Annotated in this window: 49 protein-coding genes and 12 pseudogenes (1 of these 61 running past the window's edge); 26 read left to right on the forward strand and 35 right to left on the reverse strand. The window is 39.6% G+C overall.

The genetic code is table 11. From position 1 onward, the window contains the following. The 4 genes from NYZ99_RS23240 to NYZ99_RS19740 form a co-directional block, all read right to left on the reverse strand. Positions 1 to 202: the beginning of an outer membrane beta-barrel family protein gene (locus tag NYZ99_RS23240; RefSeq protein WP_476738697.1), read on the reverse strand. It extends 266 nt beyond the left edge of the window; 202 of the gene's 468 nt are visible here — the first part of the coding sequence; it begins with the start codon at positions 200 to 202; the stop codon falls past the left edge of the window. Then, entirely contained in the window at positions 181 to 1,554 is a 1,374-nt protein-coding gene (locus tag NYZ99_RS19730) for a carboxypeptidase regulatory-like domain-containing protein (RefSeq protein WP_476738689.1), read from the reverse strand. Before NYZ99_RS19730 ends, NYZ99_RS23240 begins: the two co-directional genes overlap by 22 nt. Before the next feature lie 102 nt (positions 1,555 to 1,656). Further along, positions 1,657 to 2,442 carry an outer membrane beta-barrel family protein gene (locus NYZ99_RS23245; protein ID WP_260572785.1) on the reverse strand — a complete coding sequence of 262 codons (786 nt, stop codon included), beginning with the start codon at positions 2,440 to 2,442 and terminating at the stop codon, positions 1,657 to 1,659. Continuing rightward, positions 2,399 to 4,066, reverse strand: a complete 1,668-nt coding sequence (locus tag NYZ99_RS19740; protein WP_260572786.1) for a TonB-dependent receptor domain-containing protein — start codon at positions 4,064 to 4,066, stop codon at positions 2,399 to 2,401. Before NYZ99_RS19740 ends, NYZ99_RS23245 begins: the two co-directional genes overlap by 44 nt. 205 nt (positions 4,067 to 4,271) lie before the next feature. On the opposite strand from NYZ99_RS19740, the pseudogene lepA reads away from it, so the two are divergent. Beyond that, positions 4,272 to 6,069: pseudogene (gene lepA, locus NYZ99_RS19745) on the forward strand (translation elongation factor 4). Positions 6,070 to 6,083: 14 nt separating this feature from the next. Here lepA and NYZ99_RS19750 read toward each other — a convergent pair. Further along, positions 6,084 to 7,950 (reverse strand): annotated as a pseudogene (locus NYZ99_RS19750) (cation:proton antiporter). Between the two features lie 366 nt (positions 7,951 to 8,316). Between NYZ99_RS19750 and NYZ99_RS19755 the strand changes: the two are divergent. The 9 genes and pseudogenes from NYZ99_RS19755 (at position 8,317) to NYZ99_RS19795 (ending at position 18,731) form a co-directional block, all read left to right on the forward strand. Then, entirely contained in the window at positions 8,317 to 9,048 is a 732-nt protein-coding gene (locus NYZ99_RS19755; protein ID WP_260572787.1) for a CHASE domain-containing protein, read from the forward strand. Beyond that, positions 9,045 to 9,404, forward strand: coding sequence for a PAS domain S-box protein (locus NYZ99_RS19760; protein WP_260572788.1), 360 nt, complete (start codon positions 9,045 to 9,047; stop codon positions 9,402 to 9,404). The genes NYZ99_RS19755 and NYZ99_RS19760 overlap by 4 nt, the downstream gene beginning before the upstream one ends. A gap of 35 nt (positions 9,405 to 9,439) precedes the next feature. Then, positions 9,440 to 11,749 (forward strand): PAS domain-containing sensor histidine kinase, encoded by a 2,310-nt coding sequence (locus NYZ99_RS19765; RefSeq protein ID WP_260572789.1) that lies wholly within the window; start codon positions 9,440 to 9,442, stop codon positions 11,747 to 11,749. A gap of 12 nt (positions 11,750 to 11,761) precedes the next feature. After that, positions 11,762 to 12,145 (forward strand): response regulator, encoded by a 384-nt coding sequence (locus NYZ99_RS19770; protein WP_260572790.1) that lies wholly within the window; start codon positions 11,762 to 11,764, stop codon positions 12,143 to 12,145. 155 nt (positions 12,146 to 12,300) lie between these two features. Continuing rightward, positions 12,301 to 13,164, forward strand: a complete 864-nt coding sequence (locus NYZ99_RS19775; protein ID WP_260572791.1) for an MBL fold metallo-hydrolase — start codon at positions 12,301 to 12,303, stop codon at positions 13,162 to 13,164. 27 nt (positions 13,165 to 13,191) lie between these two features. Next, positions 13,192 to 14,822, forward strand: a pseudogene (locus tag NYZ99_RS19780) (S8 family peptidase). Between the two features lie 17 nt (positions 14,823 to 14,839). Further along, positions 14,840 to 16,695 (forward strand): annotated as a pseudogene (locus NYZ99_RS19785) (M1 family metallopeptidase). A gap of 22 nt (positions 16,696 to 16,717) precedes the next feature. Beyond that, positions 16,718 to 17,116 (forward strand): ribonuclease P protein component, encoded by a 399-nt coding sequence (gene rnpA / locus NYZ99_RS19790; RefSeq protein WP_260572792.1) that lies wholly within the window; start codon positions 16,718 to 16,720, stop codon positions 17,114 to 17,116. Next, positions 17,097 to 18,731, forward strand: a pseudogene (locus NYZ99_RS19795) (S41 family peptidase). Before rnpA ends, NYZ99_RS19795 begins: the two are co-directional and overlap by 20 nt. A gap of 148 nt (positions 18,732 to 18,879) precedes the next feature. Here the strand turns inward: NYZ99_RS19795 and NYZ99_RS19800 are convergent. The 5 genes and pseudogenes from NYZ99_RS19800 to NYZ99_RS19820 form a co-directional block, all read right to left on the reverse strand. After that, positions 18,880 to 19,260 (reverse strand): annotated as a pseudogene (locus NYZ99_RS19800) (3-keto-disaccharide hydrolase); the annotation flags it as partial. Continuing rightward, positions 19,208 to 19,636, reverse strand: coding sequence for a 3-keto-alpha-glucoside-1,2-lyase-like domain-containing protein (locus tag NYZ99_RS19805; protein WP_260572793.1), 429 nt, complete (start codon positions 19,634 to 19,636; stop codon positions 19,208 to 19,210). The gene NYZ99_RS19805 and the pseudogene NYZ99_RS19800, both read right to left, overlap by 53 nt. Before the next feature lie 42 nt (positions 19,637 to 19,678). Beyond that, on the reverse strand, positions 19,679 to 20,389 hold the full coding sequence (locus NYZ99_RS19810) for a PIG-L deacetylase family protein (protein WP_260572794.1): 711 nt from the start codon (positions 20,387 to 20,389) through the stop codon (positions 19,679 to 19,681). 144 nt (positions 20,390 to 20,533) lie between these two features. Continuing rightward, positions 20,534 to 20,935: a hypothetical protein gene (locus tag NYZ99_RS19815; protein ID WP_260572795.1), complete on the reverse strand. Its 402-nt coding sequence runs from the start codon at positions 20,933 to 20,935 to the stop codon at positions 20,534 to 20,536. Between the two features lie 198 nt (positions 20,936 to 21,133). Further along, on the reverse strand, positions 21,134 to 21,682 hold the full coding sequence (locus tag NYZ99_RS19820; RefSeq protein ID WP_260572796.1) for a heparan-alpha-glucosaminide N-acetyltransferase domain-containing protein: 549 nt from the start codon (positions 21,680 to 21,682) through the stop codon (positions 21,134 to 21,136). 336 nt (positions 21,683 to 22,018) lie between these two features. On the opposite strand from NYZ99_RS19820, the gene NYZ99_RS19825 reads away from it, so the two are divergent. The 6 genes from NYZ99_RS19825 to NYZ99_RS19850 all read left to right on the forward strand — a co-directional run bounded on the left by NYZ99_RS19825 (position 22,019) and on the right by NYZ99_RS19850 (position 28,965). Further along, positions 22,019 to 22,783, forward strand: a complete 765-nt coding sequence (locus tag NYZ99_RS19825) for an MBL fold metallo-hydrolase (protein ID WP_260572797.1) — start codon at positions 22,019 to 22,021, stop codon at positions 22,781 to 22,783. Positions 22,784 to 22,789: 6 nt separating this feature from the next. Beyond that, positions 22,790 to 23,653, forward strand: a complete 864-nt coding sequence (locus tag NYZ99_RS19830; RefSeq protein ID WP_260572798.1) for a fructosamine kinase family protein — start codon at positions 22,790 to 22,792, stop codon at positions 23,651 to 23,653. Positions 23,654 to 23,685: 32 nt separating this feature from the next. Continuing rightward, the gene (locus NYZ99_RS19835) at positions 23,686 to 24,252 is read left to right on the forward strand and encodes a PQQ-binding-like beta-propeller repeat protein (RefSeq protein ID WP_260572799.1); all 567 of its coding nucleotides are present in this window, start codon (positions 23,686 to 23,688) and stop codon (positions 24,250 to 24,252) included. Continuing rightward, on the forward strand, positions 24,186 to 25,808 hold the full coding sequence (locus NYZ99_RS19840; protein ID WP_260572800.1) for a c-type cytochrome: 1,623 nt from the start codon (positions 24,186 to 24,188) through the stop codon (positions 25,806 to 25,808). The genes NYZ99_RS19835 and NYZ99_RS19840 overlap by 67 nt, the downstream gene beginning before the upstream one ends. Positions 25,809 to 25,831: 23 nt before the next feature. Then, a complete protein-coding gene (locus tag NYZ99_RS19845) occupies positions 25,832 to 27,319 on the forward strand; it encodes an acyl-CoA synthetase (protein WP_260572801.1) in 1,488 nt (495 codons plus the stop codon). Between the two features lie 125 nt (positions 27,320 to 27,444). Further along, entirely contained in the window at positions 27,445 to 28,965 is a 1,521-nt protein-coding gene (locus NYZ99_RS19850; protein ID WP_260572802.1) for a sodium:solute symporter family protein, read from the forward strand. A gap of 9 nt (positions 28,966 to 28,974) precedes the next feature. Here the strand turns inward: NYZ99_RS19850 and NYZ99_RS19855 are convergent, their stop codons facing one another. After that, positions 28,975 to 29,571: a C40 family peptidase gene (locus NYZ99_RS19855; protein ID WP_260572803.1), complete on the reverse strand. Its 597-nt coding sequence runs from the start codon at positions 29,569 to 29,571 to the stop codon at positions 28,975 to 28,977. Continuing rightward, positions 29,462 to 30,028, reverse strand: coding sequence for an SH3 domain-containing protein (locus NYZ99_RS19860; RefSeq protein ID WP_260572804.1), 567 nt, complete (start codon positions 30,026 to 30,028; stop codon positions 29,462 to 29,464). Before NYZ99_RS19860 ends, NYZ99_RS19855 begins: the two co-directional genes overlap by 110 nt. Before the next feature lie 325 nt (positions 30,029 to 30,353). Here NYZ99_RS19860 and dcm point away from each other — a divergent pair, with 325 nt between their 5' ends. The 5 genes from dcm to NYZ99_RS19885 all read left to right on the forward strand — a co-directional run bounded on the left by dcm (position 30,354) and on the right by NYZ99_RS19885 (position 33,453). Continuing rightward, on the forward strand, positions 30,354 to 31,580 hold the full coding sequence (gene dcm, locus NYZ99_RS19865; RefSeq protein WP_260572805.1) for a DNA (cytosine-5-)-methyltransferase: 1,227 nt from the start codon (positions 30,354 to 30,356) through the stop codon (positions 31,578 to 31,580). 9 nt (positions 31,581 to 31,589) lie between these two features. Then, entirely contained in the window at positions 31,590 to 32,198 is a 609-nt protein-coding gene (locus NYZ99_RS19870) for a hypothetical protein (protein WP_260572806.1), read from the forward strand. 69 nt (positions 32,199 to 32,267) lie between these two features. Then, positions 32,268 to 32,642: a hypothetical protein gene (locus NYZ99_RS19875; RefSeq protein ID WP_260572807.1), complete on the forward strand. Its 375-nt coding sequence runs from the start codon at positions 32,268 to 32,270 to the stop codon at positions 32,640 to 32,642. A gap of 171 nt (positions 32,643 to 32,813) precedes the next feature. Next, positions 32,814 to 32,942, forward strand: coding sequence for a hypothetical protein (locus NYZ99_RS19880; protein WP_260572808.1), 129 nt, complete (start codon positions 32,814 to 32,816; stop codon positions 32,940 to 32,942). 16 nt (positions 32,943 to 32,958) lie between these two features. Beyond that, positions 32,959 to 33,453, forward strand: a complete 495-nt coding sequence (locus tag NYZ99_RS19885; protein ID WP_260575292.1) for an NAD(P)-dependent oxidoreductase — start codon at positions 32,959 to 32,961, stop codon at positions 33,451 to 33,453. A gap of 32 nt (positions 33,454 to 33,485) precedes the next feature. Here the strand turns inward: NYZ99_RS19885 and NYZ99_RS19890 are convergent, their stop codons facing one another. The 4 genes from NYZ99_RS19890 to rpiB all read right to left on the reverse strand — a co-directional run bounded on the left by NYZ99_RS19890 (position 33,486) and on the right by rpiB (position 35,795). Continuing rightward, positions 33,486 to 33,926, reverse strand: coding sequence for a GNAT family N-acetyltransferase (locus tag NYZ99_RS19890; RefSeq protein WP_260572809.1), 441 nt, complete (start codon positions 33,924 to 33,926; stop codon positions 33,486 to 33,488). After that, complete coding sequence (locus NYZ99_RS19895; protein WP_260572810.1) at positions 33,923 to 34,264, reverse strand: PH domain-containing protein; 342 nt, start codon at positions 34,262 to 34,264, stop codon at positions 33,923 to 33,925. Before NYZ99_RS19895 ends, NYZ99_RS19890 begins: the two co-directional genes overlap by 4 nt. 166 nt (positions 34,265 to 34,430) lie before the next feature. Then, positions 34,431 to 35,351, reverse strand: coding sequence for a cation diffusion facilitator family transporter (locus NYZ99_RS19900; RefSeq protein ID WP_260572811.1), 921 nt, complete (start codon positions 35,349 to 35,351; stop codon positions 34,431 to 34,433). A gap of 12 nt (positions 35,352 to 35,363) precedes the next feature. Then, a complete protein-coding gene (gene rpiB / locus NYZ99_RS19905; RefSeq protein WP_260572812.1) occupies positions 35,364 to 35,795 on the reverse strand; it encodes a ribose 5-phosphate isomerase B in 432 nt (143 codons plus the stop codon). Positions 35,796 to 36,510: 715 nt separating this feature from the next. Here rpiB and rnr point away from each other — a divergent pair. The 4 genes and pseudogenes from rnr (at position 36,511) to NYZ99_RS19920 (ending at position 40,127) form a co-directional block, all read left to right on the forward strand. Continuing rightward, positions 36,511 to 38,701: pseudogene (rnr, locus tag NYZ99_RS19910) on the forward strand (ribonuclease R). Positions 38,702 to 38,774: 73 nt separating this feature from the next. Then, positions 38,775 to 39,227, forward strand: a complete 453-nt coding sequence (locus NYZ99_RS19915; protein ID WP_338039163.1) for a GIN domain-containing protein — start codon at positions 38,775 to 38,777, stop codon at positions 39,225 to 39,227. 22 nt (positions 39,228 to 39,249) lie between these two features. Further along, positions 39,250 to 39,453, forward strand: a complete 204-nt coding sequence (locus NYZ99_RS22510; protein ID WP_338039469.1) for a GIN domain-containing protein — start codon at positions 39,250 to 39,252, stop codon at positions 39,451 to 39,453. Positions 39,454 to 39,459: 6 nt separating this feature from the next. Continuing rightward, positions 39,460 to 40,127, forward strand: a pseudogene (locus tag NYZ99_RS19920) (LysE family translocator). A 45-nt stretch (positions 40,128 to 40,172) separates the two neighbouring features. Here NYZ99_RS19920 and NYZ99_RS19925 read toward each other — a convergent pair. The 7 genes and pseudogenes from NYZ99_RS19925 to NYZ99_RS19955 form a co-directional block, all read right to left on the reverse strand. Beyond that, entirely contained in the window at positions 40,173 to 40,679 is a 507-nt protein-coding gene (locus tag NYZ99_RS19925) for an OmpH/Skp family outer membrane protein (RefSeq protein ID WP_260572813.1), read from the reverse strand. Between the two features lie 201 nt (positions 40,680 to 40,880). Beyond that, the gene (locus NYZ99_RS19930; protein ID WP_260572814.1) at positions 40,881 to 41,711 is read right to left on the reverse strand and encodes a class I SAM-dependent methyltransferase; all 831 of its coding nucleotides are present in this window, start codon (positions 41,709 to 41,711) and stop codon (positions 40,881 to 40,883) included. Between the two features lie 55 nt (positions 41,712 to 41,766). Beyond that, a pseudogene (mnmG, locus tag NYZ99_RS19935) lies at positions 41,767 to 43,637 on the reverse strand (tRNA uridine-5-carboxymethylaminomethyl(34) synthesis enzyme MnmG). Between the two features lie 5 nt (positions 43,638 to 43,642). After that, positions 43,643 to 44,063, reverse strand: a pseudogene (gene ybeY / locus NYZ99_RS19940) (rRNA maturation RNase YbeY). Further along, on the reverse strand, positions 44,056 to 46,065 hold the full coding sequence (locus tag NYZ99_RS19945) for a coiled-coil domain-containing protein (protein WP_260572815.1): 2,010 nt from the start codon (positions 46,063 to 46,065) through the stop codon (positions 44,056 to 44,058). Before NYZ99_RS19945 ends, ybeY begins: the two are co-directional and overlap by 8 nt. A gap of 82 nt (positions 46,066 to 46,147) precedes the next feature. After that, positions 46,148 to 46,552: a hypothetical protein gene (locus tag NYZ99_RS19950; RefSeq protein ID WP_260572816.1), complete on the reverse strand. Its 405-nt coding sequence runs from the start codon at positions 46,550 to 46,552 to the stop codon at positions 46,148 to 46,150. Positions 46,553 to 46,606: 54 nt separating this feature from the next. After that, the gene (locus tag NYZ99_RS19955; RefSeq protein ID WP_260572817.1) at positions 46,607 to 47,203 is read right to left on the reverse strand and encodes a hypothetical protein; all 597 of its coding nucleotides are present in this window, start codon (positions 47,201 to 47,203) and stop codon (positions 46,607 to 46,609) included. Positions 47,204 to 47,774: 571 nt separating this feature from the next. On the opposite strand from NYZ99_RS19955, the pseudogene gltX reads away from it, so the two are divergent. After that, positions 47,775 to 49,243: pseudogene (gene gltX / locus NYZ99_RS19960) on the forward strand (glutamate--tRNA ligase). A 16-nt stretch (positions 49,244 to 49,259) separates the two neighbouring features. On the opposite strand, the gene NYZ99_RS19965 reads toward gltX, so the two are convergent. From NYZ99_RS19965 to NYZ99_RS20010, 12 genes and pseudogenes are all read right to left on the reverse strand, one after another. Continuing rightward, complete coding sequence (locus tag NYZ99_RS19965) at positions 49,260 to 50,969, reverse strand: tetratricopeptide repeat protein (protein ID WP_260572818.1); 1,710 nt, start codon at positions 50,967 to 50,969, stop codon at positions 49,260 to 49,262. Positions 50,970 to 51,347: 378 nt separating this feature from the next. Then, positions 51,348 to 52,325, reverse strand: a complete 978-nt coding sequence (locus NYZ99_RS19970) for an alkaline phosphatase family protein (RefSeq protein WP_260572819.1) — start codon at positions 52,323 to 52,325, stop codon at positions 51,348 to 51,350. An 88-nt stretch (positions 52,326 to 52,413) separates the two neighbouring features. Then, the gene (locus NYZ99_RS22515; RefSeq protein WP_338039164.1) at positions 52,414 to 52,821 is read right to left on the reverse strand and encodes a TSUP family transporter; all 408 of its coding nucleotides are present in this window, start codon (positions 52,819 to 52,821) and stop codon (positions 52,414 to 52,416) included. After that, complete coding sequence (locus tag NYZ99_RS22520) at positions 52,781 to 53,152, reverse strand: TSUP family transporter (RefSeq protein WP_338039165.1); 372 nt, start codon at positions 53,150 to 53,152, stop codon at positions 52,781 to 52,783. The genes NYZ99_RS22515 and NYZ99_RS22520 overlap by 41 nt, the downstream gene beginning before the upstream one ends. Positions 53,153 to 53,287: 135 nt before the next feature. After that, positions 53,288 to 53,551, reverse strand: a complete 264-nt coding sequence (locus NYZ99_RS22525) for a YdeI/OmpD-associated family protein (RefSeq protein ID WP_420845238.1) — start codon at positions 53,549 to 53,551, stop codon at positions 53,288 to 53,290. A gap of 96 nt (positions 53,552 to 53,647) precedes the next feature. Next, a pseudogene (locus NYZ99_RS22530) lies at positions 53,648 to 53,922 on the reverse strand (DUF1801 domain-containing protein); the annotation flags it as partial. Positions 53,923 to 53,952: 30 nt separating this feature from the next. Then, entirely contained in the window at positions 53,953 to 54,792 is an 840-nt protein-coding gene (locus tag NYZ99_RS19985) for a class I SAM-dependent methyltransferase (protein ID WP_260572820.1), read from the reverse strand. A 106-nt stretch (positions 54,793 to 54,898) separates the two neighbouring features. Next, entirely contained in the window at positions 54,899 to 55,519 is a 621-nt protein-coding gene (locus tag NYZ99_RS19990) for a PliI family lysozyme inhibitor of I-type lysozyme (RefSeq protein WP_260572821.1), read from the reverse strand. Further along, on the reverse strand, positions 55,435 to 55,881 hold the full coding sequence (locus NYZ99_RS19995) for a hypothetical protein (RefSeq protein ID WP_260572822.1): 447 nt from the start codon (positions 55,879 to 55,881) through the stop codon (positions 55,435 to 55,437). Before NYZ99_RS19995 ends, NYZ99_RS19990 begins: the two co-directional genes overlap by 85 nt. A 44-nt stretch (positions 55,882 to 55,925) precedes the next feature. Further along, the gene (locus NYZ99_RS20000) at positions 55,926 to 56,408 is read right to left on the reverse strand and encodes a YybH family protein (RefSeq protein ID WP_260572823.1); all 483 of its coding nucleotides are present in this window, start codon (positions 56,406 to 56,408) and stop codon (positions 55,926 to 55,928) included. 129 nt (positions 56,409 to 56,537) lie between these two features. Then, positions 56,538 to 57,281, reverse strand: coding sequence for an amidohydrolase family protein (locus tag NYZ99_RS20005; RefSeq protein WP_260572824.1), 744 nt, complete (start codon positions 57,279 to 57,281; stop codon positions 56,538 to 56,540). Continuing rightward, a complete protein-coding gene (locus NYZ99_RS20010; RefSeq protein ID WP_260572825.1) occupies positions 57,268 to 57,594 on the reverse strand; it encodes a hypothetical protein in 327 nt (108 codons plus the stop codon). Before NYZ99_RS20010 ends, NYZ99_RS20005 begins: the two co-directional genes overlap by 14 nt. Positions 57,595 to 57,671 lie beyond the last annotated feature (77 nt).

Below are 57,671 nucleotides of genomic sequence, written 5' to 3' on the forward strand. Positions count from 1 at the left end.
TAGACGTATCCAAATCTCCCTCCGTTTCTGTGTATTCCCCACGTAAACCCATGTTTAGTTGCCAATCTTTCCAACTGTTGTTCAAACTAATATAACCAGCCATTATTTGTTCATTATAGTCGAACAACCCTGCTTCCGTAGGGTCTATGCCCGGCTGGGTCCTATCAAAGCCTTCTTGTGTTATGGTGGACTCTGAGTTGATGCCGAATACCGTAGGCCCGTTTCCACGATGGTAGACTCCTTAACTGGGTTGGTATAGTCCAATTGTGCACTATACAGTCCGGTTTTTTGACCAGATTCCGTCACAAAATCATTTTCTCCGGTGACGGTACCATTGATGTCAAAAAAATCTGTTTTCAGGCTTTGGCCCCTTTTATAATCATAATATGTAAAATTAGAGGCCAAGGTTAGTTCCTCACCTTTCTTATTAAATCTATGTTTCCAATCCGAGATAATAAGCCGTGTTGAAAACATCATAATCGGAATTGTTCGGGTATAAAAACTGGAGTCCACGTTTCCGGTGGGATCTTTGATTAGGGTTTGGGATGAAATAAACCGGTTTCCTGGTGTGGTAAATGAATTGATGGTAGAAAAACTTATGTTGTTGTTTTTATTCACCTCATAATCAAAAAATCCGCTAAAGCTATGTTGCTTGTCCCGTATGATGTTTTTTTGTTCCGTAGTCCAAACTTCGTTCACGGTGTTGGAATCAAAAAAGTTGGTTATATCCGTAAAACGGTTCAAGTATTTGTTTTGCCTAAAACTATAGGATAGGGTAAAATCTGTCCTTTTACCTTTAAAAAAATGATCAGTCCCAAGCATATGCTTTGGAAAAACGGCTTGGGTGTATCTATTATAGATAGATCCATTATAACCGGCAATGAGGTTTTTCTTCATCTTGATATCCAATAAAAGTCCACCTTCAGCACTGTATTTTGCAGGGGGGTTAAGGATCACCTCAACGGATTCCACATTGTCCCCGGAACTACCTGATAGCAGGTTGACAATATCAGACTGCGGAATGTTTACCAATCTACCATTGATCATCACCCCTATATTGGAACTTCCCTTGATATTGATTTTATCGTTTATGATAATTACCCCGGGGGTCTGTTTTAAAATGTCCCAAATATTTCCTTGGGACAAGGAAGTGTTTTCCACATTGAAGATAAGACGGTCTGCCCTTTGCTCAATGGTAGGTTTTTTATAGGTTACCTCAACCTCGTCCAACTGGGTCTCGGTTTGTTCAATAATCAAGTCCTCTAAGACTAGATCTGACATGACGTAGATATCGATAGTTTTACTAAAAGCACCCGGATAACTGGCCGATAAAAGGTAGTTTCCTTCCTCTACATTGCTCAAAACAAACCCTCCTGATCCATCTGTGGCGGCCCCTTTTATAAGAATAGAATCTTGGCTTTTCAATAAGACGTTCGCGAAGACCAAAGGCACATTATTTTGATCCTTTATACTTCCTGAAATTTCAAATTCTTGGGCTTTCGAAGCAGAAGTAATCAAGAAAAAGAAAGAGAGGAATTGTAGGGCTTGCTTCATTGGCTAATGGTAGTCGCAAGCGAATATAAACAAAGTTATTCGGAAATATCCTACACCGAAAAATGTTTGTAGGAATTTCATAAAAGAGAAGTTTAATTTGACTTATTCTGAACCAATGCGGGCTCTTTCCGCTTTTTCTATTTGGCGTTGATTGTCCTCTAAACGGAAGTTTCCAAAATTGTAGGTGAAAGAGAGTCTAACATTTTGGGTTTCCTCCACGGCTATATAAGCATTATCCTGATTTAAATATTTTGATGAGAACCAAGGATTCGCCTTGCCCGTAATATCATTAATATTAAGGCTCAACTCCGCTCTTCTGTTCCAAAATGATTTTTGAAGCCCAAAAGTCAAGTTGGTCGTTTCCGACATGGTGTAAGAACCTGCCAAAAACCCTGATAAATATGCCAGCCCCAGCTCTCCCTTAAAAGTACCGTCTTTGGAAAGGGTCAAATAATTGGTGAGGTCCACATAATAACCGTTTATTTCGTTAATAGCGGAAAATGCATCGCTTTCCAAAGCAAGAAAAGTCTCATCCTCGTGAAAAATGGAAATATAACTATAGAGATACCAATTACTGGTTATTGATTTTCCATAATTAAAGTCGAAGCCGTACGAAGTGCTTTCCAAAACGTTCTGTGTAACATCCCGTAATACTTGATTTTCATTGTCCTGAAAGGAAAGTGTGGAGATATAATTGCCATTGTCCCGGTAATAAAAATCAAAGAAAAACTCCTGGTTCAGGGTATAGTTCAGGTTAAAGTTGTTGCTGAAGTTGGGAACAAGAGTGGGGTTTCCTTCATAAAAGATGTTTTCATTGATAAAGGTTCGAAAGGGGTTCAAATCCTCATACCTGGGCCTTTGCAGTTTTCTCGGAATAATCAAAGGCAAGGCTATGGTTTTCGTTAATGGTGTGGAGCAGATAAACCGACGGAAAAAATTCGAAATACTCTAATTCGTTCACCGTGGAAAGTGCCAGGGAGTTTCCGGAACTTTGGGTATGTTCCGCCCTAAGTCCTGCCTTGAGGCTCCATTTTTCCCAATCCTTGGAAGCGCTTACGTATGCGGCATATACATTCTCATCGTACAGAAAATTGTCAGAAAGGTTAGGAACAAAAACGCGTCCGTTATTTTCCGTGAAGAACTGTAAGCGACTTTCAGAATTAATCAAGGAAAGCTTCGCCCCGGTTTCAAAACTCACCGTACCCAAAAGGGCACTGTAATCCAATTGGGCCGTTATGATTTCGATATCCTGATTGGCATCTGTAAAGAAGCTATAGTTTCTTATAAAATCGCCAGTGGGCAGAAAATAGTCAGAACTGGCACGTTGTGTTCTGCTTAGGTCAAAGGCGGTGTAATGTCCGTTCACCTGTAATGTGCTGTTTTCCTTAAAGGTATGCTTGTAGGTTACATCCCCGGAAATATTGTTTTTGGTCTCGTCCAAGAAACTCGTTGTGCTCAATGTGGAATCCAAAGCGCCAAGTCTATTTGTGATAATTGTATTTTGAAAATTGTCATACTCCCTTTCCGGTGAAAGTTGCATGTTGGAGGTTAGATTGATTTCATTCCTGTCATCAATTGTATAATCTAAGGTCAATCCTGCATTATGGGTTTTAAACCTATTGGTTTTGTCAAACTCGGTATCCCAAATGGAAAATATACCCGTATCATTTATGAAGTTGGTTCTGTTTTTTACATCCTTAAAATCCTTCCTGGGGGCATAAGAGTAAGAGGCGTTTACATTGAGATTTTTTGTTTTGTAAAAATGTGATGTGCCAAAATTATACTTGGGGAATATCCCTTGGGTGTAGTTTGAACTAATGTTACCCTTGTATCCTAAGGAAATGTTCTTTGAAGTTATAATGTTCAAAACAGCTCCTCCTTCCGCGTCATACTTTGCCGGAGGGTTGTTGATTACTTCAATGGATTTGATATTCTGCCCTTGATAATTTTCCAATAAACTTCTTACTTCCGATGGTGACAATTGAACTTTCCGGTCGTTGATGTATACCACCGCTGGTTGGTTTCGAATTTGAAGTTCATCCTGCATCAAAATCACTCCCGGTGTTTGCTTCAGAATATCCCAAGAAGTACTTTGGGACAGCACGGTGTTTTCCACATTAAAAACCAATCGATCTACCTTGCGTTCAATCTTGGGCCTGGAGGATACCACGACAACCTCATCCAACTGCTCCGTTTGTTGTGGAATGATCAATGCACCTATTCTAATATCAGATTGGATATCCAAAGGAAGACCTTCGGAACTTTTTCCAATATAGGAGCCTTGCACAATATAAAGGCCAGGTTCTATATCGGTTATAATAAATAGACCATTTTCATCTGCGGAAGAACCTTTGACCACGGTTAAATCCATAGGCCTTGATAAAAATACGGAGGCAAAAGGGATTACCTCGCCTACCTCGTCCCTCACCGTACCGGTAAGTTCATAGGATTGGCAATACGCTACTTGGGTATACCCTAGGACAGCTAGGAAAAATAGCAGTAGTGGTTTCACTTTTAGTTTGGGTTGAAGACCAAATCTAACAAAATAATACTGTATTTTTTATAATGGGTAGGTTTCACTTTGATTTTAGCCGAATATTGCCTGTTTATTTAGTTGATGCTTCATTAGATGTCCATACAAATTAGATTATATTTGCAATTGCTTTTTAAGCAGGTAATTTACCATGTTTAGAGAGCTCTATTTTTCAACCGTTGCTATGAATAACATTAGAAATTTTTGCATAATTGCCCATATTGATCATGGTAAAAGTACCTTGGCCGACAGGCTTTTGGATTTTACGGGTTCCGTCACCGAAAGGGAAAAAAAGGAACAGCTGTTGGATAATATGGACTTGGAGCGTGAGCGAGGTATTACCATAAAAAGCCATGCCATACAAATGGATTATGTTTACAACGGTGAAAAATATGTCCTAAATCTTATTGACACCCCTGGGCATGTTGATTTCTCTTATGAAGTTTCGCGATCCATCGCAGCTTGTGAAGGTGCGTTATTGGTAGTCGACGCCGCACAAAGCATACAGGCTCAGACCATATCCAACTTATATCTAGCTCTTGAAAATGACTTAGAGATCATTCCGGTGCTAAATAAGGTGGACTTGCCCAGCGCAAACCCCGAGGAGGTTACGGACGATATTGTAGATCTTTTGGGGTGTGATGCAGAGGATGTTATCCCGGCCAGTGCCAAAACGGGTATTGGGATTGAGGAAATCTTAAAGGCCATCATTGAGCGAATCCCCGCGCCTAAAGGAAATCCGGATGAGCCCTTACAGGCTTTGGTCTTTGATTCCGTATACAATCCTTTTCGAGGTGTGGAAACTTATTTTAGGGTTGTCAATGGAAGTATCCGAAAAAATCAAAAAATAAAATTCGTCGCCACGGGCAAAAGTTATGACGCCGATGAAATTGGCACCCTTAAGTTAACACAACATCCAAAACCGATGATAGGTGCGGGTGATGTGGGGTATTTGATCACAGGCATAAAAGATGCGCGAGAAGTAAAAGTAGGAGACACCATTACGGATGCCGCGGTCCCGACCAAAAATGCGATTGCGGGATTTGAGGATGTAAAGCCCATGGTTTTCGCGGGTATCTATCCCGTCGACACGGAGGACTTTGAGGAATTACGGTCTTCCATGGAAAAGTTACAACTAAACGACGCCTCGCTGGTATTTACTCCGGAGAGTAGTGCCGCCTTGGGCTTTGGTTTTAGATGTGGATTTTTGGGAATGCTCCATATGGAAATCATTCAAGAGCGTCTCGGAGCGTGAGTTTGATATGACTGTGATAACTACGGTACCTAACGTAAGTTATCACGCTTATACACGTAAAGACCCGGAGACCGCGATCATTGTAAACAACCCCAGTGACCTTCCGGACCCTTCAACCATAGATAGGGTCGAGGAACCATATATAAAGGCGACCATTATTACAAAAGCTGATTTTGTAGGGAACGTTATGTCCCTCTGTATTGAAAAGAGAGGACAGATTACCAATCAGACCTATTTGACGACCGAAAGGGTGGAGCTGAACTTTGACATGCCTTTGGCAGAAATTGTATTCGACTTTTATGATCGCTTAAAAACGGTTTCCAAAGGCTATGCCTCCTTCGATTATGCCCCTATTGGAATGCGTGCATCCAAACTGGTTCGTGTGGATATTTTATTAAATGCCCAGCCTGTAGATGCATTATCCGCTTTAATACATTTTGATAATGCCGCCAACATTGGTAAAAAAATGTGCGAGAAGTTAAAAGAGCTCATCCCAAGACAACAATTCGATATTCCTATTCAGGCCGCCATCGGTTCCAAGATTATCTCGAGGGAAACCATTAAGGCCCTTCGTAAAGACGTAACGGCCAAATGTTATGGTGGGGATATTTCTAGGAAAAGAAAGTTGCTTGAAAAGCAGAAAAAAGGTAAAAAACGTATGCGTCAAGTTGGGAATGTAGAAATACCGCAACAGGCGTTTATGGCAGTTTTAAAGCTCAACGATTAGGGGATCCGATTTCTCTACTTTGAAGCAGCCTTTGCCTCTTCGTTTTTCTGTTCTTCCTCAATGGGCAGCATCTTACCCAAATATACCAATTTGGAGTCCTCTTTTATGTCCGTAAAGTCCTTACTGAATGCGGAAATTATCTTAATGTCTCCGTCAGGTGTTTTAAGGAATAAAGGAATGATGTCTGTATCCGCCTTGGTGATTTCGATAAGCCCTTCATAATGTTCGGTGTCCTTGAGCTCTATCTCTCTGATAATCGGATTTTTTCTCGGCCGTTTCAGTTAATTTAATAAAATCGTCCGTATGGGAGAACAATCCTTCCTTTGGGTTATTTTCCGGGTCATTCATTTCCTCAGAATCCACAAGTCGGAAAGACCCATTTTCACCAAATTCCCCTTTAAATTTATCTATGGCATATTTGTTAATATCAGAGTTTCCTGTCAAGGCCATAAGATAGCCTACATCATTTAGTTCAATATAGTCTCCCAAGGAATCCGAATAAATATTAGCACTGAAAGCCTCTAATCCCGCTTTTCGCGCCTTGGCTACATTGGTCTCGTTGTTATCCACCAATACAACATGTCTGTTGTTCTTTTGTAGATACTCCGCTATAAGCCTTGAGACTCGGGACGCGCCTATTACCAATATACCTTCGGACTTTTTTAGGAACACCCCAACCAATTTGGCAAATAACCTAGCCGTAGTTGCATTCAAAAGCACCGTTCCCAACACAATCATGAATACCAACGGCGTTATATATTCTGCGCCTGGTTCCCCTTTTGCAAGCAGTTTGGAGCCAAACAAAGAAGCAATACCGGCGGCCACAATACCCCTAGGGCCTACCCAACTAACAAAAAGCTTTTCGTTTAACTTAAGGTTTGACCCCATAGCACTTAAAAAGACGCCTAAGGGCCTTATAATAAAAACAATGGATGCGAACAAAATTGCTGTCTTCCAATTATAGATCAGTTCTAGATCTGAAATATTGATGTTAGCGGCCAAAAGAATAAAAAGAATGGAAATCAAAAGTACACTTAGCGATTCCTTGAAGTAAAGAAGTTCCTTGATATTGGGTAAGTCAATATTGCCCATGACCATCCCCATGACAACCACGGCCAATAGACCAGATTCGTGCGCGAACAAATCGGACTCCACAAAAACAAGCAGTACCACGGAAAGAGAAACCACGTTCAAAAGGTAATGCGGGATGAAATTCTTCTTTATGGCAAATGCCAAACCATGGGCGAAAGTGAAGCCAAAGGTAAAGCCAAATAGCAATATCTTTCCGAATTCCACCAAGGCAGTTAATGTATAGGCCTGTCCCTCTCCAACACTAATAAATTCAAACACCAAAACAGCAGCCAGCGCGCCAATGGGATCGATCAATATGCCCTCCCATTTCAAAATTGCACTTACATCCTTTTTTAGGGGTATGTTTCTTAAAATAGGGGTTATTACCGTTGAATCCGTAACTATTATGAGGGAGGAAAACAGAAAGGAAACCTGCCAACTAAGGTCAAATATGAAATGGGCCGCCAAAGCACCTACGAAAAAGGTTACCAAACTTCCCAAAGTAATAAGTTTTGTAATAACGGGGCCCGTATTCCTTATTTCAGAACGCTTAAGGGTTAAACCGCCTTCAAATAAAATAATACTTATGGCCAAGGATACAAAATAGTAAAGGCCTTCCCCAGGAAAAAGTCCCTTTTCACCATTCCACATAGGTTCTATAAGTTTGGAACCATCCTGAGTATATAGTGTGGATAATGGCCCCACAAGTAATCCAATTAAAATCAATGGAAGTATAGCGGGCAGTTTAAACCGCCAGGCTACCCATTGGGCAATTATTCCAAGAATGATAATACCGGCCAGTTCTAGCATGGAATAGTTTTTTGCTAAAAATAAGAATTAAACAGCAGTTGTTAACATTAAGAACTCGAATAACTTTTTTGCCTACAATTTAGATGTAGACTTTGATTTGATTCTTTTTTAATCATTATTCAGGGTACTTACACCTAAGAGGAACTTTTAAGGTTTCCTAACCGCATATAATAAAATTGTGGGTTTTACCTACATTTATTGATTAAAAATACCTATATGGTAAATGCTTTTATATTTTTGCTTAGGTTTCCCAAAGAAGATTTCGATTATTTATACCGCCAAGCACTTCTTCGGTAAATATAATTTGCAAAACTTATGTATGGAGCTCCCAACAGAAAATGGAGCAAAACTAGAATTTGAAAGGTCATGAGAAACCCTTTAGGAAACAAAACATATAATCCTCCACTTTTTACTGGTTTACTAGTGTTTCTATTGGTATTTGCTATTACAACTTTCGTAACCTACCAGCGATATCTTATCCAAAAAAGCTCGGAAAAAGACGAGATAAGAAGACAGGCAGAACGGGTAGACAATGAAATGAAAAGTGTTCTAGAGCAAGGCTTTTCTAGCACCCAAAGTATAGCCTTTTTAGTGGAGAACTATGGTGTCCCGGAGGACTTTACCAAAATATCCCAGTTAATACTAAAGACAAACACAAATGTTGATGCCCTAGAACTTGTGGATGGTGCAGGGGTTATTACACATGTGTATCCTTTGGAAGGAAATGAAGTTTTGGGCTTCAATATTTTAAGGGATTCCATTGGTAAACCCGGCGCAATAAAAACCATTGAAAAAGGTGAATACTTCATTACTGGTCCAATCGATTTGAAGCAAGGTGGATCCGGATTTGTTTGCAGAACTCCCATTTACAATGACAAAGAGTTTGCAGGATTTGCGGCGGCTGTTATTAAATTAAGTTCCTTATTGTCCAAAATTCCCATGGATACCTTGGACAATGGCGATTTTTCATATCAACTTTCAAAAGTAAATCCTGATGGGTCTGAGGAGATGTTTCTTTCCCCCCAAAAAAAAACTTCCGAGAGAATGCCCTTAAGCACACTATTTCCGATTACAATGGGGAATGGAAACTCTATGTGATTTCTAATAAAAAAAATGCCCTTTACGGATTATTTGTAATGGGAATATTGGGGCTTTTTTTAGCCGGTCTTGCTGGTTTCTTTACATATTTTATCATGAAGCAGCCAAAAAAGCTTCAGAAAATGGTAAATGAAAAAACGCTTTTACTAAAAGAAAGTGAGCAAAAGTTTAGGACCTTGATAGAACAGGCCTCCGATGGTATTTTTTTGGCAGATTTTAAAGGTAATGTTCTTGATGCCAATCTCGCTGGGGTAAAAATGTTTCGATATTCTAAAGAAGAATTACTGGAAAAAAACTTAAGGGACTTGGCGACAAAAGAAGATTTAAATAAGACCCCTATTAGGTTTCCGAATTAAAACAAGGTGAGGCCGTACTAACAGAACGAAAACTTTTGAAAAAAAACGGCTCTCCCTTTTATGGCGAAGTTAGCGCCAAAAAGCTGAATGATGGTAATATTTTAGGTATTGTGAGGGACGTGACCGCAAGGAAAAAATTGGAACTTGCTGCATGGGACAACCTCCAAAAGTTCCGGAAAGCATTTAACAGCCGCACTATTGGCATGGCAATTTTTGACGAAAAACTTCGGTTCGTTGATGTAAACCCTTATTTCTTGGAAAAATTAGGATATTCACTTCAAGAAGTGAAAGGAAAAACATTTGAGGAGCTTGGACCTATTATAATTGATGAAAAGTTAAAAAGAAAGGAAGCGCTAAAGGGTTTAAACGAGCATGGGAAAGTACTTTCCATGGAGCTTATTGTGCGACCAAACGGAAAAGAAAAAATACACTTTTCAACCTCAGCGGAATCCTATGTGGTAGACAACAAAAATTACATATTAGCAACTTACCTTGATAGAACGGAAGAAAAAAAGGCACAAGAAAAAATTATTTCCAGTGAAAAAAAATACAGGGAATTAACGGAACGCATCTCCGATGCTTTCGTGGCTTTTGACAAAAATTGGGACTTTACATATGTGAACAATAAAGCCTCTAAAATTATCGGAAGGGATTCCATTGGTTTGGTAGGAAAAAACCTTTGGGAAGAATTTCCTCAGTTTGCCCAAACGGAAGCTTACGACACTTTTAAAAGCGCTCTAGAAAACCAAAAATATGTTCAATTTGAACAGTTCCATAAACCCTATGATGTTTGGATAGAAAACCACATTTACCCTTCTCCGGAAGGGCTAACAATTTATTTTAGGGACATTACCAAAAAGAAGGTTGCCGAGCAAGAAAACCGGAAATTGCTCACAGTTGTTGAGAACAGTCCAGGCTTCATAGGTCTCTCAAGGATGGATAGCAATTCTATTTATTTAAACCAATATGGACGTAAATTGGTGGGTCTACCTCCTGAAGGTTCTATTTCCGATATTTCTTGGTTTGATTTCTTTCCTGAAAACACTGTTGAGCTAATTAAAGATGAATACCTTCCTATTGTATTGAAAGAAGGTACTTGGAGTGGTGAAGCATATCTAAAAAACTTTGAGACAAATACATATGTTCCCACGGCATTCTCTGCATTTACAATAAACGATAAAGTTTCCAAAGAACCTATTGGAATTGGTTCCGTGGCATTCGATTTGACTGAAAGGAAAAAAGTTGAAAAAGAGATTTTAGATCTTCAGTCTAAAATGAATGCCGCCATTAGAATAGGTAAAATTGGATATTGGGATTGGCACATTGAATCAGGTATTATAGATTGGTCTGAGCGTATGTATGAAATTTATGATGTGGAGCATGGGCGTGAAATCAATGTTGCGTTTACGAAGACACTAGTGCACCCGGAAGATTTGGAAATGCACGATAAAACAATAGAACATAAAACCAAAAACAGGGACGATTCATCTTTCACATATCGAATTGTTGACAGGAACGAAAACATAAAACATGTATTAGTACAAATGGAGGTAAAAGTGGATCTGGATGGTAACCCAATCAACTATCAAGGTACGGCCATTGATATTACCCAGGAAAAAGAAGCAGAGGTATTACTAGAAAGACAAAACCAAGAGCTTAAAAAGACCAATTCTGAACTGGACAGTTTTGTGTATAGCGCCTCTCACGAATTAAGGGCTCCCTTGGCTTCACTTCTCGGTTTGGTGAATATTATGAAAAAAGAAAAGAGGAGCGATGATAGTCTCTTAAACTTACGGATGATGGAGAACTCCATAACAAGGCTTGATGAATTCATTGGGGACATAGTCCAATATTCAAGAAATAAGCATATAGAGGTTGTGCCCGAAAAAATAAACTTTAGCGCCTTAATATCCAGATCTTTAGAGGATTTTTGGTATCTTGAGAATACACAAAAGATAAAAGTGATTAAGAACATTGAGGAAGGTGATCCCTTCTTTTCTGATAATAAAAGGGTCATGGTCTTGTTGAATAATTTTATATCCAACGCTATAAAATATCATGATATGGAAAAAACCTCTCCGTCAATTTGGATCAATATAAAAACAAACCAAAAAGAAGCTATTATAAGGATAGAAGACAATGGAACGGGTATTGCGAAGGAAAACCAAGATAAGATTTATAATATGTTCTACAGAACTACTTCAAAAGTAACGGGTTCGGGAATAGGTCTTTTCATCGTAAAGGAAATATTGGACAGACTAAAGGGGACGGTGTCCTTGGAATCAACACTTAACAAAGGTTCCGTTTTCACCATAAAGCTACCTAATCTTTCCCCTGGTGACTAAATAGAGAAAAAAATGAAAGTACTGTTAATTGATGATTCTGAAATAGACAACTATATCAACAAAGCGATTATATCAAAATCGGATATCGTGTCGGAGGTTGTCACAAAAACCTCAGGAAGAGAAGCCTTGGATTATCTCGTTGAATTAAAAGAGGAGGTTGATTTGTTGCCGGATATTATATTTTTGGATATTCGAATGCCGGGTATGGATGGTTATGAATTTATAGAACATTATAAAAACTTGCCGAGCACCTTAAAAGATAAATGCCGGGTATTTGTTTTAAGCTCATCAACAAACCCCACTGATGTTGCACGTTCGGAAAGTTATGAAGAGATAGAAAAGCATTTGGCCAAACCCTTGGCCCACCATTCCATAGAAAAATTAATACACTCTTAGATCAAAGGCTCTTTTCCAATACCTCTTTCAAAACTCAAAAACCACTTCTTCAACTGTCTTAAAGTTGACTGACCCCGTTAAAAACTCTTAAACAACCTGTTTTTCCTGTTCATTTTAACTAATTTTCCAAACTTATACTGTTACCCAATAGATTAATGAATCTATACCCTGTTGAGACCGGAAATTTTAAGTTGGATGGTGGGGCCATGTTTGGAGTGGTGCCAAAAACAATTTGGCAAAGAACAAACCCTGCCGACAATAACAATTTAATTGATATTGCCGCTAGAAGTCTGCTTATAGAGGATGGGGACAGACTAATTCTGATAGATACAGGGCTTGGAAACAAACAATCGGACAAATTTTTTAGCCATTACCACAGATGGGGCAATTTTTCCTTAGAAAATTCATTGAACAGAATAGATCTTGGCCTAAAAGATATTACCGACGTATTTCTTACCCATCTGCACTTTGACCATTGTGGGGGATGTATTCAATGGAACAAGGATCGTACAGGATATGAACCCGTTTTTAAAAACGCCAAGTACTGGACCAATAAAAATCATTGGGAATGGGCTACTAAACCCAACACTAGGGAAAAGGCATCCTTTTTGTCCGAAAATTTATTGCCTATGCTAGAAAGCGGTCAATTAGAATTTTTGGAAACTTCAAACTTCAAATTCTTAAAAAAGACTTCAGAGTTAGGTTTTGGCATTTATTTTGTAGATGGGCACACGGAAAAGCAAATGTTGCCACGGATAGAGTACAAGGGAAAAACAATCGTTTTTGTGGCCGATTTAATTCCAACAGTTGGTCACATCCCATTACCCTATGTTATGGGTTACGATACTCGACCCTTATTGACCTTGTCTGAAAAAGAAAAATTCCTAAACGAGGCTGCAGAAAAAAACTATTTTCTTTTCTTTGAGCACGATGCACATAATCAGCTTTGTACACTCAAAAAAACCGATAAAGGAGTAAGGCTAGATGAAACCTTTACTTTCAATGAAATTTTCAACTAAAAATCAAATTTAATTTAATAGCTATATATGATACGTACAATCACTAAATCGTTCTTGATATTTTCTTTTGTCGCCCTTATTGGCTGCGGTGGCTCCGGAGGTCTTATATTAACTCCCGTTGAAAACATTGACTCGGTACCCTTAAAGATTTCAGATCTAACCGATGCGGAAAAGAAAAATTGGGGGCATTTAGACCTTGCAGCAGATACCATCCCAGGAATGAGCGTTGATAAAGCTTATGATGAAATTATAAAAAACAAGAAGGGGAAAAAGGTAATCGTAGCAGTTCTTGACTCGGGAATCGATTTGGACCATGAGGATTTAGATGGGGTTATTTGGACCAATACAGACGAAAAACCGGGTAACAACAAGGATGATGACAATAATGGTTATGTTGATGATATTCATGGGTACAACTTTCTTGGGGAGTCTTATAATGAGCAACTTGAATATGTACGCATGTTACGATTGAACATTGGCGATCAGGCTACTTTGGCAAAGGCAAGGGCAAAACTGGATGAGGAGTACACTTCAGCAGAGCAAAATAAAATGAGATATGAACAAATATTACAAGCAGTTAAAAGTGCGGATGCGGAGGTCAAGGAGTATTTGGGCAAAGAGTCCTATACAAAAGAGGATGTTACCGGCATAGAGGCTACAACGGAAGCCATGCAGAGAAATAAATCTGTACTACTTCAAATGTATAGTTTTAAAGAGTCCATTCCGAAGTAATCGAAGAATTGGGTGATGGTATTACATATTTCACAGAACAACTAAATTACAACCTCAACAAGGATTTCAACGGTCGTGAATTGGTGGGTGACGACCCTTACAATTACAGCGATACAGATTACGGAAATGGCAACCCAAACAATAGGGTAGATGACGAAAGCCATGGTACCCATGTTGCGGGAATCATTGCAGCAGAAAGAAATAATGGTCTTGGGGCCAATGGGGTTGCCAATAACGTAGAAATTATGAGTATTAGGGCGGTTCCTAATGGTGATGAATATGATAAGGACGTTGCCCGAGGAATTCGATATGCCGTAGACAATGGAGCAAAAATCATCAATGGAAGCTTTGGAAAATCTTTTTCTCCAAATGCACAATGGGTGTACGACGCCATAAAATATGCTGCTGACAATGATGTATTGTTTGTACATGCAGCAGGAAACGATGGTGCCAACTTGGATGATCCCTCCAACCCAAATTTTCCAAATGACCAAGTAAATAATGGGGCGGAGTTTGCGGATAATGTCATTACCGTGGGGGCATTGGATCCTAACTATGGGTCGGAAATGGTAGCCTCCTACTCTAACTATGGAAAAATAAATGTAGATGTTTTCGCACCGGGTACAGATATTTATTCTACCTACCCCAACAATGAATACGAATTTTCCCCAGGAACATCCATGGCGGCTCCGGCCGTATCCGGGGTAGCCGCCTTAATTTTGTCCCAGTATCCCAATTTAAGCGCCAAGCAGGTTAAAAAAATAATTCTTAACTCCGGATTACCAATTAAGACAAAGGTAATCTTGGGGGGAGACAACACTAAAAATGCCAGCTTAGGCGAAATATCCACTTCCGGTAAAATAGTAAATGCCTATAATGCCCTAATTATGGCAAGTAAGGTAAGTAACGGTCAATTGCAACTATAATCTTGAATATAAATAAAATGAGAAAAATACTTTTTGTACTTGTATTGGTTATTTGTTTTGGAACTTCATTTGGCCAAAACCGGACCAACTATTGGCAGCAACATGTCGATTACACAATGGATGTTAACATGGATGTTGAAAATTACCAATATACAGGCACTCAAAAACTGGTATACACGAATAACTCTCCGGATGAACTTAATAGGGTGTTTTACCATTTGTACTTCAATGCTTTTCAACCAGGGAGCGAAATGGACATAAGACTACAAAACATCCAAGATCCGGATAGAAGAATGATAACGGAGGACAAAAAGAGTCGTATTGCAGGACTTTCAGAAAGTGAAATAGGATATCTACATGTGGAGTCCCTGACACAAGATGGGGAAAAAGTTAACTTTCAGGAAGAAGGCACGGTACTCGTAGTCAATTTAGTTAAGCCTATTCCTTCCGGTGGAAAAACAACTTTTGAAATGATATTCAAAGGACAAGTGCCCGTTCAAATTAGAAGGTCCGGCCGAAACAACAATGATGGTGTGGCATTGTCCATGAGTCAATGGTATCCAAAACTGGCGGAATATGATTTTGAAGGGTGGCATGCGGACCCTTATATAGCAAGGGAGTTTCATGGCGTTTGGGGAGATTTCGATGTGAAACTAACCTTGGACAGAGACTATGTGGTTGGAGGTACCGGATATTTACAAAATCCCCAAGAAATTGGGCACGGTTATGAAGCCCCTGGGACATCTGTTAAAAAACAAAAAGGGAAAACGCTCACATGGCACTTTAAGGCCCCTATAGTCCATGACTTTATGTGGGCAGCGGATCCGAATATGTCCATGATATGTTACAAATGGAAAATGGTCCCACCCTTCATTTCCTATATAAAAACGACCCTAAGTTTTTAGATACATGGAAGGCGGTACAACCCATGACCGAAAAGGCCATGAATTTCTTTAGTCGCAACATCGGCGAATACCCTTATGACCAGTATTCTGTAATCCAAGGCGGAGACGGAGGTATGGAGTACGCAATGGCAACACTAATAACAGGAGGTGACAGACCCGGAAGTGTCATAGGAACAATGATCCATGAATTGGCCCACTCTTGGTTTCAACATGTGCTGGCCACCAATGAGGCGAAGCACGAGTGGATGGACGAAGGGTTTACTTCATTTATATCCGCGCTATGTAGTAATGAAATCCGAGAGCAAAACCAGGAAAATCCCTTTGAAAATTCCTATAAAGGATATTACAATCTAGCACTATCAGGAAAGGAACAACCTATGAGTACCCATGCTGATAGATATGATCTGAACTTCGCCTATGGAATATCCGCATATAGCAAAGGGGCGGTCTTTCTTGCTCAATTGGGATATGTTATCGGGCAGGATAAACTTATGGAAACCATAAGAAAGTATTATGAGGATTTTAAGTTTAAACACCCCGTGCCCAATGATATCAAAAGGACTGCAGAAAAGGTGTCCGGAATGGAGTTGGATTGGTACTTAACAGATTGGACACAAACAACTAATACTATAGATTACGGGGTAAAGTCCGTGGGGGGTGAGGGAGAAACGACCAAAGTTACCATGGAAAGAATTGGATTAGTGCCGATGCCTTTGGATATATTAGTGGTCTATAACGACGGTAGCAGGGAAACATTCTATGCACCGTTACGTATGATGCGTGGTGAAAAGGACAACCCGTATCCTCAAATTGAGAGGACCGTATTGCCTGATTGGCCCTGGGCATATTCCAATTATGATTTTATTATCAATAGGCCTATTTCTGATATTCAGGCCGTGGTGATAGACCCATCTCAACTAATGGCTGATATTAACGCCGAAAATAACGTTTGGCAGGCCGAAGAATAATCCTTGGCTTAACATTATGGATGTGCCCCAACAAAAAACAGACGCTTCCTTCGGTAAAAAAGAAAAGCTGAAAAGCCAAAAAATTATTGGCCAGCTCTTTACCGAAGGAAAAAGTCTTTCGGTCTTTCCCCTAAAGCTAATCTACATTGAAACAGAGAATCAGGAGGTTTCCATAAAAGCGGCAGTTACCGTTCCAAAAAAAAACTTTAAAAGTGCCGTTCATCGAAATAAAATAAAAAGGTTGCTGAGAGAGTCCTACCGATTGAACAAAGGCGTGGTTTTTAACAATACACAAGGAAACTTTGCGTTTTTATTTTTATACCTTGGAAAAGAAATACCAGCTTTTACGGATGTTGAGTCCAAAATGAAGCTGCTTTTAGAAAAATTTAATGCCCGGATTCATGAAAAAACTAATGCGTAAAAGAGTTATTCTTCCCGTTCCGCCCTAACTTTTCTTGTAGTTGGAAGTAGCTTTAAAAGTGATTTTTTTGAGATCGCAAAACAAATTGAGATTTTCACAACGCTTTTCAAGGAACTCAACATGAACTATGTGGACGAAACCAACCCTGCGGAGTTGATGGACACGGCCATTAAAAACATGTTGGAAGATTTGGACCCTTACACCAAGTTTTTAAATGAACAGGATGTAGAATCATATCGCATTAATAATGCAGGCGAATATTCGGGATCGGGGCACTTGTGAGAACGTATAAGGACAGATTGTTGATTATTGAACCCCATCAAGGATATCCTGCGGACAAGGCCGGGTTAAAGGCCGGAGATCAAATTATCCAGATCGGGGATATCAAGGTTGCCGATTTTGAGGACAATGCAAGCGAACTTCTAAAGGGTTCCGAGGGGTCTACCGTCGATATCATTTACAAAAGACAAGGCAAAATTAGCAGCACTACCATAGAGCGTGGGGGAATTGAAGTGGATGCGGTTCCTTTTTACAAAATGATAGATGACAAGACAGGTTATATTGTATTGTCAAAATTCAATGCCAAGGCTACTGAACAAACAAAAAGTGCGCTTCCGGATTTAAAGGGGAATGGTGCCGAAAAAATAGTGCTGGATTTACGCGACAATCCGGGAGGTCTTCTCTCCGAAGCCATTAATATTACCAATTTATTTGTCCCAAAAGGAGAATTGGTGGTTACCACAAAATCGAAAGTAAAAAAATTCAATAGAGAATATAGGACCACCAATCAACCCATAGATACCGAAATTCCTTTGGTTGTATTGGTCAACGGCAGTAGTGCCTCCGCCAGTGAAATTGTTTCGGGTAGCCTACAGGACTTAGATAGGGCGGTGATTATGGGAGCCCGTAGTTTTGGAAAGGGGTTGGTTCAGAGGCCTTTAAAATTAACCTACGGAACGCAATTAAAGGTTACCATTTCTAGGTACTATACCTCCTCTGGTCGCTGTATTCAAGCCTTGGATTACTGGAACCGCGATGACAATGGCAATGCTATTAGAAATACCCAGTTCAATGATTTCACTACCAGTAAATGGCAGAAAGGTTCAAGATGGGGGTGGTGTATTACCGGATGTCGAGATTGCCGCGGTAAAAACCAACGACCTTACAATGGCGTTGCTTCAAAATAATGTCATTTTCGATTATGCCACCGACTATTACTTTAGAAACAGCCTGAACGATGTAAAAGATTTTAAGTTTACCAATTCCGATTTCAACAACTTTAAGGCATTCGTTAGGGAAAGTAACTTTTCCTTTGAGACCAAAGCGGAAAAAGCAATTACCGAAGCCCTTTCAGGACCCGAAAACGATTTCTTAGGGCAAGAGGTCAAGGATAGTTACAAAACACTGTTGGCCAATATTCAAAAAGGCAAAATCAATGCTTTGGATAAATATCAGAATGAAATCCGAGAAAAACTTGGAGGACGAAATTGTAAAGCGCTACTTTTATCGTGACGGACTTTATCAATATTATTTGTCCAATGATGATGCCATCTTGGCCGCCGCTGAACTTTTGGATAATAGTTCAAAATATAATGGTATTCTCGGTAAAAGATAGTTAGTTGTAATGGCAACTGTCCGGGTCTCGGTTCTACATAAAATTTCCGGTAGTTTGCCGCTTTTGGATCCATACAACCTTTTAGGTTCCTAATTTGTATGTTCCTAAAATCAATGGGCTGCCCTTCACTTTGTAGTGCAATAAACCCTTCTTTTAAAGGTGTTCCTGGCTTAAAAACAGTAGGGTCATAACCATTAACAACTCCACCGCCCATTTGCGGTTTTGTATATTCCAATACGGTTTTGCCATTTATAATATGTTTTACCAATGAATCCCCATAGACAATAAGTTCCGCTGTTACCCATTGATCTCCAAAATAGGTTTCAGAAGTTGAATTAACGCAGTGGTTCGGGTCCAATTTACCCATGTAAACAATATCCGTTCCTGGGGAGCACATGTTGCCTGTCGGTCTTTCCTTTCCTTCCTCCATCCCGGCCAAGAATTGCATTTCCACGGAAATAGGCCAGTCCTGTTCTTTAAGAATAGTTCTTGGGTCTTGGGAATGAAACATGACCCCACTGTTTAACATGGTGTAGTCTCGGAGCACCCGGAAAAAGTTCCCCCACAAAACGATATTCCATGGACAAATGAAAATAGGAATACGGCTGGTCATAATACAAATGACCGAACCGGTCGTTGAACAACCCTTCATATTGGTCGTATCTGACTTTTATTATGCTATCCTCCACCCTAAAAGTCTCTCCATAATTATTAAAGACATCGTAATGGTGGATTTTGGTGATCCAACCCTCTAAATCGCTTCCGTTGAACATTGAGGTCCAACCTTCATCTATAGTTTTTTGGGAGATTGCGCTGGTATATGCGGCAAACATAATGACCAAGAACAACTTTGCTAGCCAGCTTTTTGAAAATTTAAATAGGGCGATTTTTTGTGATATTTTCATTCCTGGTTTTTATGGGTTTACTCCAAATGAAGTTTTTAAGTCCTACTCGAAAACAGAGTCGGAATCTGATATTGGGGCTTCAAATTTTCTAAGGTATATGTACTTGCCATTTTGAGACCTGCGCTCTATAAAATCTTCCTCGGTTAGCATTGGGTCGATTTGGGTATAGTGGCATCGGTATGATTTTGCGGCCATTTCCAAATCTTCATCGGTATAGGAAACCTTGGTTCTTAAGAATTTACTTGCTTGCCCCCTTAAAATTTTCCCCTCGGAGTCCTCAATATTGACGGATGGTGTTCCATAAAAATATAAGGATGTTGGTTTCCCCCAATCCTTGCTAAGGTACACCTGGGTTATGGACGCCCCTACCAATCTATGATCCATGTGCGTGGAACCTCCGTCAGGGCCCCAGGTGATTATGGCATCCGGCTTTGTCCTTTCTACAATATCGTTCAATTGCTTCACCATTTCCCTCGCATGCGGCACGTGCCCGTCGTAGCCTTCGGCAGCCCGTAGCTGATCATGAAAATTTAATTGCGTCAATTCCACCCCTAACAATTCTGCGGCGCACTTCATTTCTTCTCTTCGGGTCACTACCAATTCGTCCCCAGCCTTGTGGTCATGAAAATCATTGGTTCCATACCTACCGTCAGTAACAACGACCAAATGCACCTTAGCTCCTTCTCTTGCGTATTTGGCTAAAATTGGAGATACTGTGCTCTCATCGTCAGGATGTGCAAAAACAGCCAACAAAACCTTTCCTTCATATGGCTTCGGGCCCAGGAAACCAAACCAAATAGGAAAAAAGTTGTCAATACGTATAGGCTTTGCCGTAAAAATGGGTTGTTTGCAGGTCGACTTTTCTTCATGGTATACTGCTTTAGTTGCTTCTTGTTGTTATACTTTGAAATAAATCTTTCGTTTGTCCAAGTAATAGGTGATATACCATAAAAATAGGAGAATTAACAACGATTCCAAAACCAACAACCAATCCTTATACTCCTCAAGAGGATGAAAGAGTCCCGTATTCCACAATATATCGAACTCCCTGAAAATCAAATGACCAAAGGTCTCGGCAAACAAATAGATGAAAATGGAGTTGGTGCCCACAACGGCAAAAAATTGTAGCCAATTTTTCTTGTATCCCTTTACGTCAATTATCCAATAAAAAAAGGCAAGTGCCAAAATGGAAATGCCGCCAGATGCCAAAGTAAAGGAAGTGGTCCTATTCTTTTTATAATGGGGGTGATTTCTAAAAAGTTCATCATAAAACCCAATACGCTTGCCAAAATACCCCAAAACATAAAACCCTTAAGCTTAATGGCGGGCTTACTTTTATCCAATAGCACTTGGCCACAGACAACACCCCAAATAGTGTGGGCGGCGGTTGGTAGAAAATTTATGAATACCCAATACCCGTTGTTTACCTTACCCATCACCAATACATCAATCAAAGATCCAAATGATTCGTGGCCTTGTGCATATGGGGCTTCAGGATTATATAACCTGTACAGTACCTCCGTAAGTAACAAAAGTAGAACAGAAAACCCTATCTCGGAACTTTCTGCTTTTGTCCATTATAGCATAGGCAATGAGAATTGTGAAGGCCAATTGTACCAATACATTCCACAATTCCCATACTGGGGAAAGGCTGTAAACACAGTGAAGCAATACCCCTAAAACGAACAACTTTAGGCAGCGCAGAGCAACATGCTTGTTCAATTCTTTTCGATTTCCTGCTTCTAGCCTTTTTTTAAAGGAAAAAGGCATGGCCACCCCAACGATAAACATAAAAAAAGGTTGTATGAGGTCCCAAAACCGAAGACCGTTCCAAGGGTGGTGTTCCAGCTGTAGGGCTAATGGATAAAAGGATGAACCCTCCGTTAAATGAACGAAACTTTCATGGAAACCAGCAGCTTCGGCAATCAATAAAAACATGATGAAACCACGGAAAACGTCCAAGGAATAAAGACGATTGGACAATGGCTTGGCAAATTGCGACATACCATTTAGAAAGTTAGGTTTGGTCCGGGAAATGTACGACAAATTTTAAACGAAATGAGTAACTTTCTATTCCATTCTACTACTTGGACAATATATAGGCTCTTGTTTTTGGGTTCATTTTTTCAGGTACAGCGAATGATTTATCAGCTCCTAATTGGATTATTCATTTAGGATTTTAATCAAAAAAACCGTTTGAAGTTCCTTACTGGTCTCCTTTTTTGTTGGTTATTGCCAAGTTTGGTCCTTTGCCAGGCCAAAACCAATTCTTTTTCAAATGCAGAAATAACTGTACATGTTTTAGGTACGGTTCAGGACGGGGGAAGCCGGCACATAGGCTGCGAAAAAAAATGTTGTGCCGCCCTTTTCGAAACAGGTGATATGTCAAGAAAAGTGGTTTCCCTAGGCATTGTCGATTTTAAAAACAAAAAAACACTGCTTGTTGAAGCCACTCCGGACCTCCCCGCCCAAATGAGGGCTCTACGTGAAATGGCTCCTTTCAGGCAATATGATTATCCGGATGGAATCTTTCTTACCCATGCCCATATTGGACACTATAGCGGACTCACATATCTTGGAAAGGAAGCCGCAAATACCCGTAATATCCCGGTATATGCTATGCCCAAAATGCATCGTTTTTTGACAAAAAATGGGCCTTGGGATCAATTAGTGGCAACTAAAAATATTAGACTTGTTCCTATAGAAAATGAAAAATCGGTTCAAATATCCGAGCAGTTGAGCGTCGTTCCCTTTACGGTTCCCCATCGCGATGAGTATTCCGAGACCGTTGGATATAGGATTATAGGCCCCAACAAAACCTTGCTCTTTATTCCGGATATCGATAAATGGGAAAAGTGGGATAAAGACATTCGGGAAGAAATTAAAACCGTGGACTATGCCTTGATAGATGCCACGTTTTTTGATGCCGAAGAAGTAAATTATAGGGACATTTCAGAAATTCCACATCCATTTGTTATTGAAAGCATAAAACTATTAAAAGAGCTGTCATCTTTGGAAAGAAAGAAAGTTCATTGTATTCACTTTAACCATACAAACCCTTTGTTGCTGCCTAATTCTCCTCAAACACAAAAGGTGTTGAAAGAAGGATTTCAAATAGCAAGAAAGGGCATGGCCATAAAATTATAAACGGTTTTGGACAAGGAATTAATTGCACATCTCAACTATTTGTTATGTACAAAAATAGATAGGGTGTCGGCAATTTCGGGAGGTGATATTTCAAGGGCATATCTGTTGGAATCCGAGACTGAGAAATTCTTTATAAAAGTCAACGGTCAAAAAAATGCGCTATCCATGTTCGTTGCAGAGAGGAACGGGCTTCAAACTATATTGAAAACAAATACTCTTTCCGTACCAAGACCCTTTCATGTAGAACCTTATAACGAAGGAGGTTTTATCCTGATGGAATATGTGGAAAGTAAAACGGCAACTTCAAAAGAAATGGCACTTTTTGGCCGACAACTGGCACGGATGCACCAAAAATTAGGCGACAATGGATTTGGGATGGAACAAGACAATTTCATCGGCAGCTTGGGTCAATCGAACAAAACACATCAGGATTGGGCATCATTTTATGTGGAAGAACGACTGCTTCCTCAAATGCAATTGGCTTTTGACAAAGGCCTATTGAACAGAACAGATACACCCAATGAAGAAAAAATGGTTGCGGTGTGCAACAACTTGTTTCCCAAGGTGAATCCATCGCTATTACATGGTGATTTGTGGAGCGGGAATTTTTTAATTTCCAATAACGGAGTTCCTTTTTTGATTGATCCCGCAGTCTATTATGGCCATCACGAAGTGGATATTGCCATGACCAAGCTTTTTGGTGGTTTTGGGGATTCATTTTACAATTCGTATCGTGAGATCATCCCTCGAGAACCAGGTGAGGAAGAACGAATGGATATTTATCAATTATACTATCTACTGGTTCACCTCAACCTTTTTGGTTCTTCCTATGGGCCTCCCGTTAAAAGAATTTTGTCGGCTTATTTTTAGGATTTGGCTACCTTTAAGCAAACACTCTCTCTATGAAGTCCCTCAAAATAAGTGGCCTTTTGCTTCTAACATTGTGCAGCGGTTCCTGTAAAACCGATATAGTGAAAGTTCCATCCAAAAAAGATTTTACTACGTGGTCTTCTTATCTTGGCGATGCCGGAAGAACCCATTTTTCCACATTATCCCGGATAAACAAAGAAAATGTTCAAAATCTAAAAGTGGCCTGGGCGTATGAGTCGGAAGATTGGGGGCAGATGCAGATGAATCCTATTGTGGTAGATTCCATACTTTATGGAGTAACGGCCGCACTGCGCGTGGTAGCACTTCATGTCGAGACGGGTGAAGAGCTTTGGCAATTTGGAGATTCCGTTAAAGTTTGGCATTCTACGAGCAGAGGTGTTTCGTATTGGTCAAAAAATGAAGACCATAGAATCTTATGCACCCGAGGTGCCTATTTATTCGCTTTGGATGCTCAGACAGGCGAGCCCATTCCCTCTTTTGGCTCCGGTGGAAAAGTGGATTTGCGTTCGGAATGCCTGAGAGTGCGAAGAATAAATTCGTCATTTCCAATACCCCTGGCACCGTCTTTAAGGATTTAATCGTTATGCCACTTCGGGTATCGGAAGGAGCGGGCGCTGCCCCGGGAGACATCATAGCCTTTAACGTCATAACCGGAGAACTGGCGTGGTCTTTTCACACCATACCTCATCCCGGTGAATATGGATATGAAACGTGGGAAGATTCCACAAGCTACAATAACCCAATTGTAGGTGCGGCGAATAACTGGGCCGGCATGGCCGTTGACGAGGAAGCTGAAATTATTTTTGTTCCAACAGGCTCAGCCGCTCCGGATTTTTATGGCGGTGTTAGACGCGGTCAAAACCTATTTTCAAATTCGCTCTTGGCCTTAAATGCAAACACAGGGGAGCGTATATGGCACTTTCAATTTACCCATCACGATATTTGGGATCGAGATCCGCCAGCACCACCAAACCTTTTGATGGTTGAAAGGGATGGTAAAAAAATTCCCGCCGTGGCCCAAGTGACGAAACAAGGTTATGTTTTTGTGTTTAATCGATTGACAGGAGAACCCTTGTTTGATATTAAAGAAGTACCAGTGCCTACATCAGTACTGGAAGGGGAAGAGACTTGGCCCACCCAGCCGATTCCCGTAAGTCCAAAACCCTTTGCAAGGCAATCCCAGGACCTAACCGAATCCAATATTAGTCCCTTTGCCGAAAACAGGGATGAGTTAATTTCTCTATTCAAGGCATCCAACAAAGCACAATATGCCCCGCCAAATACCGAACCCGTTTTGTTGTTACCAGGGTACGATGGGGCAGCGGAATGGGGCGGGGCCTCAGTGAACCCCGATGACGGAATTCTATACGTGAACTCCAATGAGATGGCCTGGACACTTTTGATGAACCAAAATACTGGAGAATCCTACGATGGCCCTTTAGGAGAAGCCACCTATCAAAAATTTTGCGTTACCTGCCATCAATCTGATAGAACGGGAAATATGGCAAGTGGGTATCCCAGTTTGATAGACTTGCAACTCCGAAAAAACAAAAACGAAGTGGCGGAGATAATTACTAATGGCAAAGGCATGATGACCGGCTTTCCCCAACTTTCAAAAAAGGAAATGGATGCCCTGCTTGCCTTTCTATTCGATGAGGAAATAAAACATTCCGTTGCTTTGGAAAACGTACCCCAAGATACTATTCAAGAATTGTACAAGCATGCCGGGTATACCAAGTTTTTGGATAGCAATGGTTTACCCGGTATATCACCTCCTTGGGGTACGATGCATGCCATCGATTTGAATACGGGGAACTTTAAATGGTCCATTCCCTTTGGCAATACTCCGGAATTGGGGGAAGAAGGAATAGGAACCGGAACGGAAAATTATGGTGGTGCCGTGGTGACCGAAAATGGATTGCTGTTCATAGCCGCTACGCGTGATGGCTTTTTTAGGGCCTACGATAAAGAAAATGGATTGCTGCTTTGGGAATATGAATTGCCCGCGCCTGCTTTTGCTACACCTGCCATGTATGAATTTAATGGAAAGCAGTATATTGCCATCGCTTGTGGCGGGGAGAAACTAGGCACTAAAAAGGGGAATCAAATAATTGCCTTTGCCTTAAACCCGTAGCAAAATAAACTAACCAACGAATAATGTTAACACTGTTTGAACGCGCTAAGGATTTTGGCGATAGGAAGGCACTTGCTTCCAATGATACCGAGTATACGTACAACGAACTTATAGCATCGTCTGATGCTGTTGCTGGAAATCTTTTATCGGGTTCCCAAGATATTAAAGAGGCGCGGATTACATTTTTAGTGCCTCCCTCCTTTGAATATACCGCCATTCAATGGGGAATTTGGAAAGCGGGTGGTATTGCGGTTCCCTTATGTGTGCTGCACCCCTTGCCATCCATCCAATATGTGTTGGAGGACACGCAAGCAGAACTGGTAATTGCCCATGAAGACTATGTTTCCTTTTTAAAACCCTTGGAAGCCACTTTGGGTATTTCCGTTGTTCCTATGGAAGAAATCCTAGCGGAAAAAAAAGCAACGCTTCCCAATGTGTCTTCGGACAGAAGGGCCATGATATTATACACAAGTGGCACTACCAGTAAGCCCAAGGGCGTAGTAACTACGCACGCCAATATTGAAGCCCAAATAACGGCTTTAGTAGATGCCTGGGAATGGGAAAAGGAGGATTATATTTTGAACATCCTCCCCTTACATCATGTGCATGGTATCATCAACGTAATGAGCTGTGCGTTATGGAGTGGTGCTTGTTGTGAATTTTTACCGAAGTTCAACGATGAAAAAGTCCGGGAAATCATTGCATCGGGTAGGCTTACCCTATTTATGGCAGTACCCACCATCTATTATAAGCTTATAGCCTATTGGGACCAGTCCAGCCAAGAGGAACAACAAAAAATGTCTGAAGCAGCATCTAACCTTAGGTTAATGGTCTCCGGTTCTGCCGCCTTACCGGTTCCCGTGCTTGAAAAGTGGAGGTCCATTTCCGGCCAAACCCTTTTGGAGCGTTATGGAATGACAGAAATTGGCATGGGCCTATCTAACTCGTATCGAGGGGAGCGAAGACCAGGGCATGTAGGCCTGCCCTTACCTACAGTGGAAATGCGCTTGGTAGACCAAGAAAACAACCCTGTGGGAGCCAACGAACCGGGGGAGTTTCAAATTAAAGGGCCCAGTGTTTTTAAAGAGTATTGGCAAAAACCGGATGCAACTGAAAATGCCTTTACTAAAGATGGCTGGTTCATTACGGGAGATATCGGCATGCTCAATGACGGACTTTATAAGATTTTGGGTAGGGATAGTGTAGATATAATTAAGTCGGGCGGATATAAAATATCGGCCCTGGAAATTGAGGATGTTCTAAGAAAGCATGAACATATTGCCGATTGTGCTGTAGTTGGCCTTCCCGATGAAGAGTGGGGCGAGGTCATTGCGGCATGCCTTGTTCCTTCAGGTGAAGGATTGGACACCCAAGAATTGGGTTCTTGGTTAAAGACCCAAATGCCGGGATATAAAATTCCAAGAAAATATATCGTACAATCTGAATTGCCAAGAAACGTCTTGGGCAAGGTCACAAAAAACGAAGTAAAAAAACTGTTCCAAACCAAATAACCAAACTATGGATTTTCTAACCTGGATTCCCTATGTGGGAATATTAATTCGGTCATCATCAACGCAGCGTTGGTTCTTAAAAGGGATATTCACGTGGAAGAAAACGATCATAATCCGGAACACTGATGGAATACTTTTACGAACACTACGTAACGCTTATCTTGACCGCTTTTTATGTGGGGGGTTGTCTTTATATCGGCTGGTTTTTTAAGAAAAAGGCCTCCCAAGGTGTAGAAGGTTTTTATGTGGCCAAAAGGGAAATACCGGGTTGGGTGATCTCCCTAGCCTTCTTTTCTACATCGGCCAGTACGAACACTTATATAGGCCAGGCGGGGAAGTCTTTTGAATTCGGACTCTCATGGGCTTGGATGGGGCTTATATGGACCTTTTTTTGTGTCATATCCTGGCAACTTTTAGGGCCTAAAATGCGATTCCGGACCGCACGGTTAAAATCGTTCACCATTCCCGATTACTTTCACCTACGGTATAAAAGCTCTTTGGCCCAAACCATTCGGGTTTTGTCCGCCATTATTATCCTTTTTGCTACATTATGGTACATGGTGGGTATTGCCAAAGGGTGTGCCCATGTGCTCAATGCGGTGCTGGACATCCCTTATGAATATGGTTCGTTCGCCATTATTGCCGTAACCTGTGCCTATACCATTTGGGGCGGTATGTACAGTGTGCTTTGGACAGATGCCATCCAAGGTATTATCATGTTCGGCGTTGCTATTTTAATGTTGGCCATTCCTTTTATGTATGTAGGTGGGGTGGACAATCTTTTTGAAGCCGTTTCTAATACAGAACATTTGACCAAGGCCGGAGAGCCCATCAAATCCGGTTTAGTGACGTTTGGAGAGTTGGTGTCGTTTCTTTACATCTTGGGAATTGGGCTTGCCGTAGGTATGAAACAGATTTCTGAACCCAAGAACCTCATTCGTTTTTACTCGGTCAACAACACCAAAAGTATGCGATTCGCCATGATATGGACACCGGTTTTTTTAGGGGTTTCATTGGTCTGCGTGATGGGGCTGGGGGCCTTGGTACATGGCATGGCAACACCAGATGAGGCCAATTATCTTATCAACCATACGGATGAAGTGGTTGGTTTTATGTTGGATAAGTTTGACAATAAACTGGTAAGCGGAATCTGTGTGGCCGGTTTATTTGCCGCGGGGATGAGCTCTTTGGCTTCCGTCATTATCATCATAGGAACAGCCTTTGTAAAGGATATTTGGCATGTGGCAAAGCCGATGGAAGAATCCAAAATAATTCCCAGGACCAAATGGTTCATGGCCATTTACTGTTTGTTCGTGTTCCTGTTGACACTTTATCCTATTGCAGGGATAGTAGAACTCACGGCCTTTGCCGGTGCCGTTTTTGCGGCAAGCTTTTTTCCAGCAATATTTGGCGGACTCTACCTAAAATGGGGAACAGACATGGGTGCTTTGGCCTCAATGATTGTGGGCATGATTATAAACATCGTTTGGCGCTTCGTATTCCGTTTTAATTACGAGGCCTTAAAAGATATTCACGAAATAATACCCGCCTTCTTGTTGTCCATGCTTACCTACGTAGTTGTAAGTCTTATGACTAAAGATCGCCAGCCGGATGAGGCACATCTAAATCATGTCTTTGGGAAGTAAGAAGCGCTTTTAATTAGAGCTTAAAAAGGTATAATTGCGCTGTAGATTGATCAGGGCTTCATCCTCTTGGTTCAACACGCGTTTGCTTCTTAGATATCTGTTGAGATTGTATTCGTCAAAATTTTCGGCACCCTCTTCCATACTACTGATACGCACCCTATCCGAAGCATGGATAAATTCATTGTTTCCGATCCACATGCCTACGTGTACCACCTTTTCAGCTGTGGAATCCGTGGCCTTCCGCCCAAAGAACAACAAATCCCCTTTTTGAAGTTGGTCAAAGTTCTTTGTGGTATCCACCGACATTCCTGTATGTACCTGTTGGGAGGCGTCCCTAGGAATAATGACCCCGTTCAAAAAATAGATGGTTTTGGTAAATCCACTGCAATCCATGCCCTTGGTGGAAGTGCCACCCCAAAGGTAGGGTACCCCTATGAGCGTTTTGGAAGTGGTTACAAGCGATTCCTGACTTGGATTTAAACCGTCTATCCAAGTGTCATATAGGGATGCCTCCTCTTTTTTTACAAAACCTTCCCGGCCATCTCGGAAAACGAACTTTATAAAAATCCATTCCCTCCCCCGTAGTTTCCAAAATGCTACCTGCAACCAAATCAGATGTCCTTGTTTGGGCATCAATACCCGAAAAGACATGGCCATAAGTGTCCGTATAAATTATTTTTTTCAGATTCTTCCAAGCTTCAAGTTCAGTATCGGTCATTAACGAGATTTCACCGGAATTCACCCATGCCAAATATTTATCGGGTGTTTGTATGTAGTACCACCCTCCCTCCTTTTTCCAAACTTTAACCGGGGTTCCCAAAATGGCTTGTGTAGAAAGTTCTGCCGAATGTTTCGGTTCGCTTCGTAAGTTGGCGACGGAATTCGTCACCAAGGCAACGTGTTTGCCCTCTAAACTAGCGTCCGGTAGGATTTTAATGCTATCGGTATATGCCACACCTGCTTCGTTCAATTTCCCTTTAAGTGCAAGAACTGCATCGGGAAGGTTACTTTCACCAACAAGGATCCAGCCATCCGTAGAATATTTGCCTTCTATATTAACCAACGCAACCCGCTTATCAGGCGCATGTTCCTTCTTTATTTCTTCAATGTACCCCTGCAGATTGTCGTCTACAACCGTTTTTTTGTTGCACCCGAGGACCGTGAGTAAAAAGAACTATTAGAATTTTAGGGGAATAATGCATGTGTTTTTTTGTAAAAGTAATTAATTCTCAGGGCATGCCCGTGAGACATTCGTTGGAAACAAATTTATAATTTCGAGGCAATCCTTGAGCTATTAAACCCTTAAGAGCTTCTAATAAAGAATCTGCTCTTTAATTACTTAAAATAGTACTTGGATCTCATTATATAATTTGGCTACATTCGTATTGATGGAAAAATTACATGTTATAGAGTTATTTGCAGGTGTAGGCGGGTTTCGTCTTGGCTTGGAGCAAACCGGTAATTATGACGTTGTTTGGAGCAATCAATGGGAACCCAGCACCAAGACCCAGCATGCATCCATGGTGTATGAGGCCAAATTTGATCCGGAAAACCATGTGAACTCAGATATTTCAGAGGTTCCAACTGATACAATTCCTGATGCCGAAGTACTGGTGGGCGGATTTCCATGTCAGGATTATTCCGTGGCGACCACTTTGCAAAACTCCAAGGGGTTGATCGGGAAAAAAGGGGTGTTATGGTGGAGCATCCATCGGATCATATCCGAAAAAAAACAGCCGCCAAAATACCTATTCTTGGAGAATGTAGACCGATTGTTGAAATCTCCCTCCAACCAAAGAGGGCGTGATTTTGCCATTATGCTAAAGAGTTTGGAAGAACTGGGCTATGCGGTGGAATGGCGTGTGATCAATGCAGCGGATTACGGAATGCCCCAGCGCAGACGACGTGTATTTTTTCCGGGTTATCACAAAAGCACGGATATGTATAAAAAACTGAAAAAATCGGATGCCGAAGCATGGATGTTACAGGATGGGGTTCACGCCGAAGCCTTTCCGGTTTGTATGGACTTGGGTGTAGCAAAAGGATTCCATATCGAGGGGGATTTGGTTTCGCTGTCCGAAAGTTTCAACAAGGGTCAAAAATTGTCACCTTTTGAAAATACGGGGGTCTTTGTGGAAGGGAATGTCACCACCTTAAAGACCAAGGCCGATTACAATGATGAAAAGATGGTCCTTGGGGATATCCTTCAAAAGGATGCTATTCCAAGGGAATATTTCATTGACGAACAGGATTTGGCCAAGTGGGAATATTTAAAAGGAGCCAAAAAAGAGAGTCGCACTGCAAAAAATGGTTTTAGCTATAATTATAGCGAGGGGGCCATGGTCTTTCCTGATGCTTTGGACAATGCTTCCGGAACTATTATTACCGGAGAAGGAGGAAAAAGTCCGTCAAGGTTTAAACATGTGGTACAAACCTTTAAAGGCTTACGCCGTTTAACCCCCATAGAATTGGAACGTTTGAACATGTTCCCGGACAATCATACCCAATTGAAGGGCATTAGTGATACAAAACGTGCATTTTTTATGGGGAATGCCTTGGTGGTGGGCATCGTATTCAAAATTGGAGAAGTCCTATTTAAAAAAATCAACCCATAAATCCTTGTTTTGAAGAGTAGTTTTACATCGGATCTGAAGAAAGAAAAAAAACTCTCTATCCTTTTGGATTCATATTATTTAAACTGTTTAAAACAATATGATTTTGAACGGGTTCAAAATATACAGGAACAACTTCAGGGCATTGATGTCATATTTAAACATAAGACGACCCGAAAAACCTTTCTCATAGACGAAAAAGCACAATTGGATTATATCAATGAGGACCTACCCACTTTTGCCTTTGAGCTCCATTATATAAAAAATGGTCAATTAAAGGACGGATGGCTTTTTGATGCCTCCAAAAAAACCGATTTCTATGCCTTGGTCACAGCGATTTACGAAGACGAACCTGATAAGTTTACCTCCTGTAAAATCATATTTGTTAATAGAAACAAATTGAAGGATTTCTTGTCCGCGAGAGGTATTACCAAACAACTATTATTGAAACATTATCAAAAAGAATCGCTACCACATGGTAAACTGGAACTGAAGGAATTGAAATCAAAAACTGAAGGTTATTTGTACCATTCCAAGGACAACAAAGCAGAACGACCTTTCAATTTAATATTACGATTAGAATGGCTTCTCTCCAATCACATTGCCAAAAAATTAATATAGATTGGTTAAAAACCTGTTAATCAACCCCTAATTTTTGGATTTCTTACTTATTTTCTTATTTTATAAGGTATGGTAAAATTAGACAAGTCAGAAAATACAGAATTTTTAGAGAAATCGATACATCATTTAGAAGCTACAGGCTTTGAAAATATAAAGGCAGATTTGGAAGGTTATGAAAAGCCCAAATCCTACAGTAGAAAAGGGGCTGAAGAAAAAATTACCCCGGACATTGTTGCGATAAAAAATGGGCGAAAATACTTTTTTGATATTAGCCTAAAATCTGAAAAACCTCGACTGTTAAAAACTAAATGGTTGTTTTTGGATACTTTGAGCCGGATGAAGTCCAATCGTTTCAGAATCATTACTACCCGTGGACATTATAAGTTTACGGATACTATGTTGGAAGATATCAACCTTAGTAACAAAGAACCTATCAAAATTTAATTTTTTAAAAACAATACTTAGTTATAAATGGGATGCTAGTGCGTCCCATTATTTTTTTATATTTAGGTATTAAAATCTCTTTATAAAATAACACGAATCCTTCTTTGGATTTAAATAGTAGACCCAATTCTTGGGTCTAAATCTTCATTGTTTCATTTTATAAAGAAAATCATGACTAAAAATAAAATAGCCGTTATTGGTGGTACCGGAAAATCGGGCACCTATTTGGTAAAAAGGCTTTTAGACCTCGAAACACCCTTAAAACTCTTACTTAGAAATCCAGTAAAAGCTTTGTTTTAAGAATCCCTTGGTTGAAGTGATCAAAGGCGATGCTAGGGATTATAATTCCATTTGGGATTTAATCGATGGATGCCAAGCAGTAATCAGCACATTGGGACAACCCAAAGGGGAACCCCCAATTTTTAAAGATGCCAGCAAGAACATCATTAATGCATTGCTCAAATACAATCTGAAAAGGTACATAGTGGTCACAGGATTAAATGTGGATACCCCATTTGATAAAAAGGATGAAAAAACGAGCTATGCTACACAATGGATGTACGAAAACTTTCCGGCTACAACTAAAAATAGACAGGAAGAGTATACATATTTGACTACACAGAAAGGTGTGGATTGGACGTTGGTTCGATTGCCTTTAATTGTTCAAACCGAGGAAAAATATCCCTTTGGGGTTAGTTTGGAGAATTGTGAAGGGAATAACATTAGCGCTACCGACTTGGCTGATTTCTTAATCTCCCAATTAAATGATAGCAGCTATATCCATGAAAGTCCTTTTTTATTCAATGTTTAAATTAAAATGGGCGGATGAATCCGCCCATTTTTTTATTTTTTTACCATTGAAACATGTGGAATGCCATCTTCCAAGTACTCCGATCCTTCCGCTTTAAAACCCAAGGAATTATAGAACTTCAACAAGTAGGTCTGTGCGGAAATTCGAATATTCGTTGTTCCAAATTCTTCCTCGATAGCCTTAATGGAAGCTTCCATGATTACCTTTCCATAACCATATTTACGTTGCCCCTGCTTGACCACTACCCTACCAATACTGGCCTCGGCAAAGTAATCGCCCGGTGCGAAGACACGGGTGTAGGCAACGATTTCTCCATTCTTGTTTCCTATCACGTGAACCGCTTTTGTATCCTTACCGTCCAAGTCCTGATAAACACAGTCCTGTTCAACCACAAATACCTCGCTTCGCAACTGTAATATTGCATAGAGTTCAGAAGTATCCAACTCGTTAAATCTTCTTATGGATATGTTCATAGGTTTACGTAGTCCTTTATGTTGGGATTTATTTCCACTAAATTTTTTACAAAGTTTTCCTTATCCTTGGGAGATAGCACCAAAATCCCAAATTTGTCATAGGTAAGTTGTATTCTATCCAAGGATGCCGCTGGGGCGGAAAAAAGGCTTTTTGTCTTTTTAACAGATGTAATTCTTGAAATATTCAGGTGCTTTCTATATATAAAACCGCTTTTTACATACAGTTTATCTGCATCAATGACATATTCCGTATTCATCAGCAGATATAAAATAAATAGGCATACGGCCAAAAAAATACCGGAAGTTGTTAATATACCTGACGTTTCTTCACCCTTCACAATCATCGATATGATAATTCCTAGAAAAGGTACCATCGGGAAGAAAAAAAGCCTCCAGCTAATTTTAGATTTATACGTTTTCATAAACCTCAAATGTAAAAAAGATAGGCTGCCTAATGTTTAATAATAACGCAACCGATAGAATCAAATATACTCGATAATCGAGTCAATCCTGAACGATTACATGTTTGGAATCGCATTTACCAAACTCCGGCTGAATATTTATGTGGCTAATACCATGCTTATGATAGACTTCCTCTTCTATTTCATCCAAAATTTTATCAAACTCAGAAAGTTTTATATCCTCAGAGAAATCGACATGTGCCTCTAAATGGATTTGATCTTCGTTCAACTGCCATAAATGTACATGATGTACATTCTTAACCGACTTTACCTTGGAAATAGTATCCACAATATGCTGCAGTTGTGCATTTTTCGGGGTAAATAACATGAGTACCCGTGTAGAATCTTTCAATAGATCAAAACCCATATAAATAAGGTATACCGCTATTATAAATGTCAATAAGGGGTCTACCCAATAGAGCTCATAGAATTTCATCAATAACCCTCCAATCAAAACCGCTACCGAAGCCAACATATCTGTTAGTAAATGTAAATAGGCAGATTTCATATTCATGTTTTTATCGGAATCCTTTTTAATAAGGAAAACACTAAAACCATTGGCAGCTATCCCTAAAAGGGACAACCAAATAACCAAATTAGATTCTACCTCTTGTGGATTTAAAAATCGTTCAATAGCCTCTTTGATCAAGAGAACCGCAACAACTATTAAGGTAGCCGAATTCACAAAAGCCGCTATTATTTCTGCTCTCTTATAACCAAAGGTTTTGGTGGCCGAGGCTTTTTTCTTGGAAAGGACATTTGCTATATAACTAACTATCAGCGATAATACATCACTAAAGTTGTGAAGGGCATCCGATAGTAAGGACAAACTACCGGAAATGATACCTCCTATCACCTGTGAGGCAGTAATAAGAATGTTGAGTAAAATGGAAATTACAAGGTTCTTTCCCTCTACTTTAGGATGGGAATGTCCATGTGATTGATGATGGTGACCGTGACCCATGAACTTTATATTCTAGCTACAAGGAATCTTGTCTATCCTTCTTTCATGCCTTCCACCTGCAAAAGGAGTTTTTAAGAATACTTCTACCATTTCCAAGGCTTGTTGTAACGCAATATAACGTGCCGGTAAACTTAAAATATTGGCATTATTGTGTTCCCTGGCCAATTCCACAATTTCCTTGGTCCAACATAATGCGGCCCTTACTTTCTGATGCTTGTTAGCCGTCATAGAAGCGCCATTTCCGCTCCCACAGATAATAATTCCGTAATCAACTTTTCCGTCTTCAACATCCTGGGCCACGGGATGAACAAAATCTGGATAATCCACACTATCGGACCCATCCGTTCCGTAGTTGATTACTTCTATATCCATTGACCTTAAAAGACCAATAACGGCAAGTTTATAGTCTGTACCCGCATGGTCATTTCCTATAGCTATTTTCATGTTTTTATTTTATTTGTTCTTCAACCATCTATGTAATTTGCCAACAATCATCTAAAAAACTTTCTAGATTTTATGTGCTCATTTCATATTAAAGTTCTTAAAAATAAAACTCTTGTTGTAAGCGTTTTGGGGAACGTTTATAATCTTTATAAAGGTACAACTTCCCAATGGTGACCACAAAAAATCATACGTTTACAACATACATTTTAAAATATTACCAATCTACCGTTCATTAGTTGGTTAATTAGTTATTCTAAGGGTTGATAAGTTGTTGAAAAAAAGTGAATTTAAATTTGCTTGTAAATTCAATATATACATTACAATCATTCCGGATCAAAAGCGAAAAAAAATATTAGAAAGTGTGAGTCGCTTTTCAAAAAAAGTAACCCTATAATTAACAATAATTTTACATAAACTTATCAAAAAATGAATGTTTAAATGGGTTATGAACTCATTTTAATAACTTTTTTAAAAGCTTGATTTTCATTGTTGTTTATTCTTCATAGTATGTCAATAACTATTAGTATCTAACAAAATCAAGAATTCCCAAAAATAGTTTTACCCCTTATTAACAAGCTATCATAATCATCATTTTATTTAAAAATTAGAAAAAAAGAAAAATGATATTATAATATATGTTGATAACAACTAAGTCTCTTATATGAGACTTCCTACTGGATTATAATTTGTAATTTTCCGATAAATAGAAACTTTAATGTCTAAAAGAAATAAGAAGAGTAGAAATCATAGAAAGAATGAAATTACCAAAGGGATTTTTACGGTTTTAGAGAAGGAACCTAGCAAAAGTTTCAACTATAAACAAATAGCTGCTAAGATTGGAATATCAGATGCCCAAGATCGAAATACGCTGATAAAAAGACTCACCCAATTAAAAGAAAAAAAACGTATTCAGGAAGTTTCAAGGGGTAGTTATCAGGTATTGGAAAACACCAAAACCTACCATAAAGGTACCGTTGATATTACTGGAAGAGGTAATGCCTACATTATTGTGGAAGGAATGGATGATGACGTTTTTGTTCCTTTCAATAAGTTAAATAAGGCTTTTCATAAGGATTTGGTCGAAGTTTATATTTATCCGAGGAAAAAAAGCAAAAAAATCGAAGGGGAAATAGTCAGTATCGTAGAGCGAAATAAGAAGACTTTTGTAGGAATCGTAGATATGCAAAAGACTTTTGCATTTGTTCGTCCGTCCGATTTTAGAATGTATACTGATATTTTTATAACAAAGGAGAACTTAAATGGCGCTAAGGATGGTGAGAAGGTTATTGTAGAATTATTGGATTGGCCTGATGGTGTAGATTCTCCCTATGGGAAAATTAAAGAGGTATTAGGAATACCTGGGGAACATAATACTGAAATACATTCGATACTTGCTGAGTATGGATTGCCTTATGAATTTCCTGTGGAAGTACAACGTTTTGCAGATGGTCCGGATACTAGTATAAAAGAGGAAGAGATTTCCGGGCGTAGGGATATGAGAGATGTATTGACATTTACTATTGATCCAAAAGATGCCAAAGATTTTGACGACGCACTTTCTTTCACAATATTAGAGAATGGTAATTATGAAATTGGTATTCATATTGCGGACGTTTCACATTATTTACATGTAGATACCATATTGGATGATGAAGCTTATGATAGGGCTACATCTGTTTATTTGGTGGACCGTGTGGTTCCTATGTTACCGGAAGTTTTATCCAATAATGCTTGTTCCTTAAGACCAAAGGAGGAAAAATACACCTTTTCTGCAATTTTTGAATTGGACGAAAACGCCGTTATTAAAAATCAATGGTTTGGAAGAACAGCGATAAACTCTGATGAACGATTCGCATATGAGGAGGCACAACATATTATTGAAACTGGTAAAGGATATATTCCTGAGAATGTATCCATTAGGGGAAGGGCGTATAATGTTGAAGATGAAATTGTTGAAGCTACCCTTACAATGGATAAGCTGGCCAAAATAATGCGTAAAAAGCGCATGAATCAAGGTGCGATCTCTTTTGATAAGGTAGAAGTGCGCTTTAACTTGAACGAAAACAATGAACCTATTGGTGTATATTTTAAAGAAGCTAAGGATGCCAATAAGCTAATTGAGGAATTCATGTTATTGGCTAATAGAAAGGTAGCAGAGTTTATAGGAAAGCAAAAACCAAAGAAAACGTTCGTGTATAGAGATTCATGATGACCCGGATGAGGATAAGTTGATTGCTTTAAATGGCATTATTTCAAGGTTTGGGCATAAATTAAATTTTAAGGATAAGAAAACAATAAGTGCTTCATTGAACCAATTATTGGAGGATGTTAAAGGACAAAAGGAACAGAATCTTGTAGATACACTGGCTATCCGTAGTATGAGCAAGGCAATTTATACTGTAGATAACATTGGACATTATGGATTGGCATTTGATTATTATACCCATTTTACCTCCCCTATTAGAAGGTATCCGGATGTCATGGTACACAGATTACTACAGTATTACCTTGATGGAGGTAGTTCGGTAAAAGAGGATAAATACGAAGAGAAATGCAAACATTCTTCTGATATGGAGGCATTGGCGGCCAATGCTGAGAGAGATTCCATCAAGTACATGCAGATAAAGTTCATGGAGGATCACAAAGATGAAGAGTTTCTTGGTGTTATAAGTGGTGTTACGGAATGGGGAATTTATGTTGAGATTATCGAGAATAAATGTGAAGGTATGGTTCGTATCAGGGACATAAAGGGAGATTATTATATCTTTGATGAAAAGCAATATGCCATTATTGGGGAGCGCACTAAAAAAATGTATCAATTAGGCGATGAAGTGGTAGTCATGGTAAAGAGTACCGATTTGATTAAAAGACACTTGGACTTTTCTTTGATAGGCAAGAAAGAATAGTTTTTTGGAATGAATTTTGATTCGTGGGAATCCTTAAAATCAAAAACCTGTTTACAGGTATTAAACCAAAGAAATGAAACACTTTTTAGTATTGTTGATTACTCTACTGTGTTATACCATAGGGGCTCAGGATAGCAAGTTGACACAGACTCTTGGTAAGTTTGCCGAGGTAAAGGGATTTGACGGTATCTCGATTAACTTGGTCAGATCTTCTGAAAACAAGGCCGTTATTACTGGTGAAAGTACGGATAAAGTTGTCATTGTTAACAACGATGGGGTTCTTAAGATACGAATGCAAATAACCAAATTCTTCAGCGGTTATAAAACCTTTGTCGACTTGTACTATACAGATGATATTATGGTTATTGATGTTAATGAGGATGCTAGGATTACATCAAAAGGTACTATTATACAAGATGTGTTGGAATTAAAGGCACAAGAAGGTGGCGAGGTGAGCGTAAGTACTGAGGTGGAGCAACTTTTAATAAAATCCGTTTCACGGTGGTATAGTAAAGGCTACTGGTGAGTCCAATCTTCAAGATGTTCAGATTAATACCGGTGGTGTTTATGAAGGTAAAGGTTTGAAAACAAAATTCTCAACTGTTAATGTCAATGCTGGTTCAAGGGCTGAAATCTTTGCAAGTGAATATGTAAAGGCTGCCGTTAAGGCGGGGGGCGAAGTCTTGGTTTATGGCAATCCTCCAAAGTTGGAGGAGAAGACCGTTTTCGGGGGAAGCATAAAAAGAATGTAGTTTTAAATGTGGGAGGATATACATGCGGCAATACCATTGGGCTTTATTTTAAGCTTTATGGTGGGCCCTGTGTTTTTTGTACTGTTGGAGACTAGCGCTATTAAGGGTTTTAGAGCGGCCCTTGTTTTTGATATTGGTGTTATTATTGCAGATATTGTCTTTATCACCATAGCTTATTTTAGTAGTTATCAACTTCTTGAAAACCTTAGTAACCAACCTGGTTTGTATGTTTTTGGTGGTGTAATTTTATTGGTTTATGGGATTACCATTTTTTTTAAACAAGGTTCAAAGGATACTTCTGAAGTTCCAATAAGGTCAAAGAGAAGTGATTATTTAAGTCTTTTAGTAAAGGGATTTCTTTTAAACTTTATTAATATAGGGGTTCGGTATTTTGGCTGGGAGTAATTATAATTGTAGGACCCAGTTTGGAGAATGAACCTTCTCGCATTCGGGTGTTTTTTACAACCATGATACTTTCCTATTTTGTTACAGATCTTTTTAAAATTCTATTGGCAAAGCAACTGAAAAGAAAGTTGACGGTTAATAGGATTCGCTTTATTAAGAAAGGAATAGGGATTATTTTAATCGTTTGTGGTGTAGTATTGATTGTAAAGGGATTTATTCCTAAGGATAGGTTCGATATTGAAAGTAGAATAGAAAATATAGCGCATTAAAAAGGCCACTGTAACGTGGCCTTTTTAATTGATTAAAGTGAGTATCTATTCCTTGTATTTATTATTTAGTAGTTCGATTATTTCTGAAGTAATATCATTTGTTTCTTTGCCATACAGAACACTACCACCATCTCCCCCACCAAGAATATAGCTATAGCCATTGGCTTTTCCATATGCCTGAATCTCTTTTTTTACTTTAGATACAACACTATCCATTTCAGTTTGACCTTCTAATTGTAGTTTTTGGTCTTCCATTTGTAGTTGTTGACCCATCTGTTGTCCTCTTTGCTGAAACTGTGCATACTCCTCTTGAGCTTTGGTCTGTGACATATTTTGAGCTCTTGTTTGGAAATCATTAGCTTGTGCTTGAAATATTTGAGATATACTATCTCTTTTTTTACCTAATGCTTCTGCTTTTTCTTTATACTTTGCTTCAATGTCAATTTTCTCTTGATATTCATTCATGAGCTTAACATTATCTACGAATGCTATTTTTTCTTGTTGACATGAAGCCAAGATAAGAGTGGTAATCGCAAGAATTATTTTTTTCATTTCTATTTTTTTAAGTTGGGCAAAAGTAAGAAAGGTTTATCAATATTTACGGATATAGTTATGGGTTATAATAATAAAATATTTGATAAGTTTTAATTATTAAAACACAGGCGTTTTAAGGCTATGTGGAGTGTTTTATCTTTTAAGGAATATAATTGTATGGTTGAGGGATATTAAAGAAGTTTAAGGCTTTTAAAGTTCTTAAACTTCTTTTTTCAGAATGTATATTAAGGAAGAATACTCTTTTGTGTAAAGAGCTTTTAAATTAGATATAAAACCTATCGTAAATGCCTTTATAAAATTGGAATGGCCTGTTTTATATTTTTCGGATAGCATAGAAACGTAAAATGAATCGAACACCATGGGTTTTACTTTTTTTACTTTTAGGCCGTGCTTAAGAAATAGGGAATGTATTGATTTTTTTGAAAAGTGCCATAGATGCCTTGGTGTATCATAGGCAGCCCAGTGTTCTTTATAATATTGTGCATCGTATGATTTGAAATTGGGCACTGCAATAATGAGATATCCGTTCTCTTTAAGTTTATGATTAATTTGTACTATCTGTTGTTTTAAATTGGGTAAATGCTCTAGAACATGCCATAATGTTACAACGTCATATGAGTCGTTCTCTACGTCATTCAGGTTTGTTTTTAGTTCTATTTTTTTATTCTTAGCTATAGTTCTTGCAGTTTCATTGGGTTCTATGCCATCTATTAGCCAGTTATTTTTTTTTGCAGATTTTAAGAAATCTCCGGTTCCCGCTCCTATATCAAGAACCTTCTTTTCTTTAACTCTTAGTTCTGTTATTAACTTAACTTTTTTGTTTAAACTATATTTTTTTACAAATTGATAGATTTTATCTATTACTGATTTGTTTTGATCGGTATGAGAAATGTATGAAGGATGATTGTAGTACCTATCAATATCTTTTGGAATAGGCTTGGTTACAAGCATTTCCAATTCGCTATCATATTCCAACCAAAACTCTTCCTTAGTATTAAAGTAATCCTTTGTTTTTAGAAAAACAGTCATTTGCTATAGATTTGAAGTTTTTGATTGTGATCGTTCCACGTGGAACAATGTGTTTTTATCTTCCAAGATAAACCAATAATACACTTATATCACTTGGGGTTACTCCACTAATCCGAGATGCTTGGGATATGGTTACAGGTTGTATAGCGGTTAGTTTTTCTCTAGCTTCAAATGACAATGACTTTAGTTTTTTGTAGTCAAAGTTTGATGGAATTTTTACGGATTCCAAGCGGTTTAGTTTATCTGCATTTACTTTTTCCTTTTCTATATAACCAGTAATATTTTACCTGAACTTCCGCCTGTTCAAGAACTTCCCTATCTAGATTGTTTGATTCAACAAAACTCGATACAGGTTCTAGGCTTAACATATGATCCATTGTTACCTTTGGTCTTGAAAATAGCTTGAACATTTTATCAGATTGTGATATTGGCGACGAGTCTATTTCTTGCAAAATGGGATTCATTTGTTCTCGGAAGAACGCTCGTGTCCTTAAAGAAGGCTACGAGTGCTTGTGATTTAGTTTGCTTATCTTTCATTCGCCTCAAACGGTCTTCTTTTGCCAGTCCAATTTCATACCCTTTTGGGGTAAGTCTCAAATCTGCGTTGTCTTGTCGTAAGAGTGTTCTATATTCTGCCCTAGAGGTAAACATTCTATAAGGCTCTTCAGTTCCCTTTGTAATTAAATCATCAATTAAAACGCCAATATAAGCCTCATCTCGTTGAAGGGTGAAGGCCTCACTTTCATTTATTTTTAAGTGTGCGTTTATACCCGCCATTAAACCTTGCGAGGCCGCTTCTTCATAGCCGGTGGTTCCATTGATTTGGCCTGCGAAGTAGAGGTTATCAATAAGTTTAGTTTCTAGCGTATGTTTTAATTGTGTTGGAGGAAAATAATCGTATTCAATAGCATATCCTGGCCGGAAGAATTTAACTTTCTCAAAACCTTTAACGGAACGCAATGCCTTGAATTGAACATCTTCCGGCAAAGATGTTGAGAATCCGTTGACATATACCTCTACAGTGTCCCATCCTTCCGGCTCGATAAACATTTGATGCGAATCTTTATCTGAAAATCGGTTTATCTTGTCTTCGATAGATGGGCAGTAACGGGGACCAATACTTTTAATTCTACCGTTGAACATAGGTGACCTATCAAATCCTTCCCTCAATAAATCATGAACCATTTTACTAGTGTGGGTCATATGGCAATCCCGCTGCTTTTGCAATATTGGCGTGTTTAAATAAGAAAACTTCTCAGGCTTGTCATCCCCTGGTTGTGGAATCATTTTTGAATAATCAAGCGATCTTCCATCAACCCTTGGTGGAGTACCTGTTTTCATTCTACCGCTATCAAAACCTAAATCAACCAACTGTTCTGTTATTCCTGTGGCTGCTTTTTCGCCTGCCCTTCCTCCGCCAAATTGTTTTTCTCCGATATGAATCAAGCCGTTCAAAAAAGTGCCATTTGTTAAAACGACTGATTTTGATTTGATTTCAATTCCCAAAGAGGTTTTAACGCCTACAACTTTGTTTTTTTCTATTAGAAGTCCAGTGACCATTTCTTGATAAAAATCAACATTGGGTGTGCGTTCTAGAGCAAGACGCCACTCCTCTGCAAACCTCATTCGGTCGCTTTGAGCTCTTGGGCTCCACATGGCAGATCCTTTGGATTTGTTCAACATTTTAAATTGAATGGCGGACTTATCAGTTATGATGCCACTATAACCTCCCAAAGCATCTATTTCGCGTACAATTTGGCCCTTCGCTATTCCGCCCATAGCCGGATTGCAGGACATCTGTCCAATGGTCTGTAGGTTCATTGTAACAATAAGCGTTTTAGAACCCATGTTGGCAGCTGCAGCGGTTGCTTCAGCACCGGCATGCCCTCCCCCAACGACAATTACATCATATATTTCTCCAAACATAATTTCTAGTGTTCCACGTGGAACATTTTTATTTTTTCTTCTTCTTTTGAACGCATTTCTTTGATATGTTCTTCATTTTTGTCCTTGTATCCAGCTAAATGGAGTATTCCGTGAGACATGACCCGTAACAATTCATTTTCAAAAGAAACATTGTAAGCGATTCCGTTTTCCTTGACCCTGTCTATTGAGATATAAATGTCGCCGAGATATAATTTTTCCCTCAGTATAATCAAAGGTTATAATGTCGGTAAAGGTGTCGTGTTGTAAATATTTCTGATTGATATCCAATAAATAGGAATCACTACAAAAAATATAATTTAATTCGCCAACCCCACACCCTTCGGATTTACATACAGAATGAACCCAGGCGTTATATTTTTCGATATTGGAGAGTTGAAAATCTGTTTCAAAATGAAATTCAATCATTGTCCTTGAAATACTCTTTAACCAAATTCTGAAAATTTTGGCGCAAAGGTAAGGCTTGTCTATTTAAAATTTCTATCTCGTTACGATAATTCTCTAGTAATGAGGGCTTGGTAATAATAGGATTAGTGAAGTCTTTTTTATTGCTATTACTTTCTCTCTCTGTTTTTTTGCCCTGTTTTAATGTAGCATTCTCCAGTTTCAACAATTCATATTGAATGGTGTTGGCCTTGCTGAGGGTGCGTTCTGTTATACCGTTTTCAAGAAGATCATTCTGAAAGTCCTCCATTTGGCGCAAGAGTTTTTCCCCAAGATTTCTATCACCTTCGTTGATTAAATTCTGTAATTGTTGTTCCAATTCTTGTTTTATCTTTTGTTGCTCTTGATAGATTTCATAGATTTCTTGCAGTTCGGATTCACTCAAACCTCCCTGTCCTTGTGAACCATTCCCGTCTCCTTGTTTTCCGTTAGGACCTCCTTCTCCTTCTCCGGATTGCCCACCTTCACCTTGACTATTTCCTTTATTGCCTTGTTTTCCTTGTAATTCATTCTCTCCATCGTTACCCTCTCCACTGTTGGGAGTTCCTTGGCTTCCGTTTTGTCCTTTTTGTTGTTCTCCTTGTTGCCCCGATTGTCCCTGACTGCCTGACTCTCCCATTTTTTCTCCCAGGGACTGTTGTTTTTTAATGATATCCGGCAATTGAAAACCTTCCTGGCTTTGACCACTTCTCTGCCCCATTTGCATACTTTGTTGCATGTTCTCAAGAACATGGGCAAGAAAATCAGCTAAACTATTGGAAGCGGTGAGCACATATTTTTGATAGGATACTCCTTGGTATATTTGTCCTTCGGCAACACTTTCCAGGGATTTGTCAATGTTGTAATATACCTCGGTAATTTGTTCATTTACAAATTCTGAAAGTTCGGCCTGTCTCAAGGATAGGGCAAACAAACTGTCATCCACATGTTCAAAAAGGCTTCTCAATTCCTTTTGATTTTTTACAGTCTCAGAATAATGGGAGATATCTTCCCTGTCCTGAACACTAAGTTTATCATATAAACTTTCTTGTTTAAAAGAGAAAATGATAAGGTTGTCCAATATTTGCCGTAGCATTTCAGCATCTTCTGCAGCTGACGAGCCACTTGAGCCACCACTTATAGAAGATTTGCTCAATTCTTCGCTCATTTCCTTCATCTTTTGCGCTGCGGACTTTTGGTTTTGCCTTGTTTTATTTGCATTTTCCTCCATCCCTTGGCTATCCGAGCTTTGTTCTGCCCCTTGGTGCTTTCTTATTTCTTCCAGCGCGTTGCTTTGATTTTGTTTTACTCCCTCCTCCTTATTCTTGTCAATAGTTAAATCAACAGGTTTCTTTAGTTCGGCATTATCCTTTTTGAGGTTTTCGAGTTCCTTGGCGATATCGTCAAAATCATTGTTTAGCTTTTCCTGCTCCTTTTCTGAAAAGTCTTTCCCAATAAATAAATCAGAAAGGATTTCTTGTCTTTCTGATAGTTTTTCTAGGTCATTTGCCAATTGTGCGGCCTTTTCGGTGACGTAATAACGTTTGGTAAGTTCAACGAGCTGTTCAAGGTTTCGTTCGGAGTTTTGTTGTTTCTTTCCTAATTCTTCTAAACGCTTCGCCAATTCTTCCTTATTTATTTTATCGGCAATTTTATTGAGCTCTTCTAGCAGTTTTTGGTTCTTTTTGGCCTCAATTTCTTGGCGCTCCAATCGCTCCTGTAAAAGTTGGTTCAGTTTATCGTCTTTCGTGCCTTTTTCAAGATTGTCCTTCAGTTCTTTGCTGAACTTTTCCATTAATTGTTCCTGGCGCTCCTGTTTTTCAAGAAAATCCTTTACTTGGTTTTTATCATTGAAGTCCAACTGGTTTTTTTCTTTCTGTAGTGCATTGATTTCTTTGAGGGTTTCCCTTTGCTCTGCTGCCTTCTCTAGGGATTTGTCTAGGTTGTTGATTAGTGACTGTTGAGACTCTAACTCTTTGTTTTTCAATTGATTAACGTCTAATATGTTCTGACTGAAAACAGAGCTTTTTACCGATTTACCACCATGAATGGCATCATTGTCGGTGATTCTAAAGTAAAACGCATAAGTTTTTCCCTCCTCTAAATTGAGACCGAGATGGAAAAGTGTAGTAGAAGTTATGAAAATTGGTGTTTGGAGCGTTCAGTTCAAGAATCCTTTCGTTTTCCTCGTTTCCTTGTTCGTAATAGACCAAATCAATCTTTTTAATACCATAATCATCTGTGGCCTCTCCCGTATAATAGGAAACATTGGGTTCCAACGAGTCCAAAACCTGCTCTACTTTAACCGTCGGAAACGCGTCCTTAATCACTTGAAAAGAATAATTTAGGGTCTCATAATCTCGAACGTTATCATTTGAAGTGGCCAATTGGTAGTCCCAGTTGGAATATATCCTCCGGGAAAGACTAAAATCATCTTGGCTTCTATCCAAGAGCAAGGCAGTATCCTTCGTCACCAGTTTGATTTCTTGGGTGTCCTGCCCTTTTATTTCCCAAGTAACCCTTGTTCCTTACGGAATGATTGCGTTACCAGTACTTTTTATTACCTCGCTACGCTTATTTATGTAGTTTGGAAACTCCAAACGCATATTAAAATCAGAAATGGCAGGGGCTTTTAAGGCGATCAGTTCATATTCACGGGATTGTATCCCATTACCTTTAAAAACAAAGCGACCCGAAGATATGGGAGGCGATAGGGTATATTGATAAATGCCATTTTCTTCTTGTAGCAGTATCTCCTTTCCCTCTAATTCTACATAGACATTTTCAGGTTTTACAGTGCCCACTGTTGAAACTTGAAAAGTAAACGGATCACTTTCAATTACCTTTAATTGAGGGTTCATTAACTCAAACCGAAAAGGTGCAGGCGGTTCATAGGCAAGATTATAATTGACTACTCGAGTATAACTACCAAAAAAGGAACTCCAATTGCCGGACAACCACAAGAAGCCGATAAGTATCAAAGGGAACACCACGTACTTTAAATATTTAAGGGGTTCTTTGGTGTTAATGGCTCGTTTGAAAGGTACGGTGTTCATTTGCTCCGAGCGTTGTTCTATACTAGCCAACAACAATTCGGATTTTTCTGGTTGGTCGGCAAGGTCCAAGAGGTTGAATAGTTTGTCGCCAACTTCTCGGAAAATGTTTTCCCACCATGAGGGATGCGTCCTTGGTTGTAATTCCCTTTTTCAGCTTAAACAGATAAAATAAGGGAACACCAATATATTTATAGAGCAAAAAAGCTTCAACTCCCAAGAAAACAAGAAACAAAGAGAGCCTTCCGGTAGAATTTAACCAAAGAGCGAATTCAAGGCCCACCACCGCCAAGAAAAACATCATTCCCGGAACCACAAAAAGGATAACACCCTTTATCAACTTACGGGTATAAAAGGTTCGTATAAACTCGTTTAACTTTTCTAATATGTCGTGGTAAAACTGCAATTTTCGTGGATTTTTATACCAAGATATAAGGTTTTGGATTTTAAGGTTAGAAAAATTTGTTAAAAGGCACTTAATCTGTGACTTAAACCAAGTTAAAAGTAAAACGGAATTGATAGCCTAAATTTATTTCTAATACCGTAAACACCACTTTTACCCCAACATCCCTTTTTATACCTTTGCCAAATGACAAAAAAAGTACGAGTTAGGTTTGCACCAAGTCCCACATGACCGTTACACATTGGGGGCGTGAGAACGGCCCTTTTTAATTATTTATTTGCCAAGAAAAACCAGGGCGATTTTATACTTCGAATAGAAGATACAGATCAAAATAGGTTTGTGGAAGGCGCAGAGCAGTATATTGTTGATTCCTTGAATTGGTGTGGAATTCCGTTTGATGAAGGGCCATCTTCGCCAACCACAAAAGGAAACACTTTGGGCAAATACGGCCCTTATAGGCAAAGTGAACGCAAACATCTTCACAAAAAATTCGCCGAGGATTTGATAGACAGCGGAAAGGCCTATTACGCTTTTGATACTGCCGAAAAATTGGATTTTCATCGGAAAGATCACGAGGCCAAAGGCAAGACCTTCATATATAATTGGCACAACCGGCTTAAACTTGACAATTCGTTGTCCATGATGCCGAAGAAGTTCAGAAAAGAATTGATTCCGGGGAAGATTACGTCATTCGGTTTCTAACCCCTCCGGATGAGAAACTACATCTAAAGGACATCATTCGCGGAGACATAGAAATAGACACCAACACGTTGGATGACAAGGTGCTATTTAAAAGTGATGGTATGCCTACCTATCATCTTGCAAATATTGTCGACGACCATTTAATGGAGATTAGCCATGTGATACGAGGAGAGGAGTGGTTGCCGTCATTGGCCCTGCACCAGCAGTTATACGATGCTTTTGGGTGGGAAGCGCCCCAATTTGCACACTTGCCATTGATTATGAAGCCTGTTGGTAAAGGAAAGTTGAGTAAGCGAGATGGCGAAAAGGGAGGGTTCCCTGTTTTTCCTTTATCTTGGAACGAGTCCATTGGTTATAGGGAAGCGGGATATTTTCCGGAAGCGGTGGTAAATTTTTTAGCCTTACTAGGGTGGAACCCCGGAACGGAACAGGAGCTTTTTAGTTTGGGCGAATTGGTTGAGTCGTTTTCCTTGGACCGAGTAAATAAGTCCGGGGCTCGTTTCGACCCGGACAAAACCAAGTGGTATAATCAACAATATATGCATCAGATGGATGATGCTGTTTTGGCCAGGTCATACCAACAAGAACTTTCAGATAAAGGAGTAGGGTCTGTGTCCGAGGAATTTGTACAAAAGGTAGTTAGCCTCATAAAGGAGAGGGCCACCTTTGTTTCCGATTTTTGGGAGCTCAGTGATTACTTTTTCAAAGCACCTGACCAGTATGACGAGAAGGCCGTGAAAAAACAATGGAAGGAAGACACAAGTAAAATCATGGAGGATTTAAGCCATGTATTGGAAAGTATAGTGGACTTTTCTTCTGAAAAGGTAGAAGAGGTCGTAAAGGCCTGGATTTCCGAAAAGGAACTGTCATTTGGAAAAGTGATGCCTCCGTTGCGGTTGGTTTTGGTGGGAGAGATGAAAGGGCCTCACATTTTTGATATTATGTCGATGATAGGGAAAGAAGAAAGTAAGGGGCGAATTCGGAGGGCAATTAGTATCCTAGGATAATGAAACGCGCTGATTATCATTGAACAATAGAAGAGTTTATTGAAATATCTGCGTATTCCCATGACTTTGAAAATGCCCGCCCGGTTTCCGATTCCTTTTCAGTTTCATTTTTTCCCTTGTAGGCCAATTCTAAACCTTTAAGTGCCCAACCGTTTTTTGGCAATCTCTCAAGATCTTCTTGATAAGTCAAAATAGCATCATCAAACCTTCCTGCGGACAACTGTGCATGGCCCAAATAGTGTCTAACGGAGAAAAACCAATCAGGAGGCTCATTATAATTAAGACCATCTTCTATGGCTATAGCCTCCCTTAGAACTTGTATGCTTTCATCTTCTTTTCCTTCCGATAGCAACAACTGTGAATTCAGCACTTTATGGGCTATTTGAACCAAATCATATACCGTATTGATGTCCCAAATAGTTATTTCCTTAAGTTTTTCATTCTCAGCTATTTTCCTTAGTTCCCTTAACTCCAAGTTTGCTTTGGAGATTTGATTTTTACCTAGATAAGCCATGCCCTTTGCGTAGTGTAATATTGCGCTTGGATATTCCAATTCGGGAACCTCGTTGGCCAACCCAAGAATGCTATCCCACTTTCCAAACTTTACGAAAACATAGTAGGGAATAGTATAATAATGTTGTAAGGTACCCCAACCAGGTTCTTTCATAAGTTGAAGATTGGCGTTTTTTGAGACCGCATTAGCCGCGTAAATAGCCCAATGCCCATTGCCTTCCGGAGTAGCTGTTGCTGCCATAAAATGTTGATTATGGGGATAATATGACAAGGGGTAAACACCCTGTGCATTGCAGGCTGCCACATAGGAGCTATCCACCTCAATAGCATTAATATTAGCCAGGGTTCCTTTATGATAATCTCCGGTTCTTATGTAAATATGGGAGGGCATATGTACTAGGTGACCAGCATTAGGGACTATACCATCATCAAACTTCTTTGCGCTTGGCAGACCTTTGCCGGGGTTTTTCGATTGTTCTACGGCATGAATAAAAAAATGATTGGCTCCGGGATGATTGGGGTGAATTGACAACACATTCTGCAAAGCTTCCAATATTTCGGGTGTCCAAGGTTTTATTTGACCGTCTTTTTCATAAAGATCCCACTTGTGTAGATTCATTAATGATTCGGCATATAGGGTTCCTATTTCGGAATCATTGGGATATTGTTCATATAAAAGTCTCATTGCGCCGGAATAGGCTACATCCAAGTGACGTCTGTCTACAGCGGGTTCTTTTACATATCTTTTGGACATGGCATAAATGATTCCTTTTTCTTTTTCATTTGTGCTATTTTTGGATAAATCAAGGGCTTTTTGAATAGCCTCGTAGGCCCTTTCATAGTTATCATCTTCCATTCCTGCATTATAATTGGGCCCAAGGACATAAGCATAACCCCAATATGCCATAGCACAAGTGGAATCTAGCTTTGTGGCGTAGTAAAATGAGCGGGCAGCTTCTGCATGGTTAAAGCCGTAAGATAGTACCATGCCTTGGTCAAAATAATCCTGAACGACACTTTTTTCGGTTTCAATGGGATATGAAAGATTGCCCATTCCTTCAAACAAGGGAGCTTTATTCGAAGTTTTATACCACTCACGATCAGAAACAACGGGGGCACAACTGTAGTTAGAAGTAACAAGAGGTGTTTTAACTTGTTCTTTACAAGAAAAAAAGAACATAATAACAGACCCCAACAATATCCTATATGCCATGACCAAATAATTTAATGGAAAACAGAGTGTTACACATTAAATTTAGTAAAAGTCCTAAGAAAAAGGCCCAAATAAATTTCAATTAAGTGTTTTTTTCAACACATTCAAATCCCCGTCGATGTCTTTGGGAATTTCCAGCCCCAATATTTCACACACTAAGGGATATATATGGATGTTTTTAAATGAACCTATTTCATAATCGCTTTTAAAACTAGGCCCATTGGCATAGAAAATTCCATGCATCTCCTTTTGCCTTGGATCATAGCCATGGACTCCGAAGGGTGTTTTCGATTTTGAAATGACCTTGTCGATCTTTTCTTGTTTCGCAAAATAATAGCCAAAATCGGGAATGACCTGGATTTCTCCCCAATCGGGGTTTTACGGGGTATATTCAAACCCAGGCGTTTCGGTGGTTTTGTAGACTTTAAAATGATTTTCCTTTTGTTTCAAATTCAGGAGAATAGAGTCTTCTTTGAGGTTATTATTTAAATGGATATTTAAAATGGCCCCATTATCCACCACTGTGTAAAGCGAATCATTCAAGATAGGGTCAACAGGAATATACCGTTCTTTGGGCACATTTGCCATACCATGGTCGGATACGATTATAATATCCACAGATAACTTGGTGGCTTGAACACCTTCATACAGGGCTTTAAGATTTTGATCCAAGGCCATCAAGGTTCTTTTGAGCTCCGCACCCCCATTTGGTCCAAATCGATGGCCTACATCATCCATGTCGGAAAAATACATGGTAATTAGATGGGGTCTTTTGGTTTCCGGCAAAGAAAGCCATTGAAGCACCTCTGAGACCCTCTCCTCGTTTTTCACGGACGCATCGTACTTTTTGTAGTACGAAGGCCGGATACCTTGGATATTCGCTTCTGACCCCACAAAAAAATAACTGGCCGACAGCATTCCTGATTTTGCCGCCTGTATCCACAGGGGTGTGCCGTTATAAAATGTACCATCTTCCACAAACTCCCTATTCCCAATACGATAGGTCCGGTCTTTCTTATGGCTGTAAAAGGAATTTCCAACAATCCCGTGCTTATCAGGGTACATTCCTGTGGCGATGGTGTAATGGTTTGGAAAGGTTTTGGAAGGAAAAGACGGAATTAAGGACGAGGCCTTTACCCCGTTTTGAATGAAACTTTTCAAAAAAGGAGGGTTGAATCGTTCCACATAGTCCCATCTGAAACCATCCAGGGAAACGAGAATTACATAGGGTTTGTCTAAAGATTCTCTTGAATTCTTAACGGGAGGATAAACGGTGCCAATACTGCTTTTACATGAAGAAATCAGTACTAAAAAGAGATTTAGTAAAAGCCAGCAAGCCTTGTTTCTTAGGGACATAAGCGAATCGATAAAAATCCTGCCCCTAAAATAGGACTTCTAAGAAATGAAACAAAGAAATACACCTAGCAAGTACCGTATGAAATTATCAGTTTGATTTTACGAGTACGTTTACCATGGTTACGACTCCAATTAACAAAATAAGCACCAAGGAAATGGTCTTGAATTTATCCTGTTCGATATAATGAAGAATTCGCTTTCCCGGATAAGTACCCGAAACTCCAATAACCAATAGAAACGGCAGATAAATGAGGTGTTCCTTATGGATATACCCATTATTGAAATAAACAAAGGTTCTAGTGAAATCTATGAAGAAATCTATAAAGGCGGAAGTTGCAATAAAGACACTCTTTTCCAAATTGAAAGCAGCCATGGTGAGGCCACGAATGGCACCTCCAGTTCCTAATAGCCCGGCGGAGAAGCCTGACAAAATTCCTCCAGTTACAGCATTATTTCTATCTGGACGTATAACAAGGTCTTTTTTGATTAGAAACAAAAGACTTAATGCTACCGAGAAAAACCGCTAGAATAATTTCTAAATAAAGACTATCAACGATTTTGGTCAGATATCCGCCTATGATAACAAATAGTACAGATGGAAGACCAATATGTAAAAGTAGTTTCTTGTCTAGCCCCTTTTTGAACAGAACGATTTTACTAATGTTGCTAAACAAGTGAAACAACGCGGTAAGACCAAGAACAAAATGAAAATCAAAAAAGAAATTGCCTATGGGAACAAAGAAAACGGAGGATCCAAAACCCCCAACTGTACCTACAATTTCAGCCACTAAGGCGAATAGCAAAAAGAGAGAATTTAATTTACCCACAGGATTGGTTTCGGGTTGATGGCATCAAGGGCAATTTACGTGATAAACGAGATATAACCACCATATGGATTGTAAAGATCTTCAATTTCGTTTTGTCTCAAATACCTTTTGGGTCCTGCCTGATGTCGCGTTATCTCAAATATACTTATGGGAACCATCGCATGAGGGCATTTTTTTGGATTGTCCACAGACACAATCATGAAAACCCTTTCCATCGAAAATACGGGATTTATATTTTTCAATTCTCGATGTTCTTGTTGCTGATTGCTTCGCGCCTGAAAAATAAAGTAAATATCCTTTTTGTCGACCTGGAGTAAGCTTTTCAAATGCAGTTTTGAGGTCCGAATCTTCTTCAAAGGCTCTTTGTAGTTCTTCGGGAAAATCCATTTCTTCCGGCATGCTGTATTCAACTTTTAACCCTGATTTTTCTATTTCAATAGCCTCAAAAATATAGGCCTTAATGACAGGCGTCAACCGGATGATTTCCTTTGTATCCGTAAATGGAGCCACACGGGCCGATTGTGTGTTTTCCCCTTGTTGTTTTAAAATACCGTTATCATCCTTTAACAGGCTTCCCTTAAAAAAACCAAGGCAGCAAAAATTTTTAAAGGGCCGAGAAGTGCGATATTCTTGCCCTTATGGGTATAACATGGATTGCGCCATTTGAATTCTTCTTCCAACCCACAATCAAGCAGTATTTTTCGAAGCTCGGTTAGTTCTTCGTGCCAGTTTTTTTGTCTTAAAAGAAAATCGGAGACTTTAGGATTCATCCCACCAAGTTAAAAATAATAGGACTATGCTTAACTATTGCTTATTGGTTTTTGAAAAACCCCGCTTCTCAGCTCTAATGCACCGGATTTAAGGTGCGTTAGTAAGTTGAGTAACTTTGGCTTGGTGGTTTCGCCCATAAGCACATTGAGGCCAATTTTAGGCGGATCATGTTCCTTTAGTCGGGCGACCAAAGATTCAAAAAATTCAATTCCAGCTAGTGTCTGGTCTGTTTCTCTTTCTAAAAGCAAACCCTTTGATAGCAGAATGTGGTCCATTTCCTCCGCAGTGATTAGAAAGCTTAGGTCTGAAGTACCCGCCCATGGCATGGGATAGGTAACGGGGGCAACCCCCTTTTTTAAAATATCGTAATAGAGGAAATAACCACCTGGTCTTAATACCCGAATGATTTCTGAATAAAGCTTCTCTTTGTCCGGAATGTTCATTTGAACGTGTTGCGTCCATACCACGTCAAAAGTGTTCTGCTCAAACGGCAGATTTGTAGCATCGCCTTGGATGAACGATGTTTTTTGAGCTAAACCGACCAATTTGGAAAGCTCCTTGGCCGTTCTAATGTATTCATTGCTTAAGTCAATTCCGGTCACACGGCAAGAATATTCATCGGCGAGCATCCTGCAGGGACCACCCAGGCCACAGCCCACATCGAGCACCGTCTTGTCTTTCATAGAAATACTAGCCGCAAGTTCTTTGGAGACAGCCGCTCCCCTTACGTGAAATTCATCAACTGCGGAAATATCCGCGCGACGAACTTGGCCCGTTTTGATACCCTGCTCTTGAAGTCGATTCAAAATATCTTCATAAAGGTCCGGTTGGTTATAATGTGCATTCAGCTTGAGTTCAAGGCCTTCCATAATATGAACTTTTTTGGCAAGTCTTTGGGCAGATAATACACCCTGTTGGTTATTACTACTAAAAGTAGCCCAATGGTTAAAATTAACACCCTTGCATCTAGGTAATTTAATATTCGGATACGGAAGCAACCTCTAATTTACGCATGGCCTCTCCCTCAACCAATTTATAACCGATTTGTCTAGTACCTCCGGTTGGAGCTGCATTTGTGTCTCCTGCTTTGTAGATAGGAAACCGATGAACCAACGTGTTTTCGATCAACGAGAATTCATCATGTCCCATATATCCCTGATTTATGTTTTTATTCTCTGAGATAGGAGGAAAGTATACTTGACTCATGGATTTCATATTGTTCACCGAAAATGCATACACCTTGCAGTAACTTCCACTTCCTTTCGATTGTGTAAACACTAAAAGTTCAGGGGAACCATCAGAATTAAGATCTTCAACCTCCGCATCGACCACTTCCTCACCCGTAATGGTAAAAGTTTCGTTATAATCTTTCCCGTCAAGACCAAAAGTATATATGGATAGGATGTTTCCCTTGTTTTTAGGCGCTGCGGAAACATTAAAGCCAATGCCCTGTAAATTCAGCACTTTGGAAAAGGAAGTAGGATCGACCTGGCTTTCGTCCAACGAGCCCTCTATTTTATTGTAGATTCCGGCCAAACTGGCCCCACCATTACAGAAAAAGGATAAGACAAATTCGTCCTCCGAGGATATTTCCAAAGCCCCTTCTGAAAAAGAGAATAAAATGTCGTTACCATCATAGACGGCCCTAAAGATGTTCCTCTTTTCTTTGTAAGCATTGGTGTCAAATGTACAGGTGGGTCTTTTCTTGTCCGCCCGGACCTTACAGAAACGGAAATACTGTTTTCATCCAATGTACGGATTGAGACCCCCACCCAATCGTATCCTTCGCTTCGTTTTGCATAGCTTTCGTCCGTATAATTTCCCTCTAGGATACTATTTTCCGGAGAAACGGTATCGGGCACCACTGTACTTGTTTCGGGTGCTTTTGTCTCTTTTGTGCCTTCCTTGCAGGCATTGAAGAGAAGGAATACCATGACAAGGAAAAGGATATTTCTCATAATACAGATAAATTGAAACGTTCCTTTGAAAGTACAAAAAATCTTCATTCAACTAGTGAAGAAGCTAGCTCACGGTACAATTTCCATTCGCCATCTACCTTCTTCAAAAGGACAAGAAAGGTGTCGCCCATTTCATGTACCGTTCCGTTTTCATCCGTATAGAAGGTTCGGCTTACCCCAAAATCATAAGCTATGGTGTCGGATAATATGACGGTTTCTTTTGGGGTCATGATAATACTGTCATATCGAAATTTGTTTCCATGTTGCTCCCTCAAGGCCCTATAGGCAATCCAATCCTCGCTGCCTGGACCAATGGAGATGAGATCCTTTGTTACAAAGCTTCCCAAATCCCCATACCGTTTCTCTTTTACGGTCTTTTGAAAAGAGGCCCTCATGTCTTCTATTTGGTCCAAATCTTCCTGGAAATTGGTTGTGATAGGTTTTTCCGTTTCTGTATCGACCTCAGAAGTCTTCTCCGCACAGGAAATCAGCAATACAGATGTTAAGAGAATAAAATAGTGTTTCATTTCGTGATTTTTTGGTTGTTTAAGCAATTGCTGGCCTTCTTTATTGAAAATTAAAATCTAAGATTTAGTATTGTTCAATTGAATAGGATTGCCTTTCTAGTATGATTTTTGGTTTGCAGGCAAAAAGTATTATTCAATAAGGTCCTTCCTACCATTTTTCCATATTGCATTTACATTTTTAAGGGCTGAAATATCTTCCAAAGGATTCTTTTCTAGGACAATAAACGTGGCACTTCCACCCTCTTTAACCTCCCCAATGGGCAAATCAAAAGCCTTTGCGGCATTTCCCGTGGCGCTTCGTAGAATTTCCAAATTGGAAAGCCCTGCTATTTTGTACAGATCTATCTCTAAAAAGTAATCCTCTCCAAAATCCATTTGGCCTTCTTGAGCATCTGTGCCAGCCACTATAGTAATGTTGCTATCATGGTATTTTTTTATGATTTCTGCCCTTTCTTTTGCATCCAATAAATTTTCAGTTACCCAATCCACTACAAAAGGCGGAAACCCCTCCATTGGCTTAAGTGCAATACCTCCCGTAGTAACCACGAAGGCGCCACTCCGTCCTAATTCTTCATAATAAGTATTGGGAATTGGAAATTCATCCTTATAGTCCAACATGTGAACAAAACCATCTGGTTTAAATTTTGCAATTTTCATCATCTCCTCCACAGAGTTAGCATGCACTACCACTTTGTACCCCTTTTTATGTGAGTACTGAATGAGTTGGTCTATTTGCTCATAATTTAGGGAGGGTGGAATGGGTTCGCCCATAAAACCTCGTGTGACATGAATTAGTTTAATATAATCCACACCATTGGCAATACGGCGGTCTACCCAGTCCTCAATGGATGTGGAGTCATTAATGGTTTCCATCTCTCGGACTAAACTGGGTTGGGTGCCCATTGGGAACGGTGGCGGCGTGTCCGGATCCGTAAAGTATGGAATAACCAATGGAATCCTTTGTGATTTTTTTCCAATTGGCCTCTCGCTCCTCCAATCCGGTATGCATATTTAGCAGGTATAGTATGCCAAAGGGATAGCCACTTTTTAAATCTTCCTCCTTAGACGCATGTACGTGGGCATTGACCAATCCGGGAATAATATATTTTCCTGCGCCGTCAATCAGGGAATCACCCTGAACCTCTTCTTTGGTGATTATTGCGATAGTATCATCATTTATGGCCAAGTTAACCCTTCCTTGGTCGGTTTGACCATCAAAGAGCCCAACGTTCTCGGATGACCAGGTCGTAGATTGCCGGTTCT

It is taken from the genome of Maribacter litopenaei, assembly GCF_025244665.1.
Taxonomy (GTDB): domain Bacteria; phylum Bacteroidota; class Bacteroidia; order Flavobacteriales; family Flavobacteriaceae; genus Maribacter; species Maribacter litopenaei.

Excerpts from the sequence above, each read along its gene's own strand:
- NYZ99_RS19730 (WP_476738689.1), bottom strand. The coding sequence starts at position 1,554 with ATGAAGCAAGCCCTACAATTCCTCTCTTTCTTTTTCTTGATTACTTCT.
- NYZ99_RS19755 (WP_260572787.1), top strand. The coding sequence starts at position 8,317 with ATGAGAAACCCTTTAGGAAACAAAACATATAATCCTCCACTTTTTACT.
- NYZ99_RS19770 (WP_260572790.1), top strand. The coding sequence starts at position 11,762 with ATGAAAGTACTGTTAATTGATGATTCTGAAATAGACAACTATATCAAC.
- NYZ99_RS19775 (WP_260572791.1), top strand. The coding sequence starts at position 12,301 with ATGAATCTATACCCTGTTGAGACCGGAAATTTTAAGTTGGATGGTGGG.
- NYZ99_RS19805 (WP_260572793.1), bottom strand. The coding sequence starts at position 19,636 with ATGAAAATATCACAAAAAATCGCCCTATTTAAATTTTCAAAAAGCTGG.
- NYZ99_RS19825 (WP_260572797.1), top strand. The coding sequence starts at position 22,019 with ATGTCAAGAAAAGTGGTTTCCCTAGGCATTGTCGATTTTAAAAACAAA.
- NYZ99_RS19835 (WP_260572799.1), top strand. The coding sequence starts at position 23,686 with ATGAAGTCCCTCAAAATAAGTGGCCTTTTGCTTCTAACATTGTGCAGC.
- NYZ99_RS19840 (WP_260572800.1), top strand. The coding sequence starts at position 24,186 with ATGCCTGAGAGTGCGAAGAATAAATTCGTCATTTCCAATACCCCTGGC.
- NYZ99_RS19845 (WP_260572801.1), top strand. The coding sequence starts at position 25,832 with ATGTTAACACTGTTTGAACGCGCTAAGGATTTTGGCGATAGGAAGGCA.
- NYZ99_RS19850 (WP_260572802.1), top strand. The coding sequence starts at position 27,445 with ATGGAATACTTTTACGAACACTACGTAACGCTTATCTTGACCGCTTTT.
- dcm (WP_260572805.1), top strand. The coding sequence starts at position 30,354 with ATGGAAAAATTACATGTTATAGAGTTATTTGCAGGTGTAGGCGGGTTT.
- NYZ99_RS19875 (WP_260572807.1), top strand. The coding sequence starts at position 32,268 with ATGGTAAAATTAGACAAGTCAGAAAATACAGAATTTTTAGAGAAATCG.
- NYZ99_RS19880 (WP_260572808.1), top strand. The coding sequence starts at position 32,814 with ATGACTAAAAATAAAATAGCCGTTATTGGTGGTACCGGAAAATCGGGC.
- NYZ99_RS19890 (WP_260572809.1), bottom strand. The coding sequence starts at position 33,926 with ATGAACATATCCATAAGAAGATTTAACGAGTTGGATACTTCTGAACTC.
- NYZ99_RS19900 (WP_260572811.1), bottom strand. The coding sequence starts at position 35,351 with ATGGGTCACGGTCACCATCATCAATCACATGGACATTCCCATCCTAAA.
- rpiB (WP_260572812.1), bottom strand. The coding sequence starts at position 35,795 with ATGAAAATAGCTATAGGAAATGACCATGCGGGTACAGACTATAAACTT.
- NYZ99_RS19915 (WP_338039163.1), top strand. The coding sequence starts at position 38,775 with ATGAAACACTTTTTAGTATTGTTGATTACTCTACTGTGTTATACCATA.
- NYZ99_RS19925 (WP_260572813.1), bottom strand. The coding sequence starts at position 40,679 with ATGAAAAAAATAATTCTTGCGATTACCACTCTTATCTTGGCTTCATGT.
- NYZ99_RS19930 (WP_260572814.1), bottom strand. The coding sequence starts at position 41,711 with ATGACTGTTTTTCTAAAAACAAAGGATTACTTTAATACTAAGGAAGAG.
- NYZ99_RS19965 (WP_260572818.1), bottom strand. The coding sequence starts at position 50,969 with ATGGCATATAGGATATTGTTGGGGTCTGTTATTATGTTCTTTTTTTCT.
- NYZ99_RS19970 (WP_260572819.1), bottom strand. The coding sequence starts at position 52,325 with ATGTCCCTAAGAAACAAGGCTTGCTGGCTTTTACTAAATCTCTTTTTA.
- NYZ99_RS22525 (WP_420845238.1), bottom strand. The coding sequence starts at position 53,551 with ATGCCGGAAGAAATGGATTTTCCCGAAGAACTACAAAGAGCCTTTGAA.
- NYZ99_RS19985 (WP_260572820.1), bottom strand. The coding sequence starts at position 54,792 with ATGGAAGGCCTTGAACTCAAGCTGAATGCACATTATAACCAACCGGAC.
- NYZ99_RS19995 (WP_260572822.1), bottom strand. The coding sequence starts at position 55,881 with ATGAGAAATATCCTTTTCCTTGTCATGGTATTCCTTCTCTTCAATGCC.
- NYZ99_RS20000 (WP_260572823.1), bottom strand. The coding sequence starts at position 56,408 with ATGAAACACTATTTTATTCTCTTAACATCTGTATTGCTGATTTCCTGT.
- NYZ99_RS20005 (WP_260572824.1), bottom strand. The coding sequence starts at position 57,281 with ATGGAAACCATTAATGACTCCACATCCATTGAGGACTGGGTAGACCGC.